Below are 56,177 nucleotides of genomic sequence, written 5' to 3'. Positions count from 1 at the left end.
GCAGGCCCAGGTCCGGCTTGCACCCGCGCGCCTGACCCACTGCATGCGCTGGCTCGGCGCGGCCCGCCGGGCGCACGACACCGCGCTCGCCTATGCCAACAAGCGCGTCGTCTTCGGCCAGCCGCTCGGCAAGCACGAGGGCGTCGGCTTCATGCTGGCGGACAACGAGATGGACATCAGGACGGCCCGGCTCTCGCTGATGCAGGCCGCATGGCTGCTTGATCAGGGCGAGACCGCGGCCGAGGAGAGTTCCATGGCCAAGGTGCAGTGCTCGGAAGCGATCTGGCGGATCGTCGACAACGCTGTGCAGATCCTAGGCGGCTCCGGTACCAGCGCGGACCTGCCGGTCGAGCGGATCTTCCGCGAGGTCCGCGGTTTCCGCATCTATGACGGACCGTCGGAGGTGCACCGCTGGTCGCTCGCCCGCAAGGCACTCAAGCGGGCGGCAACCGGCGGCGTCTGAGATCTAGCCTTTCAGCTTCGGCGGCGTCAGGCCGCCGAGCTTGCACTGGGCGTGCAGCAGGCCGGAGAAGTCCTTCTCGCCCATGCCGAGGCCGGTGGTGGCGATGGTGAGGGCTTCCTTCGCCGCGGCACCCATCATCATCGGCAGTTTCTTGCCCTTCGCCGCCTCCATGATGAGGGAGAGATCCTTCAGCGCGAGGTCGATCTTGAAGCCCGGCTCGATATCGCCCTTCAGCACCTTGTTCGGCCAGCCGAGGGTGAGCGAGCCGTTGGTGGCGGTGGTACCGTTCACCACGGTCAGGGTCTGTTCCAGCTCGAGCCCGAGGGCGGTCGCCAGCGCGATGGCCTCGGCACTAAGCTGGTTCTGAGAGATGGCGAGGAAGTTGTTCACCAGCTTGGTGCGGATCCCGGTGCCCGGGCCGCCGCAATGGTGGATGACGGAGCCCATGCCTTCGAGAGAGGGCTTCACCCGGCCGAAATCGTTGCTGCTGGCGCCGACCATGAAGAGCGACTCGCCGCGCTCGGCGAACTCGACGGTACGGCCGATGGGCGAGTCGACGAAGGCGAGACCGGCTTCGACCAGTTTCCTTGAGAGCTCGTCCGTGGTCTCGGGATCGATGGTGCTCATGTCCATGACCAGCGTGCCGGGCTTGGCGTTTTCCAGCACGCCGCCCGGGCCGAGCACGACTTCGCGGACATGCTGCGAGGCCGGCAGCACGGTGATGACGATATCGGCGGCTTTGGCGACCTCCGCGACGGAGGAGGCGGCCTCCGCGCCCTTGGCTTTCAACGCAGCCACGGCCTTCGGATTGATGTCATAGACGATCATGTCCGCGCCGGAGGCCTTCAGATTGCGCGCGAGCGGACCGCCCATGTCGCCGAGGCCGATGAATCCGATCTTTTCCATGTCTGTGAGCGTCCTTCCCTGGATCGATTGTTTTTCTGCGGGCCAGCCTAACGGCAATACCCGCCCGGCGGGAAGGTGACCGGGCGGGCATGCAGTATGGCTCGGGCGGCACGGATGCCGCCGGGACGGGTCAGGCTGCCAGCCGGCCCTCGCCGAAGGAGAAGGCGGCCATGCTGATGGAGCCGTGGCTGAAACTCCGGTGCAGCAAGGTGCCCTGATGCGCTGCACCGGCGCCCGCCGCGACGAAGAAGGGCAGGAAATGCTCCGGTGTCGGATGGGCCCGCTGCGCGCTCGCCGGAGCATCGGGGAACCGCATCAGCGCGTCCCAGTCGCCGCGTTCGACGGCAAGCGAGACGAAATCGTCGAACCCGGTCGCCCAGTCCGGCGGCCGGACACCTTCCGGTCCGAGCGCCCGGAGGTTGTGCGTCACCGAACCGGAGCCGACGATCAGGACGCCGTCCTCGCGCAGCGGGGCGAGGGCCTGGCCGATCTCGAAATGCTGGCGAGCGGTCCCGCCTTCCAGCAGGGAAAGCTGGATCACCGGAATATTGGCATCGGGGAAGGCCAGCAGCAGCGGCACCCAGGCGCCATGATCGAAGCCACGCGTCGCATCCGCTTCCACTGCATGACCGAGATCGGCCAGCAGTTCGATGGTGCGGCGGCTGACCGCCGCGTCGGTTTTCGCCGGGTAGCGGAAGTCATAGAGTTCCTTCGGGAAGCCGTAGAAGTCGTGCACGGTCTCCGGTGCCTCCGCCGATGTCAGCGCGAGGCGCGGGCTTTCCCAGTGCGCCGAGACGACCAGGATCGCCTCCGGGCGGCCGACCCGGCTGCCGAGCTCCGCCATGAACCTTTTGGCGGGATGGTCGGTCAGCAACAGGTCGGGTGCGCCGTGCGGGAGGAAGAGGCTGGGCTGCATTGCCATCTCGTGACCTTACTCGCTCGCGGTTGCCGGCTGAAGGGCGAGCAGGCGCGGGGTCTTGAGTGCATAGGCACCGTCGCCGAGCAGGGCCTGCACCACCAGGGTCACTGCCCAGAACGCCGGAAACTCCCAGCCGCCGTTCGGGTTGGTGTAGAGCCAGCCGTTGGCGCCGTGGACCATGAAGACCGCGCCGAGCAGGATCGGCAGGGTGGCGATGGAGACCAGACGGGTAGCGAAACCGGCGATCAGGGCCGCGCCGCCGCCGAGTTCGGCGAGGATCGTGAGGTACGCGAAGATAGCCGGCAGGCCGAGGCTCTCGAAGAAGCCGACGGTGCCGGCCGGGGTGAAGACGAAGAGCTTGAGCGCGCCATGGGCGATGAAGAGCACGCCGAGAGAGACACGAAGAATGAGCGCGGCGTAGTCCGCATTGGAGGTGTTGGTCATCGGGTCGTCCTTTCCATATCGGAGACGGCAGGAGCGTGCGCCGTCGATGACCCGAGACTTAATTGTGACATCAATAAGTTATAAGCATCGCTTTTATTGAATGATTGTAAACGATATGTTGTCAGTATGGATTCGATCGGGCAGATGCGCTTCTTTGCTGCGGTGGCGGCGACCATGTCTTTTTCCAAGGCCGCCGAGCGCCTCGGGACGAGTGCGCAGAATGTGAGCAAGAATATCCGGGCGCTGGAGGACGAACTCGGCGTCCTCCTGCTGAACCGGACGACGCGGGTCGTCACGCTGACCGAGAGCGGCCGGGCTTTCCTGCCCCGCTGCACCCGGCTGGTGGAGGATTACGACGAGCTTCGAGCCGTCATGCGGGATGAGGGCGGCAGCCCGGCCGGCAACCTGGTGGTGACCGCTCCCCTGACTTTCGGCGAGACCCATCTCCTCGGCGCGGTCGAAAAATATCTCACCGCAAATCCCCAGGTGACGCTCGACCTGCGCCTGACGGACCAGCACCTCTCCCTGATCGACGAGGGCATCGATCTCTCGATCAGAATCGGAAAGCTGCAGGACTCGACCCTGATCGCGCGGCGCCTGGGGGAGACCCGGCTGATCGCCTGCGCGACGCCATCCTATCTGGAGTCGCACAGCATTCCGGAGCATCCGCGCGATCTCGCTCAACACCGCTGCATCTTTGACACCAACCGGCGCACGCCGGGCCAGTGGAACTTTCGCGACGGGACGGAGACCGTTTCCGTGACCGTCAATCACCGGGTGCGCGTGAACGGCGCCTCGGCGGTTCGTCAGCTGATCCTCTCCGGCGAAGGGATCGGCATCGTTCCGAGCTATATCATCGACGAGGACATCCGCCGCGGCGACCTCGTGCCCGTACTCGAAGCGTTCGAGGGAGAACGTCTGCCGATCTCGGCCCTCTATCTCGCGAACCGCCATCTTTCGAGAAAGGTGCGCGCCTTCATCGAAGTGGCGGAGGCCGAGATCAAAGCCTGTCCGGACTGGAACGCGGTCTGACGCCGAATCGGGACGCGGCTGCAACCTAACCGTCATCAAACGGTCAATCTGATCCTGTATGGTGCGAGCCCTCGACAAGGGAACCGGCGCGTCGAATGCTGCCGGTTCCGAACGGATTGGACAGGGCGATGCGACAGGCTTTCAAGCGTGCGATGTCGGCGGCGGTGGCAGCTGGTGCGGTTGCCGGACTGACGCTCTCCGGACCGGCGCCGGCCGCGGAAGGTCTGAAGCTCGGCATTCTGGGCGGCATGTCGGTGCAAAACGGATTCGCCGCTCAGAAATGCCTGATGCAGGAGCTTGCCGACGGACTGGGCGTGCCGGTGACCGTCAATGCATTCGCCTCCGGAAAGCACTTGCAGGACGCGCTGACCGCCGGCGAGGTCGATCTCGCCTCGCTCTCCCCGCGGGGCTATAGCGCGGTCTGGCGGAGCAGCGCCGCTGCGGTCCAGCCCGTGCTCGCCCCGGTCGGACGCGGCGGTGCGAAAGGCTACCGCGCCGTCATGCTGGTGCGCACGGAGTCGGATCTGTCCACGCTCGACGCCGTCAAAGGCAAGGAAATCGGTTTCTCCGGTCAGATCTCGCTGCCCGGATTCTTCGTTCCATCCGTCGCGCTCGCGCGGGATGGCTTCAAGGCCGAAAGCGACGCGGTGACAATTCAGTTCAGTGGCGGACACCAGGCCAATCTGACGGCCCTTGAAAGCGGCGCGATCGATGCCGCGGTGACCTGGGTATTTGACAGCGGTGAGGCCGAGGCAGGGCCGCTTGCCCGGTTCGGGCGGCAAGCGGGCGGATCGCTCTCCGAGATCTGGCGCTCGAACCTGGTGCCGAACGGGCCCCTGGTGCTGCGCAAGGCGCTGCCGGAAGCGATCAAGCAGAGCATCACCGCCCGGCTTCTCGATCTCGGCAAGCGTGCGCCGGACTGCCTCGCCGCCGCTTTCGGGCGCCCGGTCACGGGGCTGTTCCCGGTCGCGCACGGCGACTACGAGACCTTCATCGAGGCCGATCACAAGCGCCTTTCGCTCTCCGTCGCGAGCAACTGAACGTCGCCGCCGGCTCTGCTGGCTTCATGAAACTGAAGCAAAAGAGTCACGTGATCGACCCGCTCCATTGATACCAACGCCCGGTCGGTTCTCTCGCGGTGCGGGCTCTTGCGAGCCCCCGCACGGCGCGAGATTCAGGAGTGGGGCATGATCGAATTCAAGAACGTCACCAAGGCTTTCGGAAACATGGTCGCGGTCAATTCCGTGACCTTCAATGTCGACAAGCCGCAGATGATCGGCGTGATCGGACGCTCCGGCGCGGGCAAGTCCACCTTTCTCAGGCTGTTCAACCGGCTGACCCCGGCGACGTCCGGACAGATCTTCGTCGAGGGCACCGACGTGCTCAGTCTGAAAGGCAACGCCAAGCGGCGCTGGCAGAAGGACTGCGCGATGATCTTCCAGCAGTTCAACCTGGTGCCGCGCCTCGATGTCGTGACCAATGTCATGCTCGGCCGGCTGAACCAGCACGGCACGCTGCGCTCCATGTTCAAGATCTTTTCCCAGCAGGATATCGACGACGCTCTCGCTGCCCTGGACCGGCTCGGCCTCGCGGAGCGCGCGCTGCAGCGGGTCGAGACCCTGTCGGGCGGCCAGCAGCAGCGCGTCGCCATCGCCCGCGGCCTGATGCAGCAGCCGAAGATCATTCTCGCCGACGAGCCGATCGCCTCGCTCGATCCGCTGAGCGCGGAAGTGGTGATGGGCTCGCTCCGGGAAATCCACGACCGCGACGGCATCACCGTCATGTGCAACCTGCATACGCTCGACACCGCCCGCACCTATTGCGACCGGGTGATCGGCATGGCCGAGGGCCGGGTGGTGTTCGACGGCCCGGCGGACGCGCTGACGCCGGAGGCCGCGCGCGAGATCTACGGCGCCGAGGAGGGCCTCAACGAGGCCGTGACCTCGACCAGCATTTCCATCAGCGGCGCGCCCCGGCGCGCCCGATCCAATCCCTCAGCGGCGGGCCAGGGGGCCCAGGTTGCTGAGGCGAATGCCGCCACGGCGTGAGACCGGCCCGTCGCCGCGGGCCGTGGGGCAATTGCAACCTAGGGAGTAGTTAGGGATGAAGTTCGTTCGCAATTTCGCGATGGCCGCGGCCGTCGCCATGACCGCGTTCGGCGCCGCCGACGTGCACGCCGAAGACAAGATCTCCGAGTTCCGCATCGGCATCCTCGGCGGTGAGAACCAGTCCGACCGCCTGCGCTCCAACGAGTGCGTGCGCTCCAAGGTCGAGGCGCTGCTCGGCGTCCCGACGAAGATCTTCGCGCCGGCCGACTATAACGGCGTGATCGAGGGCCTGATCGGCCGCAACCTGGACATGGCCTGGCTCGGCGCGTCCGGTTACGCCAAGACCTACCTGACCGACCCGGAAGCGGTCGAGCCGGTCCTGGTCAAGGTGAATGTCGACGGTTCCATCGGCTATCACTCGATCGGCTTCGCCCGCGTCGACAGCGGCATCAAGACGCTCGACGACATGAAGGGCAAGAAGTTCGGCTTCGGCGATCCGAACTCGACTTCTGGCTACCTCATCCCGTCGATCGAGATCCCGGCCGCCGGCTTCCCGATGAAGAGCGGCGAGTATTTCGGTGAAGTCGTCTTCACCGGCGGTCACGAGCAGACCATCGTCGCGGTCGCCAACGGCGACATCGATGCCGGCGTGACCTGGGCCGACGGCCTTGGCAACTGGGAAGAGGGCTACAACAGCGGCGCACTGCGCAAGGCCGCCGATGCCGGCCTGGTCGACATGACCCAGCTGGTGCAGATCTGGAAGTCCAAGGTGATCCCGGAAGGCCCGGTCGTGCTGCGCAAGGACCTGCCGTCCGACGTCAAGGTGAAGGTCACCGGCCTGATCGCCGGCCTGTCCTCGCTCGACCCGGAATGCGCCTACAGCTTCATGGCCGGCGAGATCAAAGGCATGATGCCGGTCACGCACGAGACCTACGAAGTCATCATCGCGGCGCGCAAGTCGAAGATGTAAGGCAGGCGTTCCGCCTTCCTGACAGATCAAGGCCGGGACCGCCCTTCGGCGCGGTCCCGGTACGGTTTCGGGCCCGAGGGGCCTCTCGCATGACAGGGCATTTCCCATGGTCGACGTGATGCGCAACCAGCTTGGGGCGCTCGAGAGCCGGCGCAGGCTCTATACCGGGCTCTCCCTCGCGCTGCTGCTCGCCGTCGTGGTCTCCGGATACCACGAGGCCTCTCAGCTCAATTCGGGCGGGTTCCTGCAGGGCCTGCTGAAATTCTTCGATTACCCGGCACAGATCGTCTCCCAGGCCTGGGACGACGGCTGGGAATTCTGGGCGCTGTTCCCGAGATTCCTGCCGGCGCTGATCGAGACCCTGAACATCGCCGCCGTCGCCACCATCATCGGCGCGCTCTTTGCGACGATCCTGTCGCTCGCCTCGAGCCGCAATCTCGAGGTTCCGCCGGTAATCATCCCGGCCGTTCGTCGCGTGATGGACATCATGCGCGCCTTCCCGGAACTCATCATCGCCCTCTTCCTGATCTTCGTGCTCGGCGCCAGTCCGGTTCCGGCGGCGATCGCCGTCGCCTTCCACACCTCGGGCGCGCTCGGCAAGCTGTTCTCCGAGGTGAACGAGAATATCGACGTGAAACCGCTGGAAGGCCTCAAGGCCACCGGCAGCAACTGGCTCCAGCGCGTGCGCTTCGGGGTCATCCCGCAGGTGCTGCCGAACTACAGCAGCTATTTCCTGCTGCGCTTCGAGATCAACGTGCGCGCCTCCGCCATTCTCGGCTTCGTCGGCGCCGGCGGCATCGGCACCGAACTCAGCCGCGCGATCGGCTGGGGCGCGGGCGCCGAGACCGCCGCGCTCTTCCTCATGCTGTTCCTCTCGATCGTCGCGATCGACCAGCTGTCCTCGTATCTGCGCCGTCATTTCGTCGGCGCCGAGAATTTCAAATAGGAGAGGGGACCGATGGCCGTCGTGGAACCAAGCTCCGCCATGCTCGCCGAGACCGTCCGGGTCTCGGTGAAGAAAGCCTCCGCCGTGCCGATGCTGCTGCTGACCGGCGTCGTGCTCTACCTGATTTATGCGTGGAACGCCTTCGACATCACCGCCCTGCTTGAGCGTGCGCAGCTTTCCAAGGGGGCCCTGCTGGTCTCCGACTCGATCGCCTACAAGACGCATGTTACCAAGTCCTTCCGCGGCAACGAGCTTGAGGTCGCGATCGAGGGTGAGCGCACGGCGACCTACAAGCAGCTTCCGGACTGGGTCGAGGGCACAGTCGACAGCTTCAGCGTCGATCTCGGCGAAGGTTATTTCGTCCGCGTCGAGGGGCAGGGGCTCGAGTTCGAGGTTCCGGGCTATGGCACGATCCGCTCGAAGCTGGTGGACAAGAAGATCGTCACCGAGCTGCCCGAGGGAGCGGTCCCGACCTGGCTGAACGCCCGCGATGTGAAGCTCGACGCGCGGCCGACCTTCTCGCGCCGCGTGCAGTTCACCCGGGCCAAGATCGAGATCCACAAGTTCGATTACGGCTGGGAGAATTTCTGGTTCCCCTTCAACTCGGTACTGCACGGCAAGAGCTTCGGCGAGCTGGCCGGGATCGCCGCCTCGTCCGACCGCATCGAGGCGGATACGCCGAACTGGCTCTTCATCCTGAAGAGCTTCTGGGGCAACCCGGACTGGCAGCACGGCATCGTCGCGGTGGCTTTGTTCGAGACCATCCTGATGGCCGTACTGGGCACGGTGACCGCCGCCGCCTGCGCCCTGCCGCTCGCCTTCGTGGCGGCCTCGAACTTCAATCGGAACGGTGCGATCCGCTTTGTCGTACGGCGCATCTTCGACTTCGTGCGCGGCATCGACATGCTGATCTGGTCGCTGATCTTCATCCGCGCTTTCGGCCTCGGCCCGCTCACGGGGTCGCTCGCCATCGCCTTCACCGACACGGGCTCGCTCGGCAAGCTATTCTCGGAGGCGCTGGAGAATATTGACCGAAAGCAGGTCGAGGGCGTGGAGTCCACCGGCGCCAACCGCTGGCAGCGCTACCGTTTCGGTGTGATCCCGCAGATCCTGCCGGTCTTCACCTCGCAGTTTCTCTATTACGTCGAGTCGAACACCCGTTCTGCGACGGTCATCGGCGCGCTCGGCGCGGGCGGTATCGGTCTCGTCCTGGTGGAGACCATGCGAACCTCGCGGGACTGGGAAAACACCTTCTATATCATCGGCCTGATCATCGTGATGGTGTTCCTCATGGACGGCGCCTCGAGCTGGCTCCGGCGCAAGCTGATTGCCGGCGGGGAGACGAGATAGAATTTCCGGCCGGACCGGGCGGCGCTGCTGTTGACAGCCCCGCCCGGCTCGCCTATATGCGTGCTTCCGCGCGGGCAAGAGCCATCGCGGGCCTCTCTTGGGGCGGAGTAGCTCAGCTGGTTAGAGCAGCGGAATCATAATCCGCGTGTCGGGGGTTCAAGTCCCTCCTCCGCTACCAAACTTCTCTATAAAATTGGTTTTTCAGCGCTTCACCCTTTGGTTTTCGGCGCGTCCTGCATTTCATTGTCTATTGAAAGAAAAAGATAATTTAGATTTCAGGCGGTCCTGTTTCCGCATTTCCCGATTCTGGGTTTTCGTTAGTTCGACGGTATGAGTTCGGCCAACAAAGGGTTCGGAAACCGGCGGGCCATCGTCACGGCATAGAATGTCTCGCTCAATCGCGGAAACTGGTCGGCCTCGATCAGCATGCCTGTCTCCAGTTCATCGCGAACGACGATCGGCGGAACGACGGCAAGCCCGACATCCTCCCGCGCCAGCAGGCGCATCATCGCCATGTCGTCGACCTCGGCGGCGATCGTCGGTCTGATGCCGAGCCGTTCCGTCAGGGCGTCGAACCCGACCCTTATGCCGCTTTCCGGCGTCGGCAGCACGAGGGGCTCGTGTGCCAGAAGATCCGAGAGATCGCGATTACGGCCGATCCGCTCGGGCCGGCCCACGAGACTGACGGGCTGTTCGGTAATCGGTTTCGATATCCACGGGGTCGCGGCATCGCGACGCGGCGGCGAGTTGACCAGCACCACGTCGAGACGATGCGCCTCAAGGCCTGCCAGCAGGTCGACGAGCGGGCCCGAGCGCAGCACGACTCCAACGTCCACCCGGGTGATGAGCGGCTTCAGAAAGCTGATCTGAAAGTTCCGCGACAGTGTGGCGAGAGCCCCGACTCTCAGGACCAGGCGCTTGTCCAGGCTGCGGTTCCGCAGCGTATCGGACAGTTCCTCCCCGACCGCGAAGATGGCGTCGGCATGGTCCAGAACGATCCGCCCGGCTTCTGTCAGCAGCAGCTGTTTCCCCCGCCGTTCGAACAGGGCGTGGCCAAGCTGCGCCTCGAGTTTCTTGATCTGCACGGAAAGGGCGGATTGCGAGACATTCAGATGCTCCGCCGTTCGCGTGAGATTTCCCTCATGGGCGACTGCCCAGAAATACCGGAGGTGGTTGTAATTCAGCTGCACCATATCGTTCTATATAATAGAATGATATGTTATAAACAATGAATTTTATAGATTTTCCGAGAATTGCTATTCCCGTCGCCGCATGACCTGCAGCGCCGGGAGAAAAGAATGGTCACTATCGCGTGGAGCCTGCCCGTCGGAGCGATTTCGGCTCTCGTGGCCCTTGCCGCCGTGGCGCATATGTTCCCATCGGCAAGACCGCGTCTCCTTCTGCTGGCAGCGCGTCTCGCAACGATCGGCGCGGTGATTGTCGCAAGCTTGCTTGCCTGGTTCGTCTGGAACGGGGGGCCGGTCTCGTCTCCGACGATCGGCGGGTCCGGCTTCGGCTTTTCTCTGAGGCTGGATCCGGTCAGCGTCGTCATGTTCGGTCTGGTCGCGTTCGTCGGTGCGGTGGTCGTCCGGTTCAGTTGCACCTATCTCGACGGCGAGCCGCGCCAGGGCATTTTCGTCGGCCGGCTCTGCCTGACGATCGCCTGCGTGTCGCTGCTGGTTCTTTCCGGAAACCTTGTCCAGTTGCTGGCCGCCTGGATTGCGACCAGCCTGGCCCTGAACAGCCTGCTGCTCTTCTATTCCGAGCGGCCCGGTGCGCGCCGTGCCGCTTTCAAGAAAGCGATCTTTGCCCGGCTCGGAGACGCGTGCCTCATCGCGGCGGCGATCCTGCTTGGCGTTGAGTTCGGAACCGGCGATATCTCCGGTATCCTCACGCGCGCGGGTGACCTGGACGCCGCTGCGGCGCCGATCAGCCTCGTCGGCGCCGGATCGCTGCTGATGGTCGCCGCCGCGCTCAAGTCCGCGCAGTTCCCGACGCACGGCTGGCTGACCGAGGTCATGGAGGCCCCGACCCCCGTTTCGGCGATCCTCCATGCCGGGGTGATCAATGCCGGCGGCTTCCTGCTGATCCGGTTCGCGGATGTCCTGCTCCTGGCGCCGGTGGGAATGGCCTTGCTCGCGCTGCTGGGCGGTTTCACGGCGCTGTTCGGGAGTCTCGCGATGCTGACCCAGTCGCAGGTGAAGACCTCGCTCGCCTGGTCGACCGTCGCGCAGATGGGGTTCATGATGCTGCAGTGCGGCCTCGCCCTGTTTCCGCTGGCCATGCTGCACATCGTCGCCCACTCGCTCTACAAGGCGCACGCCTTCCTGTCCTCCGGTTCGGCGGTAGAGGTCGTGGCCGCCATCCGCCGCCCCGGCCCGGTGGCGGTTCCCAGCGTCGCAGCCGTCGGCCGCGCCTTCGTCCTGGCGCTCGCGGTCTTCGTTCTCGTCGGGGCCGCGTTCGGCTTTTCCGGCAAATCCCCCCAGGCCATCGCCCTTGGCATGATGCTGATCTTCGGCGTCGCCTATCTGATCGCGCAGGGACTGGCGGATGCCGCTCCCTGGGCTCTGACCTGGCGAACCACGCTGGCCTCGGTCGCCGCCTCGGTCGCTTACTTCGCCTACCAGGCCGCCGCGAGCTGGGTGATGGCCGGCACCCTGCCGCCGCCGCCCCAGCCGGGCGCGGTCGAGTGGTCGGTGATCATCCTGACGGTCCTCGGCTTCGGTTCGATCGCTTTCGCCCAGGCCCTGCTGCCGCTCTGGGGTGCGCATCCCGCAAGCGCCGCCCTGCGCGTCCACCTGACCAACGGGTTCTACGCCAATGCCCTCATCGACCGCTGGCTGGGCCTGCGGTTCGGTTCGCGGTCGTTCTGAGAAGGAGCAAGCCATGACAAAGGTCGCACAGATGTCAGCGCCGCGGGCCAAGACGATCGTCGATGCGGCGAATGCCGCGGCAAGGGCGGTCCCGCCGCTCTGGCCACTGTCCTCCAGCGTCGCGGTCAATCCTTTCCTCGGGCAGACCGGCAAGTCGCTCGCCGAGACCGGACGGATCCTGGAGCGCGTTGCCGGGGCGCGGGCAACGATGCCGCGCGAATGGTATGCGCGGCTCATGGAAGAGGGACGCATTGCCGACGAGGACCTGCGCGCCGCGCTTGCCGAGGCCAGCGAGCGCGGTTGCGTCAGGAATCTTGAAGAGCTGAAGGCGTGGCTAAGGCGGCCGCGCGAGGCCCTCCCGGTCCTTCCGACGATTGCCGATCTGGCGGCCGAACTGTCTGGGATCGATTGGCCGGAGATAATCGCGGAGCGCATTTCGACATGGGCTGCGGGCTATTTCGACCAGGGGCAAGCGCTCTGGGCGGCGCAAAGCGGAAACAGTGCCTTCGACGCCTGGAGGGCCTTTGCGCAGCAAGATCTTACGCCGGAGATTGCCGGTCTCGCCGGGTTCGCGAGGCGTGTCGCCTCTTTGCCGCCCTATGCCCGGTCGGTGGCGGAGCAGGCCGGAGCCCTCGGAGGATTGGGCCGCGAGGCGACGGAGACCTATTTCCACCGTCTCTTCATGACGCTCGGAGGGTGGGCTCAACTTGCGAGATACCGGCTCTGGCAAGCCGAACTTGATGGCCGGTCCGACGGCGCCCTGGCCGATCTTCTCGCGATCCGCCTGGTGTTCGAGGATGCCCTCCTCGATCTCTGCGGGGATGCCCTCGCCGATCGCTGGGAACAGGCAAAGGCGCGCTACGGGGAGCCGGGCGTTCCAACTGACGAGAATATCGTCGACGCAATTCTGCAGTCCGCGGCGGAGCGGGCGGAACAGCGCCGGCTGGGCGAGAAACTCGGCATTTCGGTCGGCGGTAATGGCGAAGGCCGGCCGAAGCTGCAGGCAGCCTTCTGTATCGATGTTCGCTCGGAAGTTTTTCGCAGGGCGCTTGAGTCCGTCGATCCCGGTATTCGCACCGTCGGATTTGCGGGTTTCTTCGGGGTCGGGGTTTCCTACCGGCGGTTTGCGTCGGATGTCGACGAGGCGCGTTTGCCCGTGTTGCTGAAGCCGGCGCTGCGGGCCTGCGCGGGTGGTCACGGTTCGGCGACGGAAAACCGCAACCGGCTCTCGGCGCGGACCGTTCGGGCCTGGGGCAGATTCAAGCTGGCGGCCGTCTCCTCCTTCGCCTTCGTCGAGGCAGCGGGGATCGGCTATGTAATCAAGCTCATTCGCGACGCCCTGGCCTTGAAGCCGGGGACGGGGGCCGCAGGATCTTCTCCAAGGTTCGAGACGGATCTCGCGCTTGATGACCGGGTCGACATTGCCGAGCGCGCCTTGCGCGGGATGTCCCTGACGCATGATCTGGCGCCGCTTGTCCTGATCGCCGGTCATGGAGCGAGCGCAGTCAACAACCCTCATGCAAGCGCCCTGAACTGCGGTGCCTGCGGAGGTTATTCGGGCGAGGCCAATGCCCGGTTATTGGCCTCGTTGCTGAACGACGCGGATGTTCGCGCCGGACTTGCCGGCCGGGACCTGGATATTCCCGGGGACACGCGCTTCGTCGCCGCGCTGCACGACACGACGACTGACAGGGTGACGCTCTATCATGAGGATCTGCCCCGGCCGCTCGACCGCACCCTTCTCGGACAGACGCGGAAATGGCTCGATGCGGCGGGACAGCTCGCGCGGGCCGAGCGGGCTCTTCGCTTGCCAAGGGCCAAGGGGGCCGGTTCGGTGCTTGCCAGGGCAAGGGACTGGTCGGAAGTCCGTCCGGAATGGGGGCTGGCTGGATGCAGCGCCTTCATCGCCGCGCCGCGGAATCGGACCGCCGGCAAGGATTTCGCCGGCACAGCCTTCCTGCACGACTACGACTGGCGCCAGGACGGCGAGTTTGCCCTGCTGGAGCTGATTCTCACCGCGCCGGTCGTCGTCGCGAGCTGGATCAGCCTGCAATATTACGGTTCGGCCGTGGCACCGGAAGTTTTCGGAGGCGGCAACAAGCTGCTGCATAATGTCGTCGGCGGGTTCGGCGTGGTCGAAGGCAACGGCGGAGTTCTCCGGTCCGGGCTGCCGTGGCAGTCGGTGCATGACGGCGAGCGACTGGTTCACCAGCCGTTGCGGCTGTCGGTCTGTGTCGAAGCGCCCACCGAGGCGATCAACGACGTTCTCGCGCGACATCACGATGTCCGGGCTCTTTTCGAGAACGGCTGGCTGCACCTGTTCGCGCTCGATGACGCAGGCCGGATGGCCTGGCGCTATCGTGGCGGCCGCGAATGGGCTCGGGAAGCATCTGCAAGCACCGGTGCGCCTGAGGTGAGCGCGGCGGAGTGATCCGGTCGATTTATGCCGGACGCCGCGCCGCGCTGGCGACGATGCACGGGAAAGAGCGCGCAGGTCGCGCTATGGACCATGAGGCTGAAGATGCCTTCGAGCGCCTGCTGTCCGCTGGATATCTCTAGCGGGAAGGCGTGCCCATTCAGCACCCGGCCGTCTCGCACCAAGCGTGTTGCCCAATCGGGCATCACGAGACCGTGAGCCACGGTTACCGCGTGCTATGATGCTCTTAAATCTGTAGGCGTATTCATGGCGGCAGGTCAGCGTCCGATGCTTCCGGTCCATTTGGCGGTGCCGGGAAATGCCGCGTCCGATGGGAGAGCTTTGAATGCCCACCGATCTTTTCACACGTCGTACCCTGCTTGCAGCCGGCGGCGCCGTTGCGGCGAGCTGTGTGTCCGGCCTTCTCGTTCCCGCCCGCGCCCAAGGGCTCGCGCCGACGCGCTCGATGCGGGGCGGATCGAACAATTACATCCCGAACGCACCGATCGTGGAACGGATCGGCGGCGGCGGGTTCTGGATGACCGGAACCGTGCGCCGTGCAGGCGACGGCGCGCCGCTCGCGGGTCAGCGGATCCAGATCTGGGCCCATACGACGGAAGGCTACGAGAGCGATCCGCACAGCCACGGCGCCACGCTGACCGACGAGAACGGTGTATTCCGGCTCGAGATGCCGCAGATCGTGCCGGCCTTCGGACAGCCGCACGGCCATCTCGCCTATGACAGCGGGGATTTCGAGACCGTCTTCCTGCGTCCCGTGATGCGGAGCTCAAAAGACAAGAGCCTGGAGGCGCATTTCGTCCTGACTCCGGCCTGAGGACGGTGGCATCCACTAACACGGGAGCAGCCCGCAAGATCCTGATCTGGGGTGCGCTCGCGCTCGCCATTTCCGTGCCGGTCGCGCTGGCGGCAATGAGCCCGCTACTGGCCTGGCGCGGGCCCGTCTATATCGCCGCCGGGTTCGCCGGTATCCTCGCGATGGCGCTCCTGCTCGTTCAGCCGTTGCTGGTCGGCGGCGCTCTGCCGGGCCTGACTGCGCGCCGGGCGCGCCAGGTCCATCGCGTGACCGGAGCGCTTCTGGTCGCGGCGGTGGTGATTCATGTCGCGGCCCTCTGGGTCACCAGCCCGCCCGATGTGGTCGACGTTCTTCTGTTCCGCTCCCCGACGCCATTCTCCGATTGGGGCGCCATCGCGATGTGGGCCGTCTTCGGCGCCGCCCTTCTCGCCGCCTTCCGCCGGCGCCTCAAGCTGCGGCCGCAGACCTGGCGCCGCGCGCACGCGCTGTTCGCGGCGCTCACGGTCCTGGGCGGCGTGGTTCATGCCCTGCTGATCGAGGGGACCATGGAAACCGTTTCGAAGATCGCTCTTTGCGCCCTGGTTGTGCTTGCGGCGGCAAAGGTTTTCGCCGATCTGCGCGTCTGGGCCTTTCGTCGCTAGAAGCTTGTGCCGTAGCGGACGATTTGTCGTTACAATCCGGATAATTGGGGTCCCAGAGATCACGGTCTGAACGGCGGACCCTGCGCGAATATTCGAATTGACAGAACGTCAAAAGAGACCGCTAGCTCATTTCAAACGCGCCCGGTTTATCCGCGCGAAAGAGGCCGAAAGTGTCCGTCGAAAATCTGAACAGTCTTTTGCAGGAAAATCCCGAGATCGAAACGGTTTTCGCCTGCGTGTGCGACCTCAACGGCACGATGCGCGGCAAGCGTTTGCCGATAGAACAAGCAACAAAGGTGCTCGGTGGCGGGATGCGCATGCCGCTCTCGATCCTCAGCGTCGACGTCTGGGGCGAGGATATCGAAGGCAACGAGCTCGTCTTCGAGACCGGCGACTCTGACGGGATCTGCGATTTCACCGGCCGGCCGATCGTTCTGATCAACTGGACCAACCGGCCCTCGGCGCTTGCGATGCTCTGGATGCGCGAGGAAGACGGGAAACCGTTCGCGGGCGATCCGCGGCGGGCGCTGGCGAACGTGGTTGAGCGTTATAAAGAGCGCGGTCTGACGCCGGTGGTCGCCACAGAGCTTGAGTTCTATCTCTACGATCCGAGCGGTACCCAGCCGCAGCCGCCATGCTCGCCGATCACCGAGAAGCGGCTCGGCTCCGACGGGGCGCTCTCGCTCGACGAGCTGCAGCATTTCGACGAGTTCCTGGACGATGTCTACGATGCCTGCGCCGAGCAGGGCATTCCGGCCGATGCCGCGATCTCGGAAAACGGCGCCGGTCAGTTCGAGATCAACATGATGCATGTCGGCGATGCCCTGAAGGCGGCGGACGATGCGGTGCTGTTCAAGCGGCTGGTGCGCGGCATCGCGCGCAAGCACGGGCTCGCTGCGACCTTCATGGCGAAACCCTACGGCGAGCGGGCTGGCAGCGGCTTTCATGTGCATTTCTCGCTCGAGAACGAAGCCGGCGAGAACCTGTTCGACAATGGCGGAGAGGAAGGCTCGCCGCTGATGCTGAACGCGGTCGCGGGCCTGCTGGCGACGATGCAGGAGAACACCCTGGTCTTCGCCCCGCACGAGAATTCCTACCGTCGTCTGCTGCCGGGCGCGCATGCGCCGATCAATGTCGCCTGGGGTTACGAGAACCGCACCGCTGCGATCCGGATTCCGGGTGGCAGTCACAAGGCGCGCCGGATCGAGCACCGTGTCGCCGGTGCGGATACCAACCCCTATCTCGTTCTGGCGAGCATTCTGGGCGGCGCGCTGATCGGCATCGAGAGTGGCATGGAACCGGCCGCTCCGATCAGCGGCGACGCCTACAGCATGAAACTCGAACATCTGCCGCTCGACTGGGCGACCTCTATCGAGGCGTTCCGTCGCGGCGCCCTCGTGCAGCGTATTTACTCGAAACGACTGCAGACCATGCTGGTCGAAAGCAAGATGCAGGAGCTGAAACGCTTCGCCCGGCAGGTCACTGACTTCGAGTATGACACTTATCTGGAAGTCGTCTGATGATTCCCTGGGCAAAACCCGGCCACGGCGCCGTCGCTCACACCACAAGTTACTATGCCGCCAGTGCAAACCCGTCCCCGGAGCGTCCGCCGCTCAAGGGCGATATCGAGATCGACATCCTGGTCGTCGGTGCGGGCTATAGCGGGCTGTCGACCGCGCTGCATCTGGTCGAGAAGGGCTACAAGGTCGCAATCATCGAGGCGGCCCGCGTCGGCTGGGGCGCCTCGGGGCGGAACGGTGGCCAGATCGTCAACGGACTGAACGCGAGCCTGCAGACGATCAAGCGGCGCTATGGCGCGGACACCGCCAATTTCGTCGCCGGTCTGGTGCAGGAAGGCGGCGAGATCATCCGCGAGCGGGTGAAGACCTACGACATCCAGTGCGACCTGAAGGACGGTAACGTCTTCACCGCCTATACCGGCGCGCATATGCGCGAGCTGGAAGAGCGGCTGAATCTCTGGGCCGGCTACGGCATCAGGAACCAGGAGATGCTCGACAAGGCCGCGCTCCGCAAGCACATCAACTCGGACGCTTATGCCGGCGGCATGATCGACCATTCCGGCGGTCACATGCATCCGCTGAACCTGGCGCTGGGCGAGGCGGCGGCGTTCGAGAAGCTCGGCGGCACGATCTACGAGCAGACCCCCGCCGTGCATGTCGATACCAACGCGGCGAAGCCTGTGGTGAAGACCGAGGGCGGCTCGATCACCTGCAAGACGCTGGTGCTGTGCGGCAACGCCTATCTCGGGCATGTGGTGCCGACGCTGACGCCGCGGGTCATGCCGGTCTCGACCCAGGTGATGGCAACCGAGCCTTTGGGTGAGGAGCGGGCGAATGACCTTCTCCCGACAGATGTCTGCGTCGAAGACGTGCGCTACATCCTCGACTATTTCCGGCTTTCCGGGGACAAGCGGATGCTGTTCGGCGGCGGCACGGTCTATGGCGGCACCGATCCGAGCGATATCCGGGCGAAGCTGCAGCCCAACATGGACAAGGTGTTCCCGCAGCTCAGAGGCGTGAAGATCGAGTACGCCTGGAGCGGCAATTTCGCCCTGTCCTTCAGCCGCGTGCCGCAGATGGGCCGGATCGGCAACAACACCTATTTCGCCCACGGCTACAGCGGTCACGGCGTCACCGGCTCGCACACTTTCGGGCGCATCCTCGCGGAAGCGATCGACGGCGACCGCTCACGCTTCGACGTGTTCGAGAACGTTCCGTGGTACCCGTTCCCGGGCGGCCGGCTGTTCCGGGTGCCTTACTCGGTCGTCGGCTCCTGGTGGTACACGCTCCGGGACAAGCTCGGGGTCTGAGCCGTCAGTCCTTCTTCGGCAGAACCGCGTCGAGGCTGGTATCGACGATGATGAATTGCGGGCCCGGCGCTGCCAGCAGCGCCGGCAGCTTGTCGAGGTCGGCCTCGGTCCGCATCCGCGTCACCTCGAAGCCGTAGGCTTTTCCGAACAGCTCGAAATCCGGGTTCGTGAAGCCCGTCCCGACCGGGCGGCCCGGAAAGGCGCGTTCCTGGTTGATCCGGATCGAGGCATAGACGCCGTTCTCCGAGAGGATGACCTTCAGCGGCAGGCCGCGCTCCATGGCGACCGAAAGCTCGCTTCCGGTCATCATGAAACCGCCATCTCCGACGAGGCAGATTACCGGGACACCGGGGCGCCGGAGGCCGGCGGCGACGGCCGCGGGCACGCCGAAGCCCATGGCGCCCGAGATCGGGGCGAGCAGGCGCTGCGCCTGCCGGAATGGCACCACGCGGTAGACCGGCGCGCCGAAAGTGCCGGCATCGACGGTGACGATCGCCTCCTCCGGCAGGTGTTCTCCCATCAGGTGCACAACCTTCTCGAACGGGATGCCGTCATCGGCGGAGAAACCGCGGAGCGCGGCGATGCCGTTTCGGATCGTACGCAGCCGGTCGATCCAGTCCGCACGGCCGTTCGGCGGCGGTGCGCCGAGTGCGCCCATCTCCCTGACGAAGCGGACCGGATCGCAGGCGAAAGAAAGGTCCGGGGCGAAATGGGTGCCGATCTGCGCCGGATCGGCGTGGACATGGACCAGCTGCATTTCCGGCCGGACCATCCGGGGGTAGCTGTAGCCTTGCGTGGTGATGTCGGAGAGCCGGGCGCCGAGCACGAGCAGCAGGTCGGCCTCTCGCAGCGCCGTCATCTGGTCGGCCGGATTGGCGAGCCCCATGTCGCCCGCATAGTGCCGCTCGGTGTTGTCGAGCAGGTCCTGGCGGCGGAAGGAGACCACGGCCGGAAGCTGCCAGTCTGCAAGGAAGGCGTTCACCGCCTCGCGCCCGCCGGGCCTGTCGAAGGCGCTGCCGACCAGAACGACGGGCCGTTCCGCGGTGGAAAGCGTGTCGCGCAGCTCTGACAGACGTGCCGGATCGGGTGCCGTCGCGGGTAAGGCGGGCACTGCAACCGGCTCCGCATCCAGCGGTGCGGTCAGCACGTCCTCCGGGACCGCGATCACGACCGGTCCCGGCGTTCCCGAAGTCGCGGTGACGAGCGCGCGCAGCATCACTTCCGGCGCGCGTGCCGGGTCGGTGATCTCCGCGGTCCATTTCGCCATCCGGCCGAACATGTGGCCGTAATCGATCTCCTGGAAAGAGTCGCGGCGCACGTCCTGCGCGGCGACCTGTCCAACGATGAGGATGAAGGGAACCGCGTCCTGCTGCGCGGTGTGAACGGCGATGGCAGCGTTGCTCGCGCCGGGGCCGCGACTGACGCAGGCAATGCCGGGAACACCGGAGAGCCGGGCGTCGGCGAGCGCCATGAAGCCTGCGCCCGCCTCGTGACGGCAGACGACGGTGTCGATGTCATCGCGGCCGTAGAGCGCGTCGAGCAGGCCGAGATAGCTCTCTCCCGGCACGCAGAACACGCGGTCGATCCCGTTTCGCACCAGGGTATCGACGATCAGCCGGCCGACGCTTGCCATTTGTTCCCCGGATCTACTCCGCGAACTCACTCGGCGACGCAATCGGCGAAGTAATGCACGAGGCCGTCCTCGCCGACTTCCTGCACGAGGCCGTGGATGTCGGTCTCGAATCCGGGGCATTCGCGTGCGAATTCGCGGTTGAACTTGAGGTAGTCCACGATCTTCGCGTTGAACACCTCGCCCGGGATCAGCAGCGGGATGCCCGGCGGGTAGGGCGTCACGAGGCTGGTCGTGATACGGCCCTCCAACTCGTCGATCGGCACGCGCTGGGTCGTCCGGCGGGCGATGTGGGCGAAGGCCTCGGACGGGTTCATCGCGGGCGTCAGGTCGCTCAGATACATGTCGGTCGAAAGGATCGCGACGCCGTATTTGGCGTAGAGCGCATGCACGTGCTGGCAGAGATCGCGCAGTCCCATCTGCTCGTAGCGCGGCTGCGTGGCACAGAATTCCGGCATGGTGCGCCACATCGGCTGGTTCTTGGCGTAATCGTCCTTGAACTGCTGCAGGGCCGTCAGGAGCGTATTCCAGCGGCCCTTGGTGATGCCGATGGTGAACATGATGAAGAAGCTGTAGAGGCCGGTCTTCTCAACCACCACGCCGTGCTCGGTCAGATACTTGGTCACGATCGAGGCCGGAATGCCCCAGTCCTCGAAGCGGCCGTCGAGATTGAGGCCGGGCGTGATGATCGTCGCCTTGATCGGGTCGAGCATGTTGAAGCCCGGCGCCATGTCGCCGAAGCCGTGCCAGGAATCCTCACCGTCGGAAGCCTGTACGCCGTCCGCGTCGGTGCGCTTCAGGACCCAGTCTCGGGTGCGGCCGACGCCTTCCTCGGCCAGTTCCGCCGGGCCCCAGACCTGGAACCACCAGTCGTCGGCGCCGAATTCCTCGTCCACCTTGCGCATCGCACGGCGGAAATCGAGCGCCTCGACGATGCTTTCCTCGACCAGCGCGGTGCCGCCCGGCGGCTCCATCATCGCGGCGGCGACGTCGCAGCTCGCGATGATGCTGTATTGCGGGCTGGTGCTGGTATGCATCAGGTAGGCTTCGTTGAAGAGATGCCGGTCGAGCTTCACTTCCTCCGAATCCTGCACGAGCACGTGGCTCGCCTGGCTGATTCCGGCCAGCAGCTTGTGGATCGACTGCGTGGCGTAGGTTACCGAGTGTTTCGTCCGGTCCCGCTTCCGGCCCATCGCGTGATAGGTGCCGTAGAACGGATGGAAGCCAGCGTGCGGCAGCCATGCCTCGTCGAAGTGCAGGTTTTCGACATAGCCATCGAGCAGATCCTTGATCGTCTCGGTGTTGTAGAGCACGCCGTCATAGGTCGACTGCGTCAGGGTCATGATGCGCGGCTTCACCGTGTCGGCATCGACGCCCTTGAGCAGCGGGTTCGCCCGGATCTTCTCCTTGATCGACTCGATCTCGAACTCGGACTGCGGGATCGGACCGATGATGCCGTGATGGTTCCGCGTCGGCTTCAGGAAGACAGGGATCGCCCCGGTCATGATGATCGAGTGCAGGATCGACTTGTGGCAGTTGCGGTCGACCACGACGACGTCGCCCGGCGCGACCGTGTGGTGCCAGACCATCTTGTTCGAGGTCGAGGTGCCGTTGGTCACGAAGTAGCAATGGTCTGCATTGAAGATGCGTGCCGCGTTGCGCTCCGACGCGCCGATGGCGCCGTTATGGTCAAGCAGCTGGCCGAGTTCCTCGACGGCGTTGCAGACGTCGGCCCTGAGCATGTTCTCGCCGTAGAACTGGTGATACATCTGCCCGATCGGGCTCTTCAGGAAGGCGACGCCGCCGGAATGGCCGGGGCAGTGCCAGGAATAGGAGCCGTCCTCGGCATAGTCGAGCAGCGCCTTGAAGAACGGCGGCTGGATGCTTTCGAGATAGCCCTTGGCCTCGCGGATGATGTGGCGGGCGACGAATTCCGGCGTGTCCTCGAACATGTGGATGAAGCCGTGCAGCTCGCGCAGGATGTCGTTTGGGATGTGCCGGCTGGTCTTGGTCTCGCCGTAGATGTAGATCGGCACGTCGGCGTTCTTCCAGCGCACCTCCTCGATGAACTTCCTGAGGTTCAGCACCGCCGGATCTAGATCCGGGCCGGGGGTGAATTCCTCGTCGTCGATCGAGAGCACGAAGGTACTCGCGCGCGACTGCTGCTGGGCGAACTGCGAGAGATCGCCGTAGCTGGTGACGCCGAGAACCTCGAAGCCCTCGCTCTCTATGGCCTGCGCGATCGCGCGGATGCCGGAGCCGGAAATGTTCTCGGAACGGAAGTCTTCATCGATGATGACGATCGGAAAGCGGAACTTCATGGACATATCCTGGTCGTGCATGAAATCTGGGTCGGAGAAGCCCGTCCGCAATGCATAGACCAGCCGGGGCTGCATGCCAATGAGGATTGGGGGCGCGGGCGGTAATCGGAGACGACTGTTGCTGCCGCGCACGCCGCTTTGCGCGCGCGCCGCTCTCGGTTACGCTCTCCGCCTCACGCCGTTCAGGGCGGACCCGAAACACCGACAATCTGGGCTCAAATAAAAAATGATAAACGCGTCCATCTTCGCGGTGCGGGAGGTCGACAGTCCCTACGCCTGGTTGCGCCTCACCATGTCGCTGCTGATCAGCATGATCGGCGGCGTAGGACTCTGGTCCGTCGTCGTGACCCTGCCGGCGGTGGAGGCGGATTTCAACGTGGCGCGGGCCGATGCCTCTCTGCCCTATACGGTGACGATGATCGGATTTGCCGTCGGCGGGATCCTGATGGGGCGCATGGCAGACCGTTTCGGCATCATGGTGCCGCTGCGCTTCGGTGCCGTCATGCTCGCGCTCGGCTATTTGCTCTCCTCCCAGGCCGAAAGTCTCTGGCAGTTCGCGGCCCTGCAGGGGGTGCTGATCGGCATGCTCGGCAGCTCGGCCAGCTTCGGGCCGGTGATCTCCGACATCACCCACTGGTTCCAGCGCCGGCGTGGCCTCGCGGTCGCCATCGGTGCCAGCGGAAGCTATCTCGCCGGGACGGTCTGGCCGCCGGTGGTGCAGTATTTCGTTGACACCCAGGGCTGGCGCGACGCGCATATGATTATCGCGGGCATTTGCCTTTGCACTCTGCTGCCGCTCTCGACGGCGCTTCGTCAGCGCAGCCCGGAAGCGCCGGTGCCCGTTTCAGGAGCGCAGCCGGCCATGCAGCCGGTGCCGGAAGGAGACGACATTCCCCTGCGTGGACCGGTCGTTCAGGGACTGCTGCTGGTCGCGGGCCTCGCCTGCTGTGTTGCCATGGCGATGCCGCAAGTGCATATCGTCGCCTATTGCGGCGATCTCGGCTACGGCACTGCCCGCGGCGCGGAGATGCTGTCGCTGATGCTTTTCACCGGCATCGTCAGCCGACTCACCTTCGGCTGGATCGCGGACAGGATCGGTCCGCTTCGCACGCTGATGCTGTCGTCTGCCCTGCAGGGTCTGTCGCTGCTGCTCTTTCTGCCCTTCGACGGCCTCGTCTCGCTCTATTTCGTCTCCGCCCTGTTCGGATTGGCGCAGGGCGGGATCGTGCCGACCTATGCGCTCGTCGTACGCCGCGTCTTCCCTGCCGCAGAGGCAGGCACGCGGGTCGGGCTCGTGCTCTCGGCAACGCTTCTCGGCATGGCGCTTGGCGGCTGGATGTCGGGCATGATCTACGATCTGACCCTGTCCTATGACGCCGCCTTCCTCAACGGCGTCGCGTGGAACCTGCTCAATCTCGGGGTGGCGATCTTCCTCTGGCAGCAGCTCGACCGGCGCGGTCCCGCACGGGCGGCGGCTTGAGCCCTGTCCTGCGCTTCGGTGGAACAAGAGGCGACGAGGAAAAAATAAATTTTGCGTTGGCTCTGTGGAGCGGTCGCGGCCTGCCCATATTCACCGGCGGACGGGATAGCCGTTCGTAGCGGTGGATAATCTTGATGATCTGGCTGGAACTCGCCCTCGGGCTCTCGCTCTTGCTGGTCGGCGGCGAGTTTCTCGTGCGTGGTAGCGTCGGCGTCGCGACGCGCCTCGGCGTCTCGCCGCTGCTGATCGGGCTGACCCTGGTCGGGTTCGGCACCTCGATGCCGGAACTGGTGGCCAGCCTCGAGGCGGCGCTGATTGGAGCGCCCGGCATCGCCATCGGCAATATTGTCGGCTCGAACATTGCCAATATTCTTCTTATCCTCGGCGCGTCCGCCGTGATCCTTCCGATCGCGACCTCGCGAAAGTCGTTCGGACGCGACGGTTCCGTGCTGATCGCGGTCAGCCTGCTGCTGCTCGCGGTGACCCTGATGGGAGAACTCGGCCGGATCGCGGGTCTCGCGCTGATCGCTCTGCTCGCCGCCTACACGCTCTTCACCTATCGCTCTGAACGCAGGAACCACGCTTCTGACAATTCTCCGCATGCGAAAACGACCTTCGCCGACGGTCGTCCGATGACGCTGAAATTCGGCCTGCTGCTTGCGGCGGCGGGCATTGGCGGCGTGGTCTGGGGCGCGAGCCTTCTCGTCGCGGCATCCATCGATATTGCCCGCGCTGCCGGCCTCTCCGAGACGGTGATCGGGCTCACGCTGGTCGCCGTGGGGACCTCCCTGCCGGAACTCGCCACCTCGGTGACGGCGGCCATCCGCCGGCAAGGCGATGTCGCCTTCGGCAATATCGTCGGCAGCAACATCTTCAACATTCTCGGCATCGGCGGCGTGACGGCAGCGGTGACGCCGATCGAGATCCCGACGCAGATCGGCACGCTCGATATCTGGGCGATGCTCGGCGCGGCTGTTCTGCTGGTGCTGTTCGCCGTCACCAACTGGCGGGTGTCGCGCACCGAGGGCGCGATCTTCCTAGCGCTCTACGCCTTCTATCTGGCGCTGCAGTTCCACCCGGCCCTGCGCGCTGCCGTCGGCCTCGCCTGAGCGCGGCGGTCAGGCCCCTCCGGCGCCCTCCCGCTTCGCCTGCCGTGCTGGACGGATTCTTAGAAGCCAGACGAAGAGCAGGGTCAGCGCGAGCAGCATGGCGCTGGCAGGACTGGTGAGGAAGATCGTCGGGTCGCCCTCAGAGACGATCAGCGAGCGGCGCAGGAATTCCTCGAAATAGGGGCCGAGGATCACGCCCATCAGCGCCGGAACGACGGGATAGCCGAACACCCGCAGCAGGAAGGCGAGGACGCCGATCGCCAGCGCCATCCACATCTGGAAGAAGGAGAAGGAAGAGGCATAGACGCCGACCATCGAGATCATCGCGATGAAGGCGTAGAGCAGGCCGCGATTGATCTGCGAGAGCCGGAGATAGATCGGGCCGAAGGCCAGCACCGAGACGAAGACGAGGATCGAGGAGACGAAGAGCGCTGCGAACATCGGGGCGATCACGGCGAAGTTGCTGCCGAGCAGCGCCGGACCGGGGACGAGGCCGTGGATCAGCAGCACGCCGAAGATGATCGCGGTGACGGCGTCGCCCGGAATGCCCATGGTCAGCAGCGGGATCACCGCGCCGCCGCACATTGCGTTGTTGGCGGCTTCGGACGCGGCCAGGCCCTCGTAGGATCCCTTGCCGAACTTCTCCGGATGCCGCGCACCGCGCTTCGCTTCCGCATAGGCGATAAAGGAGGCCATCGAGGCGCCGCCGCCCGGCAGCATGCCGATCAGCACGCCGATGACGGAACTCTTGATGTAGGTGAAGAGGCCGACTTCCTTCAGGCGCTCGCGGCTCGGAATGAAGTCCCGGCGGCGCGGACGTTCCACGGCTGCGACCGTTTCCGCCCGGCTCATGGCGGAGGGCAGAGCCGCCTGCGCGATCAGTTCGCAGACCGCGAAGAGGCCGATCACCGCCGGCAGAAGGCCGATGCCTTCGATCAGATGATAGCTCTCGAAGTCGAAACGTCCGACCGGGACCATCGGGTCGATGCCGACCGTCGAGATCATCAGGCCGATCACCATCGCGGTCGCCGCCTTCAGCAGCGATCCGGTGGCGACGATCGTCACCGTCACGATCGCCAGCAGGACGAGGGAGAACTTGTCGGGGGTCTGGAAGAGGAGGGCAAGCTGGCTGACCGGCTGCGCCAGCGCGATCAGCACAACGGCGCCGATCAGGCCGCCGAAGGCGGAGGAGAGCGCACTCATGCCGAGCGCCTGCGGGCCTTCGCCTTTCTTCATCAGCGCATGCCCGTCGATCGTCGTGATCGCGCCGGAAGGGGCGCCGGGAATGTTCAGGGTGATGCCGGTGATCGAGCCGGAATAGATCCCGGCCATGTAGATGCCCGCCACCATCACCAGCGCGTCGGCCACGTTCATGCCGAAGGTGAAGGGCAGCAGCAGGGCGATGGCGAGGGTCGCCGTCAGGCCCGGAATGGCACCGAAGACCAGGCCGAGGAGGAAGCCGCCGATCAGGTGCAGGAAGGTGACTGGCAGGGCGAGGGAAAGGAAACCGTCGGCGAGTTGCGCGAGCATCTCAGAACTCCCAGACAGGCAGATAGAGGCCGAAGACCTGGACGAAGAAGAGCCAGCCGAACAGCGTCACGCAGAACGCCACGATGGCTGCCGTCAGAGCGGAGGAGCCCCAGGCGCCGCTGCGTTCGAAATTGAAGAAGAGCGCGATGAGGAACGTGTAGACGAAGCCCGCGACCAGATAGCCGAGATAGAAGAAACCGACGATGAAGAGCGCGGTCAGGCCGATCGCGATGGCGGGGCCGACGAGGCGCAGGTTTGGAACATGGTCCGAGACGGCGTCGTCCGCTCGGGACGTTGCTTCTGCGCGGATCTCCGTGAAGAGAATGCGCGCGCAGGCGAGATAGAGGAAAGCACAGAGGATCGTGGGGAAAAATGCCGGACCCGGCTCGCCGGTGGCGAAGGGGCGGTCCATCTGCAGCACCTGGCTGGCATAGACGGTATTCAGCGCGGCGAGCGCCAGGGCAAACAGCACCTGGCCGCTCATGAACCTGGTCATCTTCATGCGTCTTCCCCTGCGCGTGCCGGAACATGCGCCGGGCCCGGATCGAACCGGGCCCGGCGTCTGAAGTTTATTTGCTGAGGAGGCCGGCCGCGACCAACTCGTCGATCAGCTTGAAGGCCTTCGCCTGGGACGCCTTGACGTAGGCGGCCGTCTGCTCGGCATTCATCCAGACCGCACCCATGCCGGTATCGGCGGCCGCTTTCTGGAATTCGGGCATGCCGAACACCTTGGCGAAGGCGGCCTCAAGTGCCGCGCGCTGCGCCGGATCGACCTCGGCCTGGGTCGCGATCAGGCGGAAGCTGCCCCAGACCACGTCGAAGCCCTGCTCCTTGAAGGTCGGCACGTCCGGGAAAAGCTCGGAGCGTTCGTCGGACATCACGCCGAGCACCCGGGCCTGGCCCGACTGCACCGCGGAGAAGGCGGCGGAGAGGCTGGTGGAAGCGGCGTCCGTCTCACCCGACAGCAGGGCCTCGCGCTGCGGGCCCGAGCCCTTCGGATAGGGCACGTGCTGCACCTCGATGCCTGCCTGCTGGGCGAAGTCGATCGCCGGCAGGTGCCAGACACCGCCGGTCCCGACATTCGCGATCTTCAGCGTGCCCGGCGCCGCCTTGGCAGCCGCGACGAACTCGGCGAGGTCCTTCCACGGGGAGTCGGCCTTCACGATGAGCGCGGTCGGATGCACCGTGACGGAGCCGAGATAGGCGAGCTGCTCGGTATCGTAGCCCGGAACCAGCTTGTAGTAGGGAACGGTGATCACGCTGTCCCAGGTGAGCGAGCCGATGGTGTAGCCGTCGGGACGGGACTTCATCAGGCGCAGGGTGCCGACGCCGCTCTGGGCGCCGGTCACGTTCTGGGTGTTGATGCCGACGCCGAGCTGCTTCTCGGCGAAGCTCATGAAGGTCCGCATGACCGTGTCGGTGCCGCCGCCGGCGCTCCACGGCATGATGTGCATGATATCCTTGCTCGGATAATCGGCGGCCTTGGCGGGGCCGGTCAGCGGAAGGGCCAGAACGGCCGCGGCGACGAGTGTCTTAGACAGTTTTCCGAAGAGCTTCATAGCTGTCCTCTCTGTTTGGGGGGGAAGGGAGCGCGGGGCGCGTTGCCTCGCGCCCTTCGTCGTTGTGGGATAGGTGGGGTCAGGAGAAGTAAGGCAGGTTCTTCGACTTGGCGGCGCGGACCCAGGACGGGACGAAGGGAACGATCTTGTCCTGTGACGGCACCATGATCTCGATGAAGCTGGCGCCCTGGTGGGAAAGGGCCTCGCGAAGGACCGGTTCGATTTCGGCCTCGGAGGTGATCCGGGCGGTCCTGAAGCCGAAACCTTCCGCGACCTTGATGTAGTCGACCGCGCCGAAATCCGTCGACCAGGGCTCGTCCACGTCGTCGAGCAGGATGGCCTCGCCGCGGATCCAGCCGTAATTGTCGTTCCTTGTCAGGATGACCGTGTGGTTCTTGCCGCTGCGCTTGATGGTCTCGAAATCGCCGAGCACGAAGGCGAGCGAGCCGTCGCCGGTAAAGGAGATCACCGGGCCGTCGTTGGCGAAGGAGGCGCCGATCCCGGCGGGCACCGAATAGCCGAGCGCACCCATCGAATAGTTCGTGATGTAGCCCCGCCCGGCCTGTTTCAGGGAGAGCAGAGCGGAAGGATAGATCGCGCTGACGCCCGGTTCCGCCGTCACGATCGCGTCCGGAGGCAGGATGGCGTCGAGCACCTGGGTCAGCTTCACCGGGGAGATGGTGCCCTCCGGCATCGGGATGTTGGAGTTGAACACATTGTCGATCGCCGTCCTCTTGATCTGGGTGAGATCGAGCGTTTCGCGCTTCAGGCCCGGATGCTCTGCGCGGATCAGCTCGACCATGTATTCGAGCGTCGCCCGCGCGTCGCCGACGAGGCCCACCTTCAGCGGGAAGTTGTTCCCGACATGGGCTTCGGCGATGTCTAGATGGAGGAAGGTCTTGGTCTTCGGGTCGCCGTAGAGCTTCCAGTGGTCTGTCGAGCTGGAATCGGTGTTGGTGCCGACGAATAAGACCGTGTCGGCGCTGTTCACATAGGCGTTCGAATAGTCCATCCCGCCGCGCGCGCCGATGACGCGGAGCGACAGCGGATGGGTCTCCGCGATGGTGCCCTTGCCGGGGGTCGTCGTGGCGACCGGGATCTGCAGCAGTTCGGCAAGCTCGACGAGAATCTCCGAAGCGCGCGAAATCAGCGCGCCCTGGCCGCAGACGATGACCGGCTTCTCGGCGGCGAGCAGGATCTCGATGGCCCGGCGGATCTTGGAATGATCGGCGACCGGGCGGTGCGCCGGATAGTGGCTGTACTCCGCCTCGGCATAGAGATCGTCGATCTCGGCCTCGTCGTGGAAGATGTTGATTGGTACCCGGATATGGACCGGGGCGGGCCGCCCGGAGGTCGCCACGCGGAAGGCCCGGCGCAGCATGAAGGGTATGTCCTTCACGCTGGTCAGGTGGAAGGATTCCTTGCAGATGCTGTCATAGAGCGCGGTCTGGTCGACACCCGTCAGCCCGTGCTTCTTGTCCTGGTTCACCGGGATGTCGGAGCTGAAATAGATCACCGGCACCGAGCTCAGATAGGCCTCGGTCAGCCCTGGCGTGCAGTGGGTGACGCCGGGGCTCGGCGCCTCGAGGACGCAGGGGCGGCCGGTGATCTTGGCATAGGCCTCGGCGGCGAAGGAGGCGGTCCGCTCGTCCCGCGTCAGGACGAATTCGATGTTCGAATGGCGGCGCCATTCCTTGTACCAGCCGATCGTCGTCTCGCCGGGGAGACCGAAGACGTGCGATACGCCGTGGAGCTCCAGCATCTTCAGGATGACCTGAGCGCCGTTCATCTTACTTCCCACCGGAGGGGCTCCTTGTCAGGGCTGCAGAATAGAATTCAAAGCTGTATACAGAGTGATGCACAGCGCTAAATACGAATCAATTGTTTTCTCGGAAACATTCTCTAGAGTGGCTGAGACTGATGCCGCGTAACCGACAGGCCATTGAAAAGATGACAAAAACCGAAGGAACGGTGGAACGGACCTACCGGAAGCTGAAGGAAATGGCGACGAACTACGCGTTCAAACCGGAAGCGCGGCTGAACGAAAGCGAACTCGCCAAACAGTTGGAGACCAGCCGGACGCCGCTCCGCGAGGCGCTGAACCGGCTCGTGGCCGAGGGTTTCCTGACCTCGCGGAGCGGCCAGGGCTTCTTCTGCCGGTCGCTGACTCCGGCGGAGATTATGGATCTCTACGAGGCAAGGGGCGCGATCGAGTGCGAGGCGGTGAAGCTCGCGGCGCTCCGGGCGGATCCGGCCGCCGTGCTGGAGCTGGAGAAGTTCCTGGAGCAGTCGCGCTCGGATTACCGGCCCGGGACGCCGCCCGAAATCCTGGTCAAGCTGGACGAGGAGTTTCATCTCCGCCTCACGGCGCTTTCCGGCAATGCCGAGATGGTGCGGATGTTGGAGAACATGAACGGGCGCATTCACTATGTGCGTCTGATCGACCTGAAAGCGCTCTCCGAGCGCGATGGCCCGGATGTCGTCACAACCGATCCGCACAAACGGATTCTCGACGCGGTCAAAAGACGGGATCCGGACGCCGCGCAAGAGGCAATGCGCAGCCATATCGAACGCCGTCTTGAGGCGATCACCCAGACCGTCCGCAGCGCCTTCGCGCAGCTCTATGCACCCTGAACGGGAGACGTCACCTGATGAAGAGTTTCAATCTCGCCGACCTTTCGCCGGCGGATGCCTACAAGCTGATGCGCAATGTCGTCACGCCGCGGCCGATCGCGCTGGTGACGACGATTGACGAGGAGGGTGTAGTGAACGCCGCGCCGTTCTCCTTCTTCAACGCCATCGCCTTCGATCCCTGCATGGTCGTGCTCGGCCTGGAGGCGCGGCCCGACGGCTCGCCGAAGGACACCTCGCGGAACATCCGCACGACACGGGAGTTCGTCGTGAACATGGTCGACCGGGCGATGGCGGAACAGATGAACCTCTGTTCGACGCCGTTGCCGCACGGTGAGTCGGAGATCCCGCTCGCCGGGTTCACCACGACTCCCTCCGAGCAGGTTGCGCCGCCGCGCATCGCCGAGGCGCCGGCCATCCTCGAATGCACCCGGCACACGACGCTCGAACTCGGCAACCGGCGCGAGATCGTGGTCGGTGAGGTGCGGGCCATCGCGGTCCGCGACGATCTGCTGCTGAACGAGGAGAAACTCCATATCGACCATGTGGGGCTCGACACGATCGCCCGGCTCGGCGCGAATTTCTATGCGACCAGCCGCGATACCTTCGAGATGGTGCGTCCGGACGGGCGATAGGTCCGGCGGCTCCGCGGCGTGTCAGGAGAGGCCTAGATCTTCCGGTGGCCGGCCGGAAAGCCTAAGGTCGTGCGCTCGTGACAAGAGAGCCTCGAATTGGCGGGTGTATCGTCCGCTGTCGAACAGCGGGCTTGTCGTCTTCTGTTGCTCTAACTTGCGCTTCGTTTCTCCAAGGCGCTCGCTGTCGCGCGCCAAGTTCAGGGCGAGCGCCGCGTACTCCTCCGCACTCTGCGTGATCAGTTCCGGCATGCCGAGGGCATTCAGGAGGCTCGCGGCCATGCGGGCGGGATAGCTTTTCCCGATCCTGGTCAGAACCGGCAGCCCGGCCCAGAGCGCGTTCCCCGCCGTAGCCCCCGCATTGTAGCTGAACGTGTCCAGATAGAGATCGGCCAACTGGAACTGTGCCAGGTAGCGCGCATGCGAGGTCGGCTGCGCGAAGACGACCCTTTCCTGCGGACCGCCGAGCCGCGCGATCCCGGCCCTCAGGTTCGCCTCGACCCAGGGATTGGAAGCCAGCAGCCAGAGAACGCCATTCTCGATCTGGCGCAGCAGTCCGACCCAGACATCGAGGACCTCCGGCGAGATCTTGTAGCTGTTGTTGATGGCGCAGAAGACGAACGCCTCTTCCGGAAGGCCGAGCTCCGCTCTTGACGGAGCGGGACCGATTTCCAGCTGGTCGTCCTGCGGCTGGCACTGGTCCGGCAGGTAGAGGATATTTTCCGTGTAGGCTGCGCGGGATGTGTCGGGGATCAGGGTGCGGTCCGCCACCAGATAGTCGATGAACGGCGCCGCCATCGTGCCCGGATATCCGAGGTAGCTGATCTGGATGGGGGCGCAGCGGCGGGCAAGGATGCCGGTGCGCGAAAGCGCGGTATAGCCCATGAGGTCGATCGCGATATCGAGCGCATCTTCCCGCGCCTGACCGGTGATGGCGCCGTCGTCCAGCTCCCGCACATCCCGGAAGGTGTCTACGGCGTTCACGATTCGCGTGCGCATCTCGTCCCGCCGGTCCGGACCGTAGGAATACGCGAGGATTTCGAACCGGTCGCGGTCATGCAGTTCGAGCACGCGTGCCAGCAGGCGGGCGACCGGGTGCTCGTTGAAATCCGCGCCGATAAATCCGACACGGATCTTGTCGCCCGGGTGCCGGTGAAAATCGGTGGCGGGATATGAGACGGTGCGCAGACCTACGGCCCAGTTCCGGGCGCGGATTTTCTGGGCTTCGGGGTCGTCGTCCGCAAACAGCAGCGAAAAGGGCGGCACTTTCCCGCTATTGCGTGCCAGCGAATCGCGGACCGTCTGAAACTCCCGTTGCCAGAAGAAATCGCAGATCTGTGCCTGCCGGTAGAGCTTGGCGGCCCGTGCAGGTGCGTTGTCCGGCTCGAGCACGAGCGCCCTTTCGTAGAGCCGGATGGCGGCCGGGATCTGTGCGTCGTCCTTGAGACTGTTGGCGAGGTTGATATACGGGTCCGCATAGTCCGGCTGCAGGGTCTGCGCGCGTTGAAAGGCCCTTGCAGCCCCGGTGTTCTCGCCCAGTTCGTCGAGGGCAACGCCGAGATTGTTCTGGCTGGACGGGACCTCCGGCTTGAGGTCGACCGCCTTGCGGAAACCCTTGGAGGCCTCCGCGAAATTACCTAGTGCCTGATATGCGGCGGCAACGGCATTCCAGAGCGCGGCGGAGTTGGGGAGAATGTCCTTCAGGGCGTTCCCCTGCCGGACGAGATCTTCGAACGCGCTATTGTCATAGAGTGCGATCACGTTGTTCAGAAGTCGCGAGACCGCCCTCAAGGCCTCGCCGTTCGTCGGATCGTCCCGAAGGATATCGCGATATATGCGGCAGGCTTCCACGCTCTGACCCTGCGATTCCAGAGCCGCGGCGCGGGCAAAGGCCTGATCGAGGGGAGGCAATGACATCCGGTTGTTTTCTTTCGCTGCTTTCGGCTGGCGTGGTCGGCGGGTCAACGTTAACGTCGGCGCAATTTTCAAGATACCGTCACGGTGTCGAAAATATCCCCGTGCCAATGCCTTCGTGGGAACGCACGGTTCAGAGATGCTGGTCCGAAACGCAACCGCGCCCATATGGGCTATCGGAGGACCGAAAATGACAGATACACGTATCGAAACAGACACGATGGGCGAGATGCCCGTGCCCGCGGACCGCTATTGGGGCGCCCAGACCCAGCGTTCGCTGCAGAATTTCAGGATCGGCGGGGAGCGCGTGCCGGCGGCGCTGATCCGCGCCTTCGCGATCCAGAAGAAGGCGGCGGCGCTGGCCAACATGGCGCTTGGCAAGCTCGATCCGGGGTTGGGCAAGGCCATGGCGGCGGCGGCGGACGAGATTGCCCAGGGCAAGCTCGACGACCACTTCCCGCTGGTCGTCTGGCAGACTGGCTCCGGCACCCAGACCAACATGAACCTGAACGAGGTGATCTCGAACCGGGCCATAGAGATCCTCGGCGGCACCATCGGCAGCAAGGCGCCGGTGCATCCGAACGATCACGTCAATATGGGGCAGAGCTCCAACGACAGCTTCCCGACGGCGATGTCGATCGCGGCGGTGCTGGAAATCGAGCGGGACCTGCTCCCGGCGCTGGCGGAATTCCATGCGGCGCTGACGGCGAAGCAGGAGGAGTTCGCCGCCATCGTGAAGATCGGCCGCACGCATCTGCAGGACGCGACGCCGGTCACGCTCGGGCAGGAATTCTCCGGCTATGCGCGGCAGATCGAGCTCGGGATCGAGCGGGTGAAAGGCGCGCTGCCCAGGCTGCGCGAACTGGCGCAGGGCGGTACCGCCGTTGGCACCGGGCTGAACGCCGCACCGGGCTTCGCGGAAAGCTTCGTCGAGCAGGTGCGCGAGATCACTGGCATTCCTTTCGCCAGCGCGGTGAACAAGTTCGAGGCGCTGGCCGCGCATGACGCGCTGGTCGAGATGTCCGGCTGCCTCAACGTGCTGGCGGCGAGCTGCATGAAGATCGCCAACGACATCCGGATGCTCGGCAGCGGACCGCGGAGCGGGCTCGGCGAGCTGCAGCTTCCGGCGAACGAGCCCGGCTCCTCGATCATGCCGGGCAAGGTGAACCCGACCCAGTCCGAGTCGCTGACCCAGGTCGCGGCCCAGGTGATCGGCAACCACGTCACCATCACCACGGCGGGTGCGACCGGACATTTCGAGCTGAACGTCTTCAAGCCGGTGATGATCTATAACCTGCTGCAGTCGATCCGCCTGCTGGCGGACGGCACCCGGAGCTTCACCGAGAACTGCGTCACAGGCATCGAGGCCAACGAGGACCGGATCAGGCAGCTGATGGAGCAGTCCCTGATGCTGGTGACGGCGCTCAATCCGCATATCGGCTACGACAAGGCGGCGCAGATCGCGAAGAAAGCGTTCGCCGAGGGGACCAGCCTGAAGGAAGCGGCTCTTGCGCTTGGCTACCTGACGGAAGCGCAATATGACGAATGGGTGCGCCCCGAGAACATGGTCGGAGAACGGTGATGCGGCTGTCGGACTGCCATAATTTCCAGGATTTCCGGAAGCTGGCGAAGCGGCGGCTTCCCGGCCCGATCTTCAACTACATCGACGGCGCCGCCGACGACGAGGTGACCTACCGGCGCAACACGGAGAGCTTCGAGCGCTGCGACCTGGTGCCGAACATCCTGCGCGGCGTGGCAGATGTAGACATGTCGGTGACCGTGATGGGGCAGAAGCTGGCGATGCCGATCTACTGCTCGCCGACCGCCCTGCAGCGGCTCTTCCACCATGACGGAGAGCGCGCGGTGGCAGCGGCGGCGGCGAAGTTCGGCACCATGTTCGGGGTCTCCTCCCTCGGCACGGTCAGCCTCGAGGAACTGCGCCGCAAACACGATAACCCGCAATGCTACCAGTTCTACTTCCACAGGGACCGGGGCCTCAACAGGGCGATGATGGAGCGCGCCAAGGAGGCCGGCGTCCAGGTGATGATGCTCACGGTCGACAGCATCACCGGCGGCAACCGGGAGCGCGACTTGCGCACCGGGTTCTCCATTCCGTTCCGCCTGACGCTCGGCGGCATGCTGCAATTCGCGATCAAGCCGCTCTGGGGCATCAATTACGTCACGCACGAGAAGTTCGCCCTGCCGCAGCTCGACGAGCATGTCGACATGAGCGGCGGCGCGATGTCGATCGGGCGCTATTTCACCGAGATGCTCGACCCGTCCATGACCTGGGACGACGTGGCCAAGATGGTCGAACTCTGGGACGGGCAGTTCTGCCTGAAGGGCGTGATGTCGGTGGAGGATGCGAAGCGGGCGGTGGAGATCGGCTGCACGGGCATCGTGATCTCCAACCATGGCGGCCGCCAGCTCGACGGCTCGCGCTCCTCCTTCGACCAGCTCGGCGCGATCGTCGATGCCGTCGGCGACAGGATCGACGTCATCATGGACAGCGGCATCCAGCGCGGCACCCACGTGCTGAAGGCGCTCTCGATGGGCGCCAAGGCGGTCGGCGGCGGGCGGTTCTATCTCTATCCGCTGGCGGCGGCCGGGCAGGCCGGGGTCGAGCGCGCTCTGACCCTGATGCGGACGGAAATCGAGCGTGACATGCGCCTGATGGGGGTCAGCAGCGTGGCGGAACTGTCGCGGAAGAACCTCGCCTTCCGCTGAGGCAAATCGTCAGTCCGGAATGACCGCGGTCGCCTCGATCTCGATCTTGGCTTCGTCTTCCACCAGGGCGGATACGACCACCATCGCCATCGCCGGGAAATGATAGCCGAGGACCCGGCGGTAGGCCTCGCCGACCGCACGCTGGTTGGCGAGATAGTCCTGCTTGTCGGTAACGTACCAGGTGAGGCGGACCAGATGCTCCGGCTTTCCGCCGGCGGCCTCAAGCACGGCGCGGATATTGAGCAGCGCCTGCTCCATCTGGCCGATGAAATCCTTCGCCTCGAAGACCTGCTTCTCGTTCCAGCCGATCTGCCCGCCGATGAAAAGCGAGGCGCCGCGCGCGAGGATGCCGTTGGCATAGCCTTTGGGCTGGACCCAGCCTTCCGGCTGCACGTTGATATGGCTCATCGGATCTCCTCCGGGCGGGCGCGTTGCGTCTCGTTGCGTTTCTGCCCTGCATCATAAGGGCAGGGCGCGCCGCGCTCCAGATATATTTCAAGTTTGAAATTTAAAGCTTGAAACATTTATGACGGAATGAAATCCTTTGTCCCGGTCGACCGAACTCGGCGGAGCCATATCCATGAAGATCGCATGCCTCGGCGGCGGGCCCGCGGGCCTCTATTTCGCCATCTCGATGAAGCTGAAGGATCCGGCGCACGAGATCACCGTGATCGAGCGCAACCGCGCCGACGACACGTTCGGCTGGGGCGTGGTGCTCTCGGACGAGACGCTCGACAACCTGAAGGCCAACGACCCGGTCAGTGCCGAGGCGATCCGCGCGCATTTCGCCTATTGGGACGACATCGCCGTGCATTACCGCGGCACCTGCACGACCTCCTCGGGCCACGGCTTCTGCGGCATTGGCCGGATGAAGCTGCTGCTCCTCTTGCAGGAGCGCGCCCGCGAGCTCGGCATCGAGATGCGTTTCGAGACCGAGGTCGAGAGTGCCGCGGTCTACATGAAGGACTACGACCTCGTCGTTGCCGCCGACGGGCTGAACTCGAAGACCCGCACCGAATTCGCCGGGAGCTTCCGGCCGGAAATCGACGTCCGGGCCTGCAAGTTCGTCTGGCTCGGCACGCACCAGAAGTTCGACGACGCCTTCACCTTCATCTTCGAGGAGACGGATAAGGGCTGGGTCTGGGCGCACGCCTACCAGTTCGACGACGAGACCGCGACCTTCATCGTCGAGTGTTCCGAGGAGACCTGGAACGCATACGGTTTCGGCGAGATGACGCAGGACGAGAGCATCGCGGCCTGCGAGGAGATCTTCCGCGACCATCTTGGCGGTCATGCCCTGATGTCGAACGCCCGGCATCTCCGCGGCTCCGCCTGGCTGAACTTCCCGCGCGTGCTCTGCCAGAAATGGTTCCACGAGAATGTTGTCCTGCTCGGCGACGCCTCGGCGACGGCGCATTTCTCCATTGGCTCCGGCACCAAGCTCGCCTTCGAGAGCGCCATCGCGCTCGCCAACTACCTGCATTCCGAGCCGACGCTTGAAGGTGCCTTCACCCGTTACCAGGAAGAGCGCCGCGTCGAGGTGCTGCGCCTGCAGTCGGCCGCGCGGAACTCGACCGAATGGTTCGAGGAGGTGGAGCGCTACCTGACGCTCGATCCGGTGCAGTTCAACTACGCGCTGCTGACCCGCTCCCAGCGCATCAGTCACGAGAATCTCCGGCTGCGCGATCCGGATTGGCTGAAATCCGCCGAGACTTGGTTCCAGCGGCAGGCGGGTGCCGGCGCCAACGCCCCGCACCGGGCGCCGATGTTCGCGCCGTTCAAACTCCGTGACATGAGCCTCGCCAACCGCGTCGTCGTCTCGCCGATGGCGCAGTACAAGGCGGTCGACGGCTGCCCGACGGACTGGCATTTCGCCCACTACGCCGAGCGCGCCAAGGGCGGTGCGGGCCTCGTCTATATCGAGATGACCTGTGTTTCGCCCGAGGGACGGATCACGCCCGGCTGTCCCGGTCTCTACGCACCGGAGCACGAGGCGGCCTGGCGGCGGCTGACCGATTTCGTCCATGCCGAGACCGAGGCGAAAATCTGCGCCCAGATCGGCCATTCCGGCCGCAAGGGCTCGACCCAGCTCGGCTGGCAGGAGATGGACGCGCCGCTGGAGAAGGGTAACTGGCCGCTGCTCTCCGCCTCCGCCATCCCCTGGTCGCCGAAGAACGCAACGCCGAAAGCCATGGACCGGGCCGACATGGACCGTGTGCGAGAGGAATTCGTTGCCGCGACGGCGATGGCAGCGCGGGCCGGCTTCGACATGGTCGAGCTGCATGCCGCCCATGGCTATCTGATCTCCTCCTTCATCTCGCCGCTCTCGAACCGCCGGACGGACGAATATGGCGGCGATCTCGGCAACCGGATGCGCTACCCGCTGGAGATCTTCTACGCCATGCGTGCCGTTTGGCCGGACGAAAAGCCGATGTCGGTCCGCATTTCGGCGAACGACTGGGCGGGCGATGACGGGGTGACGCCGGAAGAGGCGGTCGAGATCGCGCGGCTCTTCGCAGCTGCCGGGGTCGATATCGTCGATGTCTCGGCGGGCCAGACCTCGATCGAGGCGAAGCCGGTCTATGGCCGCATGTTCCAGACTCCCTTCTCCGACCGGATCCGCAACGAGGCGGGGGTCGCAACCATGGCGGTCGGCAATATCTACGAGCCGGACCATGTGAATTCGATCCTGCTCGCGGGACGGGCGGATCTTGTTTGCCTCGCCCGACCGCATCTCGCCGATCCTTACTGGACGCTGCACGCGGCGGCGGCACATGGCGACCGCGGCGTCTCCTGGCCGGCGCCCTATCATGCCGGACGCGACCAGCTCTACCGCCTTGCCGAGCGGGCTCAGGCGACGGAGATCCGGGTATGAGCCTCGAAGGCAAGACCGCGCTCATCACCGGCGGAGGCAGCGGTGTCGGTGCCGACATGGCGGTGCGTTTCGCCGAGGCGGGTGCCCGCGTGGTCATTGCCGGGCGGCGGATCGACGCGCTGGAGGCGCTTGCCGGGCGGCATCGCGCGATCTCGCCTTGCGCGGCGGATGTGACGGACGAGCAATCCGTGGCGGATCTGTTCAGGGCGGCGGGCCCGGTCGATATCGTCATCGCGAATGCTGGCATGGCCGAGAGTGCGCCCTTCGTGAAGACCAGCCTTGAGGAGTGGAACCGGCATCTCGCGGTCAATTTGACCGGCGTCTTCCTGACCCTTCGCGCCGGGCTGCAGCAGATGAAGGGGCGGGACTGGGGCCGGCTGATCGCCGTCGCCTCGACCGCTGGCCTGAAAGGCTATCCCTATGTCGCGGCCTATACGGCGGCCAAGCACGGAGTCGTCGGTCTCGTCCGCTCCGTCGCCCTTGAGGTCGCGCGCAGCGGCGTCACCGCCAACGCGCTCTGCCCCGGCTTCCTCGATACCGAGATGACGGAGCGCAGCGTCGCCAACATCGTCGAGAAGACCGGCGCCTCCCCGGACGAGGCGCGGGCCAAGCTGGCGGCGAACAATCCGCAGGGCCGCCTGATCGCGCCGGCCGAGGTCAGCGCCGCCGCGCTCTGGCTTTGCGGGGTGGGCTCGGAAGGGGTGAATGGCGAGGCGGTCTCCATCAGCGGAGGCGAGATATGAGCGAGGTCGACAGCGCCCGCAAGGCGCGGCTCCGGCTCTGGCTCGGGCTGCTGCGCACCACGCGCTTCGTCGAGAACGCGCTGCGCGAGGAGATGCGGCTCGCCTACGGCCACACCCTGCCGCGCTTCGACGTGCTTTCCGTGCTCGAACACAGCGGCACGGGCCTGCAGATGAGCGAGCTTTCGCAGCAGCTCATGGTCTCGAACGGCAACGTCACCGTCATCGTCGAACGGCTGGTGCAGGACGGACTGGTGGAACGGGTGCCGGTCGAGGGGGACAAGCGCGCGACGCTGGTCCGCCTGACCCCGCTCGGCCGGGAGACCTTCGCCCAGATGGCCGCCGCTCACGAGGGCTGGGTCGACGGGCTCCTGAAAACCATCCCGCCGGAGGACGCGGAACTCATCGCGGCCCGGCTGAAGAACATTCGCAGACAGGGAGACGGCCGATGACCGCGATGGCAGGGCTGCAGCCGAAACATTTCCTCTGGCAGGTCGAGGAAAGGATCGCGACCGTGCGGCTCGACCGTCCGGAGCGGAAGAACCCGCTCACCTTCGAGAGCTATGCCGAGTTGCGCGACACCTTCCGCGCGCTGCCCTATGCCGACGACGTCGACGCGGTGGTCTTCGCCTCGAACGGCGGGAACTTCTGCTCCGGCGGCGACGTGCACGACATCATCGGCCCGCTGATCGACATGGACATGAAGGGCCTGCTCGCCTTCACCCGGATGACCGGCGACCTCGTGAAGGCGATGATCGGCTGCGGCAAGCCGGTGATCGCGGCGGTCGACGGCATCTCGGTCGGTGCCGGCGCGATCGTCGCCATGGCCTCCGACATCCGCCTCGGCACGCCGGAGGCGAAGACCGCCTTCCTCTTCACCCGCGTCGGCCTCGCCGGCTGCGACATGGGCGCCTGCGCGATCCTGCCCCGGATCATCGGCCAGGGGCGAGCGGCGGAGCTGCTCTATACCGGGCGCTCCATGAGCGCGGAGGAAGGCCTTGCCTGGGGCTACTTCAACGCGCTGCATGACGCGGAGACGCTGGAGGAGGAGGCGATGGCCTTCGCCCGGCGGCTCGTCGCGGGACCGGTCTTCGCCCATGGCATCACCAAGACCCAGCTGAACCAGGAATGGAGCATGTCGCTCGAGCAGGCGATCGAGGCGGAAGCGCAGGCGCAGGCCATCTGCATGCAGACGAAGGACTTCGAGCGCGCCTATAAAGCCTTTGTCGCAAAGGAAAAACCTGTTTTCGAGGGCAACTGATGGCGGATACGAGCTTCCTTTCCTGGCCGTTCTTCGAGGCGAAACACCGGGAACTCGCGGAAAGACTGGCGGGCTGGTGCACAGAGCACCTGCCGGCGGATCACGGCGATGTCGATGCGGCCTGCCGCGATCTGGTCGCGGCGCTCGGCGAGGCCGGGTTCCTGAAACTGAGCGGCGCGGACGAGGGCGAGAAGCTTGATGTGCGCTCGCTCTGCATTCTCCGCGAGACGCTGGCGCGCCATGATGGGCTCGCCGACTTCGCCTTCGCCATGCAGGGGCTCGGGATGGGCGCGGTCTCGCTCTTCGGCTCCGCGGAGCAGCGGGAATGGCTGCAGAAGACCCGGGCTGGCAAGGCGATCTCCGCCTTCGCGCTGACCGAACCGGCCTCCGGCTCCGACGTCGCCAACATCACCGTGTCGGCGCGGCGCGACGGCAACCATTTCGTCCTCAATGGCGAGAAGACCTGGATCTCCAACGGCGGCATCGCCGACATCTATGTCGTTTTCGCCCGGACCGGAGAGGGACCGGGCGCCAAGGGCCTCTCCGCCTTCCTCGTGCCGGCCGACACGCCCGGTTTCGAGATTGCGGAACGGCTCGAGGTGATCGCGCCGCATCCGCTGGCGCGGCTGAAGTTCACTGAAATGCGCCTGCCGGCCGATGCGATGATCGGCGAGCCGGGGGCCGGTTTCCGCATCGCCATGTCGGTGCTCGACATCTTCCGTGCGACCGTCGGCGCCGCCGCCCTCGGTTTCGCCCGCCGGGCGCTTGACGAGAGCCTGAAACGGGCGAAGGAGCGCGAGCTTTTCGGCGCGCCGCTCGCCGAGCTGCAGATGGTGCAGGGCCATATCGCCGACATGGCGCTCGGCGTCGATGCCTCGGCGCTGCTGATCTACCGCGCCGCCTGGACCAAGGACATGGGTGCGGCGCGGGTGACCCGCGAGGCCTCGATGGCGAAGCTCCATGCGACCGAGACGGCGCAGCAGGTCATCGACCAGGCCGTCCAGCTGCATGGCGGCGACGGGGTGCGCAAGGGAACCGTCGTGGAGAGCCTCTATCGCGAGATCCGGGCGCTCCGCATCTACGAGGGGGCGAGCGACGTGCAGAAGATCGTCATCGCCCGGCAGGCACTGGGGAGCTGAGATCATGCTGGGACCGAGCGGGCATATCGATACCTTCACGCGGGACAACCTGCCGCCCGGTCCGCTGCAGCCGCATTACCTGCTCGAGGGCTTTCCCTATCCGGAATATCTCAATGTCGGCAAGGTGCTGACCGATGACATGGTTGCCAAGGGGTTCGGCGACAACGTGGCGCTGATCGGCAACGGCCGCCAGCGCACCTACAAGGAACTGACCGACTGGACCAACCGGCTCGCCCATGCGCTGGTCGAGGACTACGGCGTCAAACCGGGCAACCGGGTGCTGATCCGCTCCGCCAACAACCCGGCGCTGGTCGCTTGCTGGCTCGCCGCGACCAAGGCGGGGGCGGTCGTGGTCAACACCATGCCGATGCTGCGGTCGGGCGAGCTTGCAAAGATCGTCGACAAGGCGGAGATCGGCCTCGCGCTCTGTGACACCAGGCTGATGGACGAGCTGGTCGCCTGCGGCAAGGACAGCAGGTTCCTCAAGGCGGTGGTCGGTTTCGACGGCACCGCCAACCACGACGCGGAGCTCGACCGGATCGCCCTTGGCAAGCCGGTGCGCTTCGAGGCGGTGAAAACCGGCCGCGACGACGTCGCGCTGCTCGGCTTCACTTCCGGCACGACGGGTGCGCCGAAGGCGACCATGCATTTCCACCGCGACCTGCTGATGATCGCGGACGGCTACGCGAAGGAAGTGCTGAACGTGACGCCGGACGACGTTTTCGTCGGTTCCCCACCACTCGCCTTTACCTTCGGGCTCGGCGGGCTCGCGATCTTCCCGCTCCGCTTCGGCGCCACCGCGACCCTTCTGGAGACCGCCTCGCCGCCGAACATGATCGAGATCATCGAGACCTACAAAGCCACAATCTGCTTCACCGCGCCGACCGCCTACCGGGTCATGCTGAGGGCGATGGAAGAGGGGGCGGACCTTTCCTCGCTCCGCTGCGCGGTCTCCGCCGGCGAGACCCTGCCGGCGCCGGTCTTCGAGGAGTGGATGAAGAAGACCGGCAAGCCGATGCTCGACGGCATCGGCTCGACCGAGCTGCTGCACATTTTCATCACCAACCGCTTCGGCGACGCCCATCCGGCCTGCACCGGCAGGCCGGTCGGCGGCTACGAGGCGAAGGTGGTGGACGAGGCGATGAACGAGGTGCCGCGCGGCACGCCAGGCCGCCTCGCGGTCAAGGGCCCGACCGGCTGCCGCTATCTCGCCGACGAGCGGCAGGCGAACTACGTGCAGGACGGCTGGAATATCACCGGCGACACCTTCGTCCAGGACGAGGACGGTTATTTCCACTTCGCCGCCCGCAACGACGACATGATCGTATCCGCCGGATACAACATCGCCGGACCCGAGGTCGAGGCGGCGCTGCTCGCCCATCCCCATGTCGCGGAATGTGCGGTGGTCGGCGCGACAGACGCGGAGCGCGGGCAGATTGTCGAGGCGCATGTCGTGCTGGCAGAGGGGGTGGAGCCGTCCGACGCCGAGGCGGAACTGCTCAAGGGCCACGTCAAGGCGACGATCGCGCCATACAAATATCCGCGCTCGGTGGTCTTCACCGAGGCGCTGCCGAAGACCCAGACCGGCAAGATCCAGCGGTTCCGGCTGAAGCACTGAACCAAACCGGTGTGGGGTGTTCAGTCTCTTCCGAGCTTGTCGCCGCTCCGGCTCCGGGATGCATGAATGGCTGGCCGAGGGTGCCGGTTGCGGCTAAGAACCCATGGAGAATCTGCAGCGAGCCGCCTGATGCCTTCAGCCTATGAGTGACATCGTCGAAACGCCCTTCGGCCGATTTGCGACCGATCCGAGAGACCGTTCCGTTTCGCAGGCGCTACGCCGGCACGGTGAATACGGGAGAAGCGAACTCGAGGCACTCGAAATCTTTCTGCAGGCGGCCCGGCATGTACTGGTCCTTGGAGCGCATATCGGCGCAATGACCGTGCCGATCGCGCGGCGCGTCGAGCGGGTCACTGCGATCGAGGCCAATCCGAGAACATTTGCCCTTTTGCAGCGGAACATCGCGCTCAACGGGCTCGAGAACGTCGTTCTGCTGAACCGGGCCGTCGGCGCGGGCAGGGGCCAAATCGAATTCATCGACTACGTGAATTTCAGCGGCGGCAGCAAGGTGCTGCCGAAACACAATCTGGAGAGCTATCTCGACAAGGACGCGCAGGTCATCAGCGTCGAATGCGACACCGTGGATGCGCTCTTCCCGGACCAGAGTTTCGATCTCGTTCTGATGGATATCGAGGGCTCCGAACATGCTGCCCTGCAGGGAATGCCGAACACCCTCGCGAAGGCGGCGACACTTGGCATCGAATTCATACCGCATCACTTGCAGAACGTCTCGGATATCGATGTCGAGGAATTTCTTCGGCCTCTGTCGGCATTCGGGACGATGTACAGCCCGAGACTGAGCCGGGTCGAGCGTGGCGACAAGATCCGGGAACTCCTGCAGCAGATGTTCGAGCACGACATCAGCGACGAATGCCTGATTTTTCATAAAGGCCCCGTCATGGTCGGAAAAAAAGCGCTGTAGCGGCCGTCCAGCGATACCCATCCGTGAAATCTGCCGTTCCGTGGTGAATTTAGTTATGTTAAATAACTAATTGGAAGAGGGGCGCCCAAGCCTCCGCCAAAGACCGGTCAGATGGGGAGGAAACCATGACCTTTATCCGCGTGAGCGTGACCCGTGCGGTCGCGGCCGTTGCCGCGTTCGCCTTCGGGGTCGGGGTGGCGTCGGCCGCCGAAGTGACCCTGCGCATGCACCAGTTCCTGCCGGCGCAGGCCAATGTCCCGAAAAACATTCTTCATGTCTGGGCCGACAAGGTCGAGGCGGATTCGAACGGCCGTATCGAGATCCAGCGGTTTCCGGCGATGCAGCTCGGCGGCAAGCCGCCGGAGCTGATTGACCAGGCGATCGACGGCGTCGCCGATATCATCTGGACCGTTTCCGGCTACACGCCGGGCCGGTTCCCGCGCGCCGAGGTCTTCGAGCTTCCCTTCACCATGACCAACGCCGAGGCGACCTCGCGGGCCTATTGGGAACTCGCCCAGGAAACCATGATGGACAGCGACTTCAAGGCCTTCAAGGTCCTGGGGCTCTGGGTCCACGGTCCGGGCGTCATCCATTCCAAGTCGCCGATCACCTCGGTCGGTGACCTGAACGGTGTGAAGCTGCGCGCGCCGACGCGCGTGACCAACATGCTGTTCTCGACGCTCGGCGCCACGCCTGTCGGCATGCCGGTGCCGGCGGTGCCGGAAGCACTCTCCAAGGGCGTGATCGACGCGACCGTCATTCCGTGGGAAGTGACCGGCGCCCTGAAGGTGCCGGAACTGGTCGGCAACCACACCGAGTTCGGCGACGACGTGCTCTACACCACGACCTTCATCTTCGCGATGAACCAGGACAAGTGGGACAGCCTGCCGGACGACCTGAAAGCGGTCATCGACAAGAATTCCGGCATCGAGTTCTCCGCTTTTGCCGGGGCGCAGATGCAGCGCGACGACGCTCCGGCTCGGAAGGCTGCGGCGGACCGGGGCAACAGCATCACCACCCTGACCGCGGCGCAGGTCGCGGAATGGAAGACGGCGGCGGAGCCGGTCAAGGCCGCCTGGCTGAAGGAAATGAAGGAAAAGGGCCTCGACGGCGACGCGCTGCTCGAGAAGGCGACGGCCCTGATCAAGAAGCACACGGCGGCGCAATAGCCCCGCCGCCCCGGACCGGAGAACGGTCCGGGGCTCTCTCGCTTTCCAGGAAATTTCCGGAGCTCTCTCCATGTCCGCAATCGCGACGAGGCTCGCCCGTTTCATGGCCCTGCTCGGGGGCGCCGTGCTGCTGGCGCTGATCGCCGTCACCTGTCTCAGTGTGCTCGGACGAGGGCTGAACACCTTCGGCCACAGCGCCTTTCTGTCGGAGCTTTTCCCGGCATTGGGCGAGGCCCTGCTGGCGACCGGCGTCGCGCCCGTGACGGGAGATTTCGAGCTGGTCGAGGCGGGGATCGCATTCGCGATCTTTGCCTTTCTGCCGATCTGTCAGCTGAAGGGTGGCCATGCGACGGTCGACATTCTCTCGGATCAGTTCCCGGGCCGGGTGAACCGGTTCCTGATCGTTTTCTGGGAGGTGGCCTTCACCCTGATCGTGCTGCTGATCGCCTGGCGCCTGTTCGAGGGGTTCCAGGGCAAGCTGCGTAACGGCGAGACCACGTTCCTTCTGCAGTTCCCGATCTGGTGGGCCTACGGCGCGAGCTTCGGTGCCGCCGTCATCGCCAGCCTCATCGCCTTGTTTGTCGCCATTTCGCGCGTGGTTGCGCTGGTCTCCGGCCGCAGCCCGCTTGCCATCGGGGGGAACTGATCCGTGAGCCCGCTTGAACTCGGCTTCTGGTCCTTTCCGGTCCTGCTGATCCTGATCTTCCTGCGTGCGCCGATCGGCCTCGCGATGTTCCTCTGCGGCATCGGCGGGCTTTATCTGGCGACCGGCGGCACCGCGATGTTCATGGCGAAGCTGAAGTCGGAGACCTACACCACTTTCTCCAGCTATTCGCTGACCATCATCCCGATGTTCCTGCTGATGGGGCAGTTCGCCACCGTCTCCGGCATGTCCTCCGCCCTCTTCAAGGCGGCGGAAAGCTGGCTCGGGCACCGGCGCGGCGGCGTCGCGATGGCGGCGGTCGGCGCCTGCGCCGGGTTCGGCGCGATCTGCGGTTCCTCTCTGGCGACGGCGGCGACCATGAGCAAGGTCGCTCTGCCGGAACTGCGCCGCTACGGCTATTCCGGCGGCTTCTCGACAGCGACCCTGGCGGCGGGCGGCACGCTCGGCATCCTGATCCCGCCCTCGGTGATCCTGGTGATCTACGCCATCCTGACCGAGCAGAACATCGCCAAGCTCTTCGCCGCGGCCTTCGTGCCCGGCCTGCTGGCCGCGCTCGGCTACATGATCACCATCTCGCTCTATGTCCGCCGCCATCCGGAGGCGGCCGGCACCCGGGAGCCGGTGGAGTATGACGAGCGTTTCCGCGCGCTGCTCCATGTCTGGCCGGTGCTGCTGGTCTTCGGTCTCGTGGTCGGCGGCATCTATCTCGGCTGGTTCACCCCGACGGAGGGCGCCGCGGTCGGCGCGGCCGGGACGGCGCTCGTGGCGCTGGCGAAGGGCAGCCTCACCTGGGAGAGCCTGAAGGAAAGCATCATCACCACCGCGCAGAGCAGTGCGATGATCTTCTTCATCATCCTCGGCGCCGGGCTCTACAACAGTTTCCTCGCGCTCAGCCAGGTGCCGCAGGAGCTTTCCGCCTGGGTCGTCGGCCAGGGCCTCAGCCCCTGGGCGGTGCTGAGCCTGATCCTGGTCTTCTACCTGATCTTCGGTTGCCTGATGGACAGCCTCTCGATGATCCTGCTGACCATTCCGATCTTCTTCCCGGTGGTGAGCCAGCTCGATTTCGGCATGAGCCCTGAGCATATGGCGATCTGGTTCGGCATCCTGGTGCTGATCGTCGTCGAGGTCGGGCTGATAACCCCGCCCGTGGGGATGAACCTCTTCATCATCAACGTGATGGACCGCGAGACGCCGATCGCCGAGACCTACAAGGCGGTGCTCTGGTTCGTCACCTCCGACATACTGCGCGTGATCCTGCTGGTGCTGTTCCCCTCGATCACGCTGTTCCTGCTCACCTGACGGAGATTCGAGCCATGCGCATCGACGGGAATGCGGCCATCGTCACCGGCGGCGGAAGCGGCCTCGGGGCCGCGACGGCCCGCCATCTGGCCGCCGAGGGGGCGAAGGTCGCGATCCTCGATTTCGACGACGCGCGCGGCGGTGCCGTCGCGCAGGAAATCGGCGGAGTCTTCCGCAAGGTGGATGTCAGCGACGCAGAGGCCGTCGGCGCCGCGCTGGAAAGCGTTGCAGGAGACCTCGGGGCGGCTCCGCGCGTCGTCGTGAACTGCGCCGGGATCGGCACCGCGGCCCGCATCGTCGGCCGCGAGGGCAAGCTCTCCATCGACGTCTTCGAGCGGACCCTGAAGGTCAATCTGTTCGGCACCTACAACGTGATGAGCCATGCGGCGCGTCTGATCTCGGCACTGGAGCCGCTGGATGGCGGCGAACGAGGGATCATCGTCAATACCGCGTCCGTCGCGTTCGAGGATGGCCAGCTCGGTCAGGCGGCCTACGCCGCGTCCAAGGGCGGCATCGCCTCGCTCTGCCTCCCCGCGGCACGGGAGCTGGCCCAGTTCGGCATCCGGGTCGTCGCCATCGCGCCGGGCCTCTTCCACACCCCGATGATGCAGGGTCTGCCGGAGGAGGTGACCAAGAAAATCACCGAGAACATTCCCTTCCCGGACCGCCTCGGCCAGCCGGAGGAATATGCCCTGCTCGCGGGGCAGATCATTACCAACCCCTATCTGAACGGCACGACCATCCGCCTCGACGGGGCGGTGCGGCTGCCCCGGCGATGAGGAAAGCCCATGAGCGAGCCCGTCCTGAAGATCGAGACGCGCGGCGAGATCGCGCTGCTGACGATGAACCGGCCGGAGAAGCGCAACGCGATGAGTGACGCTTTGCTGAACGCCATCGACGGTTTTTTCAAGGCGCCGCCTGCGGGCGTGAAGGCGGCGGTGCTGACAGGATCCGGCGAGCATTACTGCTCCGGTCTCGATCTGAGCGAGCATGTCGCGCGCGATGCCGAAAGCACGATGCGTCATTCCCGCGCCTGGCACGAGGTGATGAACCGGGTGCAGTTCGGCGGCCTGCCGGTGGTCTCCGCCATGAGCGGCGCGGTCATCGGCGGTGGGCTCGAGCTGGCGACCGCGACCCATGTCCGCATCGCCGAGCCCTCGACGATCTTCCAGCTGCCGGAAGGGCGGCGCGGGATCTTCGTCGGCGGCGGTGCCAGCGTCCGGGTCGGGCGCATCCTCGGCGCCGACCGGATGATCGAGATGATGCTCACCGGGAGGCGCTATTCCGCGGAGGAGGGGCTGGTGCTGGGTCTGACCCACTATTCCGTCGGCGAAGGTGAGGCGCTGGATATGGCGCTCGATCTGGCCGGCAAGATCGCGACGAACGCGCCGCTGTCGAACTACATCATGATCCAGGCGCTGGCCCGGATCGAGGACATGTCCAAGGCCGACGGGCTGTTCACCGAAAGTCTCTGCGCGGCGCTGACCCAAACCAGTCCGGACGCGATCGAGGGGCTCGCAGCCTTTCTCGAGAAGCGGGCGCCGAGCTTCGGAGGCGGGGCATGAGCGGAGCGAAGCCCGCCATCGTTCCGCCGGCGGACGCGGAGGTTTCCGATGCCGCGCTTGAGCGTTTCCTCGGCTACAGCATGAAGCGCGCCTTCAACGTCATCCGGTCCGATCTCGCCGAAACCCTGAAGCCCTTCGATCTGCGCATGACCTCCTACACCGCGCTGGTGCTGATCATGGACAATCCTGGCCTCAGCCAGTCGCAGCTCGCCGCGGTGATGGATATCGAACGGCCCAATCTCGTGGTCATCGTCGACGAGCTGGAGCGCCGCGACCTGATCACCCGCGACCGTCTGGAAACCGACCGACGGACCTATGCGCTCAACGTGACCCTCGCGGGGCGGCGGCTCTGCGAGAAGGCGATGAAAGCGGCGGAACGGCACGAGGCGCGGGTGCTGAAGCGGCTGACTCCCGAGCAACGCGCGACCGTCGCCGAAGCGATGGCGTTGATCCGTTCCGGAGCAGTCGCATGATCAAGCGGGCGAGCAATTTCAAACCGCACAAATCCGAGAGAGAGGACAGGCCGGACGGAAGTATTCGCCTGCGCTCGGCCTATTCGCTTGGCCCAGTGGTGAGGTGCACCGGGGACTGGCTGCACCATTGGGCCGGGGAGGCGCCGAACCGGGTGTTTCTCGCCGAACGCAGTGGTGCGGGTTGGCGCGAGGAACGCTACGGTTCGGCGCTGCAAAAGGTCCGGGCGCTTGCGGGCGCGCTGTTGGAGCGCGGGCTGGACGCAACAACCCCGATCATGGTGCTCTCCGGCGCGGGCGTCGATCATGGGCTGCTGGCTTTGGCGGCGCAGTACATCGGCGCGCCCATCGTGCCCGTGGCGGAGCAGTACTCGCTCGTGCACGGTGCCCACAACCGGCTGCGCCATGCTGTCGAACTGGTGAAGCCGAAAATGGCCTATACGGTGGATGCGGTGCAGTACGGAGAGGCCCTCGACCTCGACATCTTCGACGGGATCGAGATCGTTGCCAGCCGCACCGGCGGCCGCACGGGCGTCACCGCATTCGACGATCTCCTCAAGGCGAGGGCCGGGAGCGAGGTCGATGCCGCCTTCGCGGCGGTGACCCCTGATACCGTGGCCAAGATCCTGATGACGTCCGGCTCCACGTCCGACCCGAAAGGCGTGCTCACCACGCATCGGATGATGTGCACCAACCAGACGCAGATCGCCGACGCCTTGCCGTTTCTGCGCAAGCGTCCGCCCCGGATCACCGATTGGCTGCCCTGGAACCATGTTTTCGGCGGCTCGCACAATTTCAACATGATGCTGGCGAACGGCGGCAGCCTCTATATCGACGACGGCAAGCCGGTGAAGGGGCTCTTCGAGCGCACGGTGGAGAACCTTTCGCTGATGCCCGGCACGCTCTCCTTCAACGTCCCGGTCGGCTTTTCCATGCTGCTCAAGGCGCTGACCGACGATGCGGATCTCCGCCAGCGCTTCTTCGAGGATCTCGACCTGATCTTCTATGCCGGCGCTTCCCTGCCGCAGGAGGTCTGGGAAGGGCTGGAACGCATGGCATCCGAGGTGAAGGGCGAGGTGCCGCTGATCACTTCTTCCTGGGGGCTCACCGAGACCGCGCCGGCCGCGCTGATGCAGATGGAGCCGACGGAACGCTCCGGCGTCGTCGGTGTGCCGCTGAACGGTGTCATTGTGAAGCTGATCCCCGACGCCGACATGCGCTGCGAGATCCGGGTCAAGGGGCCGACCATCATGCCCGGCTATTTCGAGGCGCCGGAGAAGACGAAGGAGGCGTTCGACGAGGAGGGCTTCTTCATCACCGGTGACGCCGTGACCTTCGTCGACGCATCGGACCATAACCGCGGTTTGCGGTTCGACGGGCGGGTCTCGGAGGATTTCAAGCTACTGACGGGCACCTGGGTCAGGGCGGCGCAGCTCCGCATCGATGTGCTCTCCTGTCTCGCGCCGCTGGCCGCCGATCTCGTTGTGACGGGTGCCGACCGGAACGAGATCGGGGTGATGATCTTCCCGAACCTCGCCGAACTGGAGCGGGAGGGCTACTCTCTTGCGGAAGAGGCCGGCGCGCTGACCGACAAGCTGCTGCTCGGAGACATCCATCGCCGGCTCGCCGCCAGAGCGCGTGCGATTTCCGGCAGCTCGACCCGGGTGAGCAGGGCCATCGTGCTCGCCGAGCCGGCCTCGATGCCGGAGGCGGAAATGACCGCCAAGGGCAATCTCAATTTTCGCCGCATCCTGCAGCGCCGCGCCGCGCTGCTCGAACGGCTCTATGACGACGGCGATCCTGCCGTCACAAGGATCTGAAGGAAGCAACCATGGTCGATATCTCCAAGGTCCGCGCGATCGACATCCATACCCATGCCGAGGAGCCCTGCGGCTGTCATACCGACGACGGCTATGACGAGCTGCAGGCCACCATGGCGAAATATTTCCGCGCGCCCTGGAGCCATCCGCCGACCGTGCCGGAGACGGCCCAGCATTACCGTGAGCAGAACATCGCCGCGGTGATCTTCCCGGTCGATGCCGAGCGCGAGACCGGGTACCGGCGTTACAAGAACGAGGAAGTGGCGGAACTCGCGGCGGAAAACGACGACGTCCTGATCCCCTTCGCCTCGATCGATCCCTGGAAGGGCAAGATGGGCGTGCGCGAGGCGCGCCGCCTGATCTGCGATTTCGGTATCAAGGGCTTCAAGTTCCACCCGACCATGCAGGGCTTCTACCCGAACGACCGCATGGCCTATCCGCTCTACGAGGCGATCGCGGAGGAGGGCTGCATCGCGCTTTTCCATACCGGACAGACAGGCGTCGGCTCCGGCATGCCGGGCGGCAACGGGATGCGGCTGAAATACTCCAACCCGATGTATATGGACGACGTCGCGGTCGATTTTCCGGAGATGAAGATCATCCTCGCGCACCCCTCCTTTCCCTGGCAGGAGGAGGCACTCGCCGTCGCCCAGCACAAGCCGAACGTCTATATCGACCTCTCCGGCTGGAGCCCGAAATACTTCCCGGAAATCCTGGTGCGCTACTGCAACTCGATCCTCCGGAAGAAGGTCCTCTTCGGCTCCGATTGGCCGATGATCACGCCGGAGCGCTGGCTTGCCGATTTCGAACAGATCAGCATCAAGGACGAGATCCGGCCGGACATCCTGAAGAACAACGCCGCCCGCCTGCTCGGGTTCGTCTGAGATGCGCGCGGCGCCCGGCCTTCGCCCGGTCTGCACGCTGACGGTGGAACTCTCACCGATCCGGGAGCTCGGCCGAGGCCGTGCCGGCAAGCGCCGGATCATTCCGATCGTCGGCGGCCGGGTCGAGGGACCGGAGCTGCAGGGCACGATCCTGAATGTCGGGGCGGACTGGCAGACAATCTATGACGACGGCTGCGCCTTTCTCGACGCGCGCTATGCCTTCGAGACCCCGGACGGGGCGCTGATCGAGGTCGTGAACAAGGGGTTCCGGCATGGGCCGCAGGCCGTGATCGAGCGTCTCGCGGCGGGCGAGGCGGTCGATCCGGACGAATATTACATGCGGACCGCCGCGCATCTCGAGACCGGCGACCCGCGCTACGACTGGGTCAACCGGACGCTCTTCGTCGGCACCGGCGCGCGTCTGCCGTCTGCCGTCGAAATCGCGCTGTTCGCGGTTGCCTGAAGGCGCCGGCGGCCCAGATATTCGGTATGACCGATCCGAAGCCGCCTCTTCCCGGCGCGACCCGCCGCCGCTTTCTTGCCGGCGCCGCCGCCGCACTGTCGATCCCGCTTATTCCCGGAAATGCGCGCGCTTCCGCGTCGCTGATGCGCACGATCCCGTCCTCGGGAGAACGCGTGCCTGCGGTCGGCCTCGGAAGCTGGATCACCTTCAATGTCGGGAACGATCCGGTCCTGCGCGCCTCCTCGGCGGAGGTGATGCGCGCCTTCTTCGAGGCTGGCGGACGGATCATCGACAGCTCGCCGATGTACGGTTCTGCGCAGGACGTGATCGGCGCGGGACTGGAGAAACTGGGCCGGACGGGCGATGTCTTTTCCGCCGACAAGGTCTGGACCGGTGACACGGGCGAGGGGCCGGCGCAGATCGAACAGTCGCGCGCTTACTGGCGGGTCCCGCGCTTCGATCTGGTGCAGGTGCATAATCTCGTTGGCTGGGAGGCGCATCTCGACACGCTCGCGACGATGAAGGAGGCCGGGCAGGTCCGCTATCTCGGGATCACCACCTCGCATGGACGGCGGCACGACCTGTTCGAGCGGGTGATGCGCTCCCGGAATCTCGACTTCATTCAGGTGACCTACAATCCCGTCGACCGCGAGATAGAGCAGCGCATCCTGCCGCTGGCGCGCGAGCGGGGGATTGCGGTGATCGTCAACCGCCCGTTCCGCCGTGGCGACCTGACCCGGCGCCTTGAGCGCATGCCACTTCCGGACTGGGCGGCGGAAACCGGTGCTTCAAGTTGGGCGCAGGTAATTCTGAAATTCATCCTGTCGGCACCGGCGGAGACCCTTCCCATCCCGGCGACGACGAAACCGGACCATGCGCGAGAGAATGTCGCTGCCGCAACCGGACCGCTGCTCGATGCCGTCACGCGAGAGCGTCTCTCCGCCTTCATCCGGGATGTGTGATGGAGATCTGGCTGACCTATAGCCCGGAGGACTTCCTGCTGTTCTCCGAGGAGGTCTACTGGCGCCTGTTCGAATTGCACAACGCGGCGCTCTGGCCCGGCCAGATTGCAGCGCTGGCCGCCGGGGCGATGGTTCTCTTCGCAATGCTCCGTCAACGACACTGGTCAGGACGCGTGATCGCCGGCCTCGTGGCGCTGGCATGGACGGTCTGCGCAGTCGCTTTCCTGCCCCGCTACGCGACGATCAACTGGCTCGCGGGCGATCTGGTCTGGGTTTTTCTCGCCCAGGCAATTCTTTTGGGCGCGCTCGGGATATATGGAGACGCGTTGCGGCCCTGCAGGAGCAGGGTGCAGCGCGCTGCAGGAGCCATGCTTGCTGCCTACGGCATTTTCCTGCACCCGTTCCTCTCGGTGGTCGCAGGACGCCCGATCGGCGGCGGCGAGCTGTTTGCCCTCACCCCCGACCCGACCGCAATCGTGACGCTCGGGGCCGTGGCCGCTGCGGGATGGACGCCGCGCGCCGCGATACTCGCTATCTTGCCGCTCGGCTGGTGCCTTGCCAGCTGGGCGACGCTCGCGACGCTGGGTACCTGGGAAGCCTGGGTTCTTCCGGTCGCGGTCGTCGCTTCTCTGCTGGTCTGTCTCGTCCCTCGGCGGGCCGGTCGGGCCCATCTGTCCTGATCAACCGGCGGCGCTTCCGGAACCATATCCCCATCCGCGCGTTCTCCGGACAGAGAGAAATTTTCCGGAGTGGGACCAATGGAACTCTTTTCTGGCCTGTTCGGCCTGGTCGTTCTGATCGCCGATATCTACGCCATCATCCAGGTGCTCGCGAGCCGTGAGCCGGGCATAAACAAACTCGTCTGGATCCTGCTGATCGTTCTGCTGCCGGTCATCGGTCTGCTGATCTGGCTGTTCGCCGGTCCGCGCCTTACGTCGAATGTGACGGCCTGAACGGGCCGAAATGTCGTTACTTGACCGATCCGCCAGCCCTGACGGAGTAGGGGGCGAGCCGGCCGCGTGGAGACAGTGCATGCGCGACGCTGAGTCCGTCGCCGTCATCGGACTGTTTCTGTTCGCGGCCGGCTCGATACTCTATCTCGCGTCCGAGCTTTTCCTTCCGGTCTTCCTGGCGCTTTTTCTCAGCGTCATTCTCTATCCGGCCGTCCGGACCATGAAGTCTGTCGGCCTGCCGGACTGGCTCGGCGCGCTGGTCGTGCTTGCCGGGCTCATCGGCACCGGCGCGTTCGCCCTGTTCCAGCTCACTGAACCCGCCGGCTACTGGCTCGACGAACTACCGGCCATGCTGCGCAAGTTGGAGCGCGAGTTCTGGGGCCTCCGGCACTCAATCGAGCAGGCGTCCGAGGCCACCGAGAAAATCAAGAACATGGCCGACAACGGCGGCGCCAACGACGCCGAGGTCGTGGTGCGCGGCCCGTCCATGCTGGAGCAGCTTGCCAGTTACACCTGGCTCACCTTCGCGCAGATGGCGATCACCCTCGGGCTGCTTTACATGCTGCTGGCGCAGGGCCGGAAGACGGTGCGTGCCCTGGTACGCCGGGTCTCCGACCGGAGCCGCTTCGTCGCCTTCATGAACGCGGTGCAGGAAAAATTCTCTACCTATGTCCGGTCGCTGACGGCGATCAATCTCGCCGTGGGGCTGCTGACCGGGCTCGCCATGTTCGCGATCGGCCTGCCCAATCCGGCGATCTGGGGCGTGCTCGCTTTCTTCTTGAATTTCCTGCCGTTCGTCGGTCCGTTCGCAATGATCGCGGTGCTGACCCTTGCCGGAATCGCGAGTTTCGAGGCGCCGCTCCAGATCGCGGCGGCGCCGGCCGCCTTCGCCATGATCAATGCGGTCGAATGCTATGCGGTAACCCCCGTCGTGATGGGGCGGAAGATGACCCTCAATCCGATCCTGGTCTTCCTCTCCATGCTGTTCTGGACCTGGTGCTGGGGCATGCCTGGGGCGTTCCTGGCAGCTCCGATCGCCGTCTTCGGCAAGCTGGCCTACGATTTCGCGGCGGGAAACAAGACCGGCGGAACCAATTCCCCGACCGGGCGTTGAGTCATTAGAAAGCGGGCGCTTCCGCGCCGCTGACCCTCACAAGGACGAAAGGGACTCCGTGATGAATATCCCCC

Annotated in this window: 53 protein-coding genes and 1 tRNA gene (2 of these 54 cut by a window edge); 42 read left to right on the top strand and 12 right to left on the bottom strand. The window is 65.2% G+C overall.

The features are described 5' to 3' along the window. Window positions 1-463: the 3' end of an acyl-CoA dehydrogenase family protein gene (locus JJ959_RS11065; protein WP_292883447.1), read on the top strand. Its footprint begins 719 nt before the window's first position; 463 of the gene's 1,182 nt are visible here — the last part of the coding sequence; the start codon falls outside the window, past its left edge; the stop codon is at window positions 461-463. 3 nt (window positions 464-466) lie between these two features. On the opposite strand, the gene JJ959_RS11060 is transcribed toward JJ959_RS11065, so the two are convergent. From JJ959_RS11060 to JJ959_RS11050, 3 genes are read right to left on the bottom strand one after another with little or no spacing between them, the layout of a single operon-like run. Continuing rightward, the gene (locus tag JJ959_RS11060; protein WP_292883445.1) at window positions 467-1,597 is read right to left on the bottom strand and encodes an NAD(P)-binding domain-containing protein; all 1,131 of its coding nucleotides are present in this window, start codon (window positions 1,595-1,597) and stop codon (window positions 467-469) included. Next, window positions 1,500-2,285, bottom strand: coding sequence for a class III extradiol ring-cleavage dioxygenase (locus tag JJ959_RS11055; RefSeq protein ID WP_292883443.1), 786 nt, complete (start codon window positions 2,283-2,285; stop codon window positions 1,500-1,502). Before JJ959_RS11055 ends, JJ959_RS11060 begins: the two co-directional genes overlap by 98 nt. Before the next feature lie 15 nt (window positions 2,286-2,300). Continuing rightward, a complete protein-coding gene (locus JJ959_RS11050) occupies window positions 2,301-2,732 on the bottom strand; it encodes a DoxX family protein (RefSeq protein WP_292883441.1) in 432 nt (143 codons plus the stop codon). 126 nt (window positions 2,733-2,858) lie between these two features. Between JJ959_RS11050 and JJ959_RS11045 the strand changes: the two genes are divergently transcribed. From JJ959_RS11045 to JJ959_RS11015, 7 genes are all read left to right on the top strand, one after another. Further along, complete coding sequence (locus JJ959_RS11045) at window positions 2,859-3,764, top strand: LysR family transcriptional regulator (RefSeq protein WP_366816998.1); 906 nt, start codon at window positions 2,859-2,861, stop codon at window positions 3,762-3,764. A 128-nt stretch (window positions 3,765-3,892) separates the two neighbouring features. After that, window positions 3,893-4,804, top strand: coding sequence for a phosphate/phosphite/phosphonate ABC transporter substrate-binding protein (phnD, locus tag JJ959_RS11040; protein WP_292883437.1), 912 nt, complete (start codon window positions 3,893-3,895; stop codon window positions 4,802-4,804). A 147-nt stretch (window positions 4,805-4,951) separates the two neighbouring features. Continuing rightward, the gene (gene phnC, locus JJ959_RS11035; RefSeq protein WP_292883435.1) at window positions 4,952-5,812 is read left to right on the top strand and encodes a phosphonate ABC transporter ATP-binding protein; all 861 of its coding nucleotides are present in this window, start codon (window positions 4,952-4,954) and stop codon (window positions 5,810-5,812) included. A 55-nt stretch (window positions 5,813-5,867) separates the two neighbouring features. Further along, on the top strand, window positions 5,868-6,782 hold the full coding sequence (phnD, locus tag JJ959_RS11030; protein WP_292883433.1) for a phosphonate ABC transporter substrate-binding protein: 915 nt from the start codon (window positions 5,868-5,870) through the stop codon (window positions 6,780-6,782). Between the two features lie 106 nt (window positions 6,783-6,888). Continuing rightward, a complete protein-coding gene (phnE, locus tag JJ959_RS11025; protein ID WP_292883431.1) occupies window positions 6,889-7,728 on the top strand; it encodes a phosphonate ABC transporter, permease protein PhnE in 840 nt (279 codons plus the stop codon). A gap of 12 nt (window positions 7,729-7,740) precedes the next feature. Then, window positions 7,741-9,078, top strand: a complete 1,338-nt coding sequence (gene phnE, locus JJ959_RS11020; RefSeq protein WP_292883430.1) for a phosphonate ABC transporter, permease protein PhnE — start codon at window positions 7,741-7,743, stop codon at window positions 9,076-9,078. Between the two features lie 101 nt (window positions 9,079-9,179). Next, window positions 9,180-9,256, top strand: a tRNA-Met gene (locus JJ959_RS11015). A gap of 139 nt (window positions 9,257-9,395) precedes the next feature. Here the strand turns inward: JJ959_RS11015 and JJ959_RS11010 are convergent. Continuing rightward, window positions 9,396-10,271 (bottom strand): LysR family transcriptional regulator, encoded by an 876-nt coding sequence (locus JJ959_RS11010; RefSeq protein ID WP_292883428.1) that lies wholly within the window; start codon window positions 10,269-10,271, stop codon window positions 9,396-9,398. Window positions 10,272-10,376: 105 nt separating this feature from the next. Between JJ959_RS11010 and JJ959_RS11005 the strand changes: the two genes are divergently transcribed. The 7 genes from JJ959_RS11005 (at window position 10,377) to JJ959_RS10975 (ending at window position 18,652) form a co-directional block, all read left to right on the top strand. Beyond that, on the top strand, window positions 10,377-11,951 hold the full coding sequence (locus JJ959_RS11005; protein WP_292883426.1) for a proton-conducting transporter membrane subunit: 1,575 nt from the start codon (window positions 10,377-10,379) through the stop codon (window positions 11,949-11,951). A gap of 13 nt (window positions 11,952-11,964) precedes the next feature. After that, complete coding sequence (locus tag JJ959_RS11000; protein ID WP_292883424.1) at window positions 11,965-14,382, top strand: YbcC family protein; 2,418 nt, start codon at window positions 11,965-11,967, stop codon at window positions 14,380-14,382. Then, window positions 14,379-14,510: a hypothetical protein gene (locus tag JJ959_RS10995; RefSeq protein ID WP_292883486.1), complete on the top strand. Its 132-nt coding sequence runs from the start codon at window positions 14,379-14,381 to the stop codon at window positions 14,508-14,510. Before JJ959_RS11000 ends, JJ959_RS10995 begins: the two co-directional genes overlap by 4 nt. Before the next feature lie 203 nt (window positions 14,511-14,713). Then, the gene (locus tag JJ959_RS10990) at window positions 14,714-15,202 is read left to right on the top strand and encodes a hypothetical protein (RefSeq protein WP_292883422.1); all 489 of its coding nucleotides are present in this window, start codon (window positions 14,714-14,716) and stop codon (window positions 15,200-15,202) included. Window positions 15,203-15,207: 5 nt separating this feature from the next. Continuing rightward, complete coding sequence (locus JJ959_RS10985; protein WP_292883420.1) at window positions 15,208-15,822, top strand: ferric reductase-like transmembrane domain-containing protein; 615 nt, start codon at window positions 15,208-15,210, stop codon at window positions 15,820-15,822. Between the two features lie 170 nt (window positions 15,823-15,992). Then, on the top strand, window positions 15,993-17,342 hold the full coding sequence (locus tag JJ959_RS10980; protein WP_292883417.1) for a glutamine synthetase family protein: 1,350 nt from the start codon (window positions 15,993-15,995) through the stop codon (window positions 17,340-17,342). After that, a complete protein-coding gene (locus JJ959_RS10975) occupies window positions 17,342-18,652 on the top strand; it encodes an FAD-binding oxidoreductase (RefSeq protein ID WP_292883414.1) in 1,311 nt (436 codons plus the stop codon). Before JJ959_RS10980 ends, JJ959_RS10975 begins: the two co-directional genes overlap by 1 nt. Before the next feature lie 4 nt (window positions 18,653-18,656). Here JJ959_RS10975 and JJ959_RS10970 read toward each other — a convergent pair whose 3' ends face one another. Together JJ959_RS10970 and JJ959_RS10965 are read right to left on the bottom strand one after the other, a co-directional pair. Continuing rightward, window positions 18,657-20,285: a thiamine pyrophosphate-binding protein gene (locus JJ959_RS10970; RefSeq protein ID WP_292883411.1), complete on the bottom strand. Its 1,629-nt coding sequence runs from the start codon at window positions 20,283-20,285 to the stop codon at window positions 18,657-18,659. 26 nt (window positions 20,286-20,311) lie between these two features. Beyond that, window positions 20,312-22,603 (bottom strand): arginine/lysine/ornithine decarboxylase, encoded by a 2,292-nt coding sequence (locus JJ959_RS10965; protein WP_292883408.1) that lies wholly within the window; start codon window positions 22,601-22,603, stop codon window positions 20,312-20,314. Window positions 22,604-22,829: 226 nt separating this feature from the next. On the opposite strand from JJ959_RS10965, the gene JJ959_RS10960 reads away from it, so the two are divergent. Continuing rightward, complete coding sequence (locus JJ959_RS10960) at window positions 22,830-24,083, top strand: MFS transporter (protein ID WP_292883405.1); 1,254 nt, start codon at window positions 22,830-22,832, stop codon at window positions 24,081-24,083. A 134-nt stretch (window positions 24,084-24,217) separates the two neighbouring features. Continuing rightward, window positions 24,218-25,192: a calcium/sodium antiporter gene (locus tag JJ959_RS10955; RefSeq protein WP_292883402.1), complete on the top strand. Its 975-nt coding sequence runs from the start codon at window positions 24,218-24,220 to the stop codon at window positions 25,190-25,192. A gap of 9 nt (window positions 25,193-25,201) precedes the next feature. Here the strand turns inward: JJ959_RS10955 and JJ959_RS10950 are convergent, their stop codons facing one another. The 4 genes from JJ959_RS10950 to JJ959_RS10935 all read right to left on the bottom strand — a co-directional run bounded on the left by JJ959_RS10950 (window position 25,202) and on the right by JJ959_RS10935 (window position 30,070). After that, a complete protein-coding gene (locus tag JJ959_RS10950; protein ID WP_292883399.1) occupies window positions 25,202-26,722 on the bottom strand; it encodes a tripartite tricarboxylate transporter permease in 1,521 nt (506 codons plus the stop codon). A gap of 1 nt (window position 26,723) precedes the next feature. After that, window positions 26,724-27,224, bottom strand: coding sequence for a tripartite tricarboxylate transporter TctB family protein (locus JJ959_RS10945; RefSeq protein WP_292883396.1), 501 nt, complete (start codon window positions 27,222-27,224; stop codon window positions 26,724-26,726). A 67-nt stretch (window positions 27,225-27,291) separates the two neighbouring features. Next, entirely contained in the window at window positions 27,292-28,281 is a 990-nt protein-coding gene (locus JJ959_RS10940; protein ID WP_292883393.1) for a tripartite tricarboxylate transporter substrate binding protein, read from the bottom strand. 79 nt (window positions 28,282-28,360) lie between these two features. Next, window positions 28,361-30,070, bottom strand: coding sequence for a thiamine pyrophosphate-binding protein (locus JJ959_RS10935; protein ID WP_292883391.1), 1,710 nt, complete (start codon window positions 30,068-30,070; stop codon window positions 28,361-28,363). 161 nt (window positions 30,071-30,231) lie between these two features. On the opposite strand from JJ959_RS10935, the gene JJ959_RS10930 reads away from it, so the two are divergent. Then, window positions 30,232-30,915: a GntR family transcriptional regulator gene (locus tag JJ959_RS10930; protein WP_292883389.1), complete on the top strand. Its 684-nt coding sequence runs from the start codon at window positions 30,232-30,234 to the stop codon at window positions 30,913-30,915. A gap of 17 nt (window positions 30,916-30,932) precedes the next feature. Next, window positions 30,933-31,547 (top strand): flavin reductase family protein, encoded by a 615-nt coding sequence (locus JJ959_RS10925; protein WP_292883386.1) that lies wholly within the window; start codon window positions 30,933-30,935, stop codon window positions 31,545-31,547. Between the two features lie 21 nt (window positions 31,548-31,568). Here the strand turns inward: JJ959_RS10925 and JJ959_RS10920 are convergent, their stop codons facing one another. Further along, a complete protein-coding gene (locus JJ959_RS10920; protein ID WP_292883383.1) occupies window positions 31,569-33,461 on the bottom strand; it encodes a hypothetical protein in 1,893 nt (630 codons plus the stop codon). Window positions 33,462-33,648: 187 nt separating this feature from the next. Between JJ959_RS10920 and fumC the strand changes: the two genes are divergently transcribed. Beyond that, entirely contained in the window at window positions 33,649-35,040 is a 1,392-nt protein-coding gene (gene fumC, locus JJ959_RS10915; protein ID WP_292883380.1) for a class II fumarate hydratase, read from the top strand. Beyond that, entirely contained in the window at window positions 35,040-36,185 is a 1,146-nt protein-coding gene (locus JJ959_RS10910; RefSeq protein ID WP_292883377.1) for an alpha-hydroxy acid oxidase, read from the top strand. The genes fumC and JJ959_RS10910 overlap by 1 nt, the downstream gene beginning before the upstream one ends. Before the next feature lie 9 nt (window positions 36,186-36,194). Here JJ959_RS10910 and JJ959_RS10905 read toward each other — a convergent pair whose 3' ends face one another. Then, window positions 36,195-36,593 carry a RidA family protein gene (locus tag JJ959_RS10905; RefSeq protein ID WP_292883374.1) on the bottom strand — a complete coding sequence of 133 codons (399 nt, stop codon included), beginning with the start codon at window positions 36,591-36,593 and terminating at the stop codon, window positions 36,195-36,197. Window positions 36,594-36,765: 172 nt separating this feature from the next. Between JJ959_RS10905 and JJ959_RS10900 the strand changes: the two genes are divergently transcribed. The 21 genes from JJ959_RS10900 to JJ959_RS10800 form a co-directional block, all read left to right on the top strand. Next, window positions 36,766-39,060 (top strand): bifunctional salicylyl-CoA 5-hydroxylase/oxidoreductase, encoded by a 2,295-nt coding sequence (locus JJ959_RS10900; RefSeq protein WP_292883372.1) that lies wholly within the window; start codon window positions 36,766-36,768, stop codon window positions 39,058-39,060. Beyond that, window positions 39,057-39,803, top strand: a complete 747-nt coding sequence (locus JJ959_RS10895; RefSeq protein WP_292883369.1) for an SDR family NAD(P)-dependent oxidoreductase — start codon at window positions 39,057-39,059, stop codon at window positions 39,801-39,803. Before JJ959_RS10900 ends, JJ959_RS10895 begins: the two co-directional genes overlap by 4 nt. Beyond that, complete coding sequence (locus JJ959_RS10890) at window positions 39,800-40,252, top strand: MarR family transcriptional regulator (RefSeq protein ID WP_292883366.1); 453 nt, start codon at window positions 39,800-39,802, stop codon at window positions 40,250-40,252. Before JJ959_RS10895 ends, JJ959_RS10890 begins: the two co-directional genes overlap by 4 nt. Next, a complete protein-coding gene (locus tag JJ959_RS10885) occupies window positions 40,249-41,061 on the top strand; it encodes an enoyl-CoA hydratase family protein (RefSeq protein ID WP_292883363.1) in 813 nt (270 codons plus the stop codon). The genes JJ959_RS10890 and JJ959_RS10885 overlap by 4 nt, the downstream gene beginning before the upstream one ends. Then, entirely contained in the window at window positions 41,061-42,200 is a 1,140-nt protein-coding gene (locus tag JJ959_RS10880; RefSeq protein WP_292883361.1) for an acyl-CoA dehydrogenase family protein, read from the top strand. Before JJ959_RS10885 ends, JJ959_RS10880 begins: the two co-directional genes overlap by 1 nt. Before the next feature lie 4 nt (window positions 42,201-42,204). Continuing rightward, a complete protein-coding gene (locus JJ959_RS10875) occupies window positions 42,205-43,818 on the top strand; it encodes an AMP-binding protein (protein ID WP_292883358.1) in 1,614 nt (537 codons plus the stop codon). Between the two features lie 142 nt (window positions 43,819-43,960). Continuing rightward, complete coding sequence (locus JJ959_RS10870; protein ID WP_292883356.1) at window positions 43,961-44,740, top strand: FkbM family methyltransferase; 780 nt, start codon at window positions 43,961-43,963, stop codon at window positions 44,738-44,740. A 125-nt stretch (window positions 44,741-44,865) separates the two neighbouring features. Next, entirely contained in the window at window positions 44,866-45,909 is a 1,044-nt protein-coding gene (locus JJ959_RS10865) for a TRAP transporter substrate-binding protein (protein WP_292883353.1), read from the top strand. A 70-nt stretch (window positions 45,910-45,979) separates the two neighbouring features. Then, on the top strand, window positions 45,980-46,555 hold the full coding sequence (locus JJ959_RS10860) for a TRAP transporter small permease (RefSeq protein WP_292883350.1): 576 nt from the start codon (window positions 45,980-45,982) through the stop codon (window positions 46,553-46,555). Between the two features lie 3 nt (window positions 46,556-46,558). Beyond that, window positions 46,559-47,872: a TRAP transporter large permease gene (locus tag JJ959_RS10855; protein WP_292883347.1), complete on the top strand. Its 1,314-nt coding sequence runs from the start codon at window positions 46,559-46,561 to the stop codon at window positions 47,870-47,872. A gap of 14 nt (window positions 47,873-47,886) precedes the next feature. After that, window positions 47,887-48,651 carry an SDR family NAD(P)-dependent oxidoreductase gene (locus JJ959_RS10850; RefSeq protein WP_292883344.1) on the top strand — a complete coding sequence of 255 codons (765 nt, stop codon included), beginning with the start codon at window positions 47,887-47,889 and terminating at the stop codon, window positions 48,649-48,651. Between the two features lie 9 nt (window positions 48,652-48,660). Further along, on the top strand, window positions 48,661-49,437 hold the full coding sequence (locus tag JJ959_RS10845) for a crotonase/enoyl-CoA hydratase family protein (RefSeq protein ID WP_292883343.1): 777 nt from the start codon (window positions 48,661-48,663) through the stop codon (window positions 49,435-49,437). Beyond that, complete coding sequence (locus JJ959_RS10840; protein WP_292883340.1) at window positions 49,434-49,910, top strand: MarR family transcriptional regulator; 477 nt, start codon at window positions 49,434-49,436, stop codon at window positions 49,908-49,910. Before JJ959_RS10845 ends, JJ959_RS10840 begins: the two co-directional genes overlap by 4 nt. Beyond that, entirely contained in the window at window positions 49,907-51,727 is a 1,821-nt protein-coding gene (locus tag JJ959_RS10835; protein ID WP_292883337.1) for a feruloyl-CoA synthase, read from the top strand. Before JJ959_RS10840 ends, JJ959_RS10835 begins: the two co-directional genes overlap by 4 nt. Before the next feature lie 11 nt (window positions 51,728-51,738). Next, window positions 51,739-52,611 carry an amidohydrolase family protein gene (locus tag JJ959_RS10830; RefSeq protein ID WP_292883334.1) on the top strand — a complete coding sequence of 291 codons (873 nt, stop codon included), beginning with the start codon at window positions 51,739-51,741 and terminating at the stop codon, window positions 52,609-52,611. A gap of 1 nt (window position 52,612) precedes the next feature. Then, window positions 52,613-53,074, top strand: a complete 462-nt coding sequence (locus JJ959_RS10825; protein WP_292883332.1) for a DUF3237 domain-containing protein — start codon at window positions 52,613-52,615, stop codon at window positions 53,072-53,074. 26 nt (window positions 53,075-53,100) lie between these two features. Continuing rightward, a complete protein-coding gene (locus JJ959_RS10820; RefSeq protein WP_292883329.1) occupies window positions 53,101-54,036 on the top strand; it encodes an aldo/keto reductase in 936 nt (311 codons plus the stop codon). Next, window positions 54,036-54,716, top strand: a complete 681-nt coding sequence (locus tag JJ959_RS10815) for a DUF6064 family protein (protein ID WP_292883326.1) — start codon at window positions 54,036-54,038, stop codon at window positions 54,714-54,716. Before JJ959_RS10820 ends, JJ959_RS10815 begins: the two co-directional genes overlap by 1 nt. A gap of 78 nt (window positions 54,717-54,794) precedes the next feature. Beyond that, complete coding sequence (locus JJ959_RS10810; protein ID WP_292883324.1) at window positions 54,795-54,989, top strand: PLDc N-terminal domain-containing protein; 195 nt, start codon at window positions 54,795-54,797, stop codon at window positions 54,987-54,989. A gap of 79 nt (window positions 54,990-55,068) precedes the next feature. Beyond that, window positions 55,069-56,103 carry an AI-2E family transporter gene (locus JJ959_RS10805; protein ID WP_292883322.1) on the top strand — a complete coding sequence of 345 codons (1,035 nt, stop codon included), beginning with the start codon at window positions 55,069-55,071 and terminating at the stop codon, window positions 56,101-56,103. A gap of 61 nt (window positions 56,104-56,164) precedes the next feature. Further along, window positions 56,165-56,177 carry the 5' portion of a hypothetical protein gene (locus JJ959_RS10800; protein ID WP_292883319.1) on the top strand. 158 nt of this gene lie beyond the right edge of the window, so only the first 13 of its 171 coding nucleotides appear in the window; it begins with the start codon at window positions 56,165-56,167; its stop codon lies beyond the right edge, outside the window.

Source organism: Nisaea sp. (assembly GCF_017640745.1).
Taxonomy (GTDB): domain Bacteria; phylum Pseudomonadota; class Alphaproteobacteria; order Thalassobaculales; family Thalassobaculaceae; genus Nisaea.
Note: the sequence above shows the minus strand (reverse complement) of the source record. Positions and strands in the feature narration are given on the sequence as shown.

Excerpts from the sequence above, each read along its gene's own strand:
- JJ959_RS10945 (WP_292883396.1), bottom strand. The coding sequence starts at position 27,224 with ATGAAGATGACCAGGTTCATGAGCGGCCAGGTGCTGTTTGCCCTGGCG.
- JJ959_RS10820 (WP_292883329.1), top strand. The coding sequence starts at position 53,101 with ATGACCGATCCGAAGCCGCCTCTTCCCGGCGCGACCCGCCGCCGCTTT.
- JJ959_RS10925 (WP_292883386.1), top strand. The coding sequence starts at position 30,933 with ATGAAGAGTTTCAATCTCGCCGACCTTTCGCCGGCGGATGCCTACAAG.
- JJ959_RS10960 (WP_292883405.1), top strand. The coding sequence starts at position 22,830 with ATGATAAACGCGTCCATCTTCGCGGTGCGGGAGGTCGACAGTCCCTAC.
- JJ959_RS10815 (WP_292883326.1), top strand. The coding sequence starts at position 54,036 with ATGGAGATCTGGCTGACCTATAGCCCGGAGGACTTCCTGCTGTTCTCC.
- JJ959_RS10900 (WP_292883372.1), top strand. The coding sequence starts at position 36,766 with ATGAAGATCGCATGCCTCGGCGGCGGGCCCGCGGGCCTCTATTTCGCC.
- JJ959_RS10965 (WP_292883408.1), bottom strand. The coding sequence starts at position 22,603 with ATGAAGTTCCGCTTTCCGATCGTCATCATCGATGAAGACTTCCGTTCC.
- JJ959_RS10955 (WP_292883402.1), top strand. The coding sequence starts at position 24,218 with ATGATCTGGCTGGAACTCGCCCTCGGGCTCTCGCTCTTGCTGGTCGGC.
- JJ959_RS10835 (WP_292883337.1), top strand. The coding sequence starts at position 49,907 with ATGATCAAGCGGGCGAGCAATTTCAAACCGCACAAATCCGAGAGAGAG.
- JJ959_RS11050 (WP_292883441.1), bottom strand. The coding sequence starts at position 2,732 with ATGACCAACACCTCCAATGCGGACTACGCCGCGCTCATTCTTCGTGTC.
- JJ959_RS10885 (WP_292883363.1), top strand. The coding sequence starts at position 40,249 with ATGACCGCGATGGCAGGGCTGCAGCCGAAACATTTCCTCTGGCAGGTC.
- JJ959_RS10805 (WP_292883322.1), top strand. The coding sequence starts at position 55,069 with ATGCGCGACGCTGAGTCCGTCGCCGTCATCGGACTGTTTCTGTTCGCG.
- JJ959_RS10935 (WP_292883391.1), bottom strand. The coding sequence starts at position 30,070 with ATGAACGGCGCTCAGGTCATCCTGAAGATGCTGGAGCTCCACGGCGTA.
- JJ959_RS11055 (WP_292883443.1), bottom strand. The coding sequence starts at position 2,285 with ATGCAGCCCAGCCTCTTCCTCCCGCACGGCGCACCCGACCTGTTGCTG.
- JJ959_RS10845 (WP_292883343.1), top strand. The coding sequence starts at position 48,661 with ATGAGCGAGCCCGTCCTGAAGATCGAGACGCGCGGCGAGATCGCGCTG.
- phnE (WP_292883431.1), top strand. The coding sequence starts at position 6,889 with ATGGTCGACGTGATGCGCAACCAGCTTGGGGCGCTCGAGAGCCGGCGC.
- phnD (WP_292883433.1), top strand. The coding sequence starts at position 5,868 with ATGAAGTTCGTTCGCAATTTCGCGATGGCCGCGGCCGTCGCCATGACC.
- JJ959_RS10970 (WP_292883411.1), bottom strand. The coding sequence starts at position 20,285 with ATGGCAAGCGTCGGCCGGCTGATCGTCGATACCCTGGTGCGAAACGGG.
- JJ959_RS10870 (WP_292883356.1), top strand. The coding sequence starts at position 43,961 with ATGAGTGACATCGTCGAAACGCCCTTCGGCCGATTTGCGACCGATCCG.
- JJ959_RS10930 (WP_292883389.1), top strand. The coding sequence starts at position 30,232 with ATGACAAAAACCGAAGGAACGGTGGAACGGACCTACCGGAAGCTGAAG.
- JJ959_RS11000 (WP_292883424.1), top strand. The coding sequence starts at position 11,965 with ATGACAAAGGTCGCACAGATGTCAGCGCCGCGGGCCAAGACGATCGTC.
- JJ959_RS10840 (WP_292883340.1), top strand. The coding sequence starts at position 49,434 with ATGAGCGGAGCGAAGCCCGCCATCGTTCCGCCGGCGGACGCGGAGGTT.
- JJ959_RS10895 (WP_292883369.1), top strand. The coding sequence starts at position 39,057 with ATGAGCCTCGAAGGCAAGACCGCGCTCATCACCGGCGGAGGCAGCGGT.
- JJ959_RS10910 (WP_292883377.1), top strand. The coding sequence starts at position 35,040 with ATGCGGCTGTCGGACTGCCATAATTTCCAGGATTTCCGGAAGCTGGCG.
- phnD (WP_292883437.1), top strand. The coding sequence starts at position 3,893 with ATGCGACAGGCTTTCAAGCGTGCGATGTCGGCGGCGGTGGCAGCTGGT.
- JJ959_RS10950 (WP_292883399.1), bottom strand. The coding sequence starts at position 26,722 with ATGCTCGCGCAACTCGCCGACGGTTTCCTTTCCCTCGCCCTGCCAGTC.
- JJ959_RS10850 (WP_292883344.1), top strand. The coding sequence starts at position 47,887 with ATGCGCATCGACGGGAATGCGGCCATCGTCACCGGCGGCGGAAGCGGC.
- JJ959_RS10830 (WP_292883334.1), top strand. The coding sequence starts at position 51,739 with ATGGTCGATATCTCCAAGGTCCGCGCGATCGACATCCATACCCATGCC.
- JJ959_RS10940 (WP_292883393.1), bottom strand. The coding sequence starts at position 28,281 with ATGAAGCTCTTCGGAAAACTGTCTAAGACACTCGTCGCCGCGGCCGTT.
- phnC (WP_292883435.1), top strand. The coding sequence starts at position 4,952 with ATGATCGAATTCAAGAACGTCACCAAGGCTTTCGGAAACATGGTCGCG.
- JJ959_RS10880 (WP_292883361.1), top strand. The coding sequence starts at position 41,061 with ATGGCGGATACGAGCTTCCTTTCCTGGCCGTTCTTCGAGGCGAAACAC.
- JJ959_RS10990 (WP_292883422.1), top strand. The coding sequence starts at position 14,714 with ATGCCCACCGATCTTTTCACACGTCGTACCCTGCTTGCAGCCGGCGGC.
- JJ959_RS10810 (WP_292883324.1), top strand. The coding sequence starts at position 54,795 with ATGGAACTCTTTTCTGGCCTGTTCGGCCTGGTCGTTCTGATCGCCGAT.
- JJ959_RS10890 (WP_292883366.1), top strand. The coding sequence starts at position 39,800 with ATGAGCGAGGTCGACAGCGCCCGCAAGGCGCGGCTCCGGCTCTGGCTC.
- fumC (WP_292883380.1), top strand. The coding sequence starts at position 33,649 with ATGACAGATACACGTATCGAAACAGACACGATGGGCGAGATGCCCGTG.
- JJ959_RS10865 (WP_292883353.1), top strand. The coding sequence starts at position 44,866 with ATGACCTTTATCCGCGTGAGCGTGACCCGTGCGGTCGCGGCCGTTGCC.
- JJ959_RS11005 (WP_292883426.1), top strand. The coding sequence starts at position 10,377 with ATGGTCACTATCGCGTGGAGCCTGCCCGTCGGAGCGATTTCGGCTCTC.
- JJ959_RS10875 (WP_292883358.1), top strand. The coding sequence starts at position 42,205 with ATGCTGGGACCGAGCGGGCATATCGATACCTTCACGCGGGACAACCTG.
- JJ959_RS10860 (WP_292883350.1), top strand. The coding sequence starts at position 45,980 with ATGTCCGCAATCGCGACGAGGCTCGCCCGTTTCATGGCCCTGCTCGGG.
- JJ959_RS11010 (WP_292883428.1), bottom strand. The coding sequence starts at position 10,271 with ATGGTGCAGCTGAATTACAACCACCTCCGGTATTTCTGGGCAGTCGCC.
- JJ959_RS10920 (WP_292883383.1), bottom strand. The coding sequence starts at position 33,461 with ATGTCATTGCCTCCCCTCGATCAGGCCTTTGCCCGCGCCGCGGCTCTG.
- JJ959_RS10975 (WP_292883414.1), top strand. The coding sequence starts at position 17,342 with ATGATTCCCTGGGCAAAACCCGGCCACGGCGCCGTCGCTCACACCACA.
- JJ959_RS10825 (WP_292883332.1), top strand. The coding sequence starts at position 52,613 with ATGCGCGCGGCGCCCGGCCTTCGCCCGGTCTGCACGCTGACGGTGGAA.
- JJ959_RS10905 (WP_292883374.1), bottom strand. The coding sequence starts at position 36,593 with ATGAGCCATATCAACGTGCAGCCGGAAGGCTGGGTCCAGCCCAAAGGC.
- JJ959_RS11045 (WP_366816998.1), top strand. The coding sequence starts at position 2,859 with ATGGATTCGATCGGGCAGATGCGCTTCTTTGCTGCGGTGGCGGCGACC.
- phnE (WP_292883430.1), top strand. The coding sequence starts at position 7,741 with ATGGCCGTCGTGGAACCAAGCTCCGCCATGCTCGCCGAGACCGTCCGG.